We start from the raw sequence: 42292 nt of genomic DNA, 5'->3' as shown, positions 1-42292 counted from the left end.
AGATGTATCGGTGGTGAGCCAGAAGGTGGCGCTAGTGCGCTGACGGCGGCTGTCTCCAGGATGGGTTGGAGCGGGTTGGTTGCGAAGGGCCGCGAAGCCACCGCCGACAAGCGCTGCTCTTTCCTGCGCCCGCGCAGTGACCTCTTCCATCCAGTGACAATTCACGGTGGTGCGGCGTGGGCCGTCTACGTCAGCCGGGGCAAGAGATGTGCGCCGGCTTCCGTGTGCGGCAGGCGCATGGGCTGTCCGCAAAGGGGACCCAGCTGCGGTATAAAAAGCTAAAGCTACATTACCCGCTGAGGAGAGCGAGTGAATATCGGCAAGTTGTTCTTCAAATACCGCAGCTTTACCCCCGTGCCACTGCTCATTGCCGCGCTGATCCTGGCTAAGCCTTCACTTACCACTTTTCTCGTTGGTCTTGCGGTGGCGCTCGTAGGGGAAGCGATCCGTCTCTGGGGCGTGCTCTACGCCGGCAGCGCCACCCGTACCACCGGACGCGTAGGAGCAGACCGTCTGGTGACCGACGGGCCCTATGCCTATGTCCGCAATCCCCTGTACGTGGGCAACTTCCTGCTCAGCCTGGGCATTTTGGTCATGGCCTGGCCGTGGATGCCCTGGATGCTCCTGGTGCTGGTAGGTCTATTTGCCTTGCAATACGGTTCCATTGTGCGCGAAGAGGAGCACTTCCTACGCGCCAAATTCGGGGCAGAGTATGACGAGTACTGCCGCCATGTGCGGCGCTGGCTACCCTCCCTGCGTGGCTTCTCCAACACCGAGCCTTCCCATCCAGTTTTCCGGAAAGCATTGCGTTCGGAGCACAACTCGCTACGGGCGCTGCTCATCGTCACCCTGCTCATTTTGGGGCGGTGGTTGCTGCTCTGAGCCAGCCGCCTTCCGGAAAACCTCATCTCACGCAAAGGCTGCCAAGTACCGCCAAGGCTGCCAAGGGGATCTTCAAGGGATGTGCACTGCGCTCTTCGCGTTGCCTTTGCGTCCATTGCGAGAATCTCCCCTCACGTAAAGGCCGCCAAGTACCGCCAAGACTGCGAAGGTGATTCTCAATGGATTCACGTTGCGCCCCTCCTTTGCTCCGCATCCTTTGCAAGGAACTCGAAAGTGCACCAGCGAACTTTTCATTGACAGGGCGGATTTTTTTTTGTATTTTTGCAGTCGAATTTTGTCTGCATCGCAGGGTACATGAGCGCAGAGAGGGTCATGAAGCTCGGCATCGTGTCCGATGAAATCAGCCTTGACTTCAGGGAGGCCGTTTGCCACGGCTTGCAGTGGGGGATCGAGGACTATGAGCTGCGCTGTTTGCGCAGCGGCCGCGTGCCTTACATAAGCGAACAAGACCTCGCCGACGTTCTGGCCATGAAGAAGGAGCGGGGCATCAACATCACAGCGGTCTCCCCCGGCATGTTCAAGCTCACCCTTCATGACCGCCAAGGACTGCAGCGAGAGCTCACCAAGGTTCTTGACGACTCAATGGCCCTTGCCGAGCGTGTGGGGACTAACCTCATCATCACCTTTGGCATAATGCGCGCCGAGGGCGACGAGAACGGCTATCAACACGTGTTGGACCTGTTCGGCCAGCTGGCGCGCCGGGCCGAACAACACGGTTTCATGCTGGCCGTAGAAAACGAGCCAGGCTTCTGGTGCGATACAGGGTCGGGCACGGCGCGCGTGCTGCAGGCCATCAACTCCCCATATCTGATGGCCAACTGGGACCCAGGCAACTCTTTTACCGGGGGGGAACGGCCCTACCCGGACGGCTATCGCGCCATACGGGACTGGGTGATCAACATGCACGTCAAGGACTATGTGACCACTGACGACGGCTATAAGGCGGTGGTAGTGGGACAGGGGGAAATCGATTACACCGGCCAGCTCCAGGAGTTGGCCCGCGATCGAGCTCTGCACCACATTACTTTGGAAACACACTGCGAGCCTCTGTTGGAGACTTCGCGGCAGAGTGCCGCATGGCTTCAGCGCATTCTGGCCGCGCTCTGAGGTCATTATGCGGTCCGGCCGCACAGAAGGAACTCACAGTGAAGGTAGCAACGAGCTGAGAGGAAACTTGTCATGACTCTACTCCAAGAGCTTTCAGAGAGCATCATCCGCGGTAAGTTACCCGATGCGGAGCGCTTGACCACGCAGGCGCTGGCGGAAGGGATCCCCCCTGCTGAGATTCTCAACAAAGGTCTCATTGCTGGCATGAACGTGGTTGGCGAAAAGTTCAAGAACAACGAGTTCTACGTTCCCGAAGTCTTGATCGCCGCGAGAGCCATGAAGGGCGCCATGGCCATCCTCAGGCCCAAACTGGTGGAGACCGGCGTCAAGCCAATCGGTCGCTGTGTGCTGGGCACGGTGAAGGGCGACCTGCACGACATCGGCAAGAACCTGGTGGGAATGATGCTAGAAGGGGCCGGATTCGAAGTCATCGACCTGGGTGTGGACGTCAGCCCGGACAAATTCATCGCCACCGCTCAGGAGCGCCAGGTGCAGGTGATTGGCCTTTCGGCCTTGCTGACCACGACCATGGTGAACATGAAGGGTGTAATCTCGGCCCTGGAGGAGAAAGGGGCGCGCGACCGCTTCAAGGTCATCATTGGCGGCGCACCAGTGACGCAGAGCTATGCTGACGAGATCGGCGCTGACGGCTACGCACCCGATGCCGCATCGGCAGTGGAAGTAGTCAAAAAACTGGTGGCCTGATCGGCGTCGTCTACGTGAGGAGCGGTCAGAAAGATACCGGCCTGAAGGCCCGCCACTGACAGTATCTACCAAGAGCCCGGCAAATGAGAAAAGGCACGCCTCCGCTTGGACGTGCCTTTTTCACTTTAGGGGTTTCCCCCTCCCCGCAGAGCCCTTCTTTGTACGCGAGTGAGACCCCTTCTATGGGCCACGCCCTGCCAACGACACCGCTGCCCTCTGATCCTTGGCGCTGAATGTGCGCCTCCTCCTTGCGAGAACTGGAACCTGGACTTGGGTCTTGGGGCTCCTGAGCGTACGAGGACCTCCCCCATTCATACGCGCGCTACTCGCCAGCGGGCGTCCTTGCGCAGGCGCTCAAGGAACTGCTGATAGACGGGCACGCGCTTTTTCGCCCGGCACTCACTGACGAGCCAGGGCCGAATCTCCTCCAGAGGTCGCGGGTCCTTATGCCTTTCCACCACCTCCAAGATATGGTAGCCATATGGCGTGGCAATGAGGTCGCTCACCTGGCCAGGAGGCAGAGAAAAGGCCGCGCTGTCCAGAGGTTCCACCAACTCGCCGCGGGGGACGTGCTCCATTAACCCGCCATTCTCTTTTGTGTTGGCATCGTCCGAATAGAGTCGGGCCAATTCGGCCAAGGGCTCACCTGCGCGCGCCCGTGCCAGTACGCCCTCTGCCTTGGCACGGATAGCCTGCTTGTCCTCCTCTACGTGCCCCTCGGTCAGGAAGAGAATGTGCCGGAATGTCGCATAACGCTCCTCTTCGTAGGCCATCCGGATATCCTCTTCGGTGGGTTCGATAAGCGGTGCCAGCTCCCGCTCCAAGTAGCGCGCGATCAGCAGAGAGCTTTCCGCTTCGGCACGCAGAAAGTCCAAGTTCACCCCTGAGCGCTGCAAAAGCAGGTGGTACTGCTCAGGTCCGCCGAAACGCTGGGCCTGTGCTTCCATCACGCTATCCACCTGCGCCGGGGAGACGGAAATGCCCGCTTCCCTAGCAGCACGCATCAAGAGCTTCTGCTCCGCCAATGTCTCTGCCGTTCGCAGCACTGTCGCCTTCACTCTTTCTGGGGGCATGGTGCGGAAGCTCGCCGCACTTTCACCCATTTTGTTCACGAGGTACTGCATGGCATCGCCGGTGGTGACCCGGAAATAGCGCGTCCTAATCAGCGTCCGATTCTCGTCCGGATCGAGAAATGGCAACATCCGCGCCAAGTCGTTAGCCAGGACATACGCGGCGGAATTCGGCGCCAGCTTATCGCCGCTTGGTCGGCTGCACGAAAGAAGCGTTGCCAGCAGAAAAAGTGTTCCTCGAAAGACCCTACGCATTCCTTCCTCCTTGCGCTTCGTCACGTGCCGATGTGCATCGCCTCGAAGAAAATTATGCAATGGTGGTGACTATCGCAACTCATTTCTTCGCCCTGGCCGTTTTTTTTCTTGACTCTGAAGCAGAAGTTGTTATATTGGTGCGCAAGAAAGATGGAACGCTCAGAACATTGGGTCAACAACCACTAAACATCAGGAGCATAGGCTGACTAACCGGATTTCCCCCCGGCTCAAGCGCCCTAGCTCCAGGGCCACCGTATGCGTGCTGATACTACTCACTGCGTGCCCGAGCTGCACCATCAAGCAGGCCGATAACGGTGGCGGGGAGTGGCGCTGGAAACACCCGCCGTCTTACGGCCGTTCGCTGAACCCCGGCAGGCCACATCTGATTCAGGTGGCGGCAGGGGAGTATCGTCCTGGCGCCCGCCCGCAAGCAGTGGGTCCACCCTTGCGTGCTTTTCGGCAAGTGGCAGACGAATACGAGCGCTTACACCCTGACGTGAGCATCGAGTTCCTGACCCAGCTGATGCTGCTGGGCGGCTCGGAGGGAGAATGGGTGCGCACGCAGCTTCTCGGCGGCGTCGCGCCGGAGATCGTGCAGCTAAACACCGAGGCCGTGTGGCCCGATATCGAGCAGAACAAGGGCTGGTGGATAGCGCTCGACCCCTATCTGGACATGCCCAACCCCTACGTGCCAGGCAACCAGCACTGGCGCGATCTGTTCATCAACCGGCCCCTCACCGAGGCCAAGCGCGCCCCAGACAAGAAGCTGTACTGCATCGTGTACGACCTAGTCGAGACCGGCATTTTCTACAATCAAGACATCTTCGACTCGCTGTCCCTTGTCCCTCCCAGCACCTGGCAGGAGTTCATCCAACTCCAAGAGAAGCTGGCCGCCGCGGGTTACGTTCCCTTGTTAATCTCACCGCTGATGCACCATGATTGGGCCCAAGACCTTATCTTCGACCAATGCTACTTCGAGCTGCTCGATGTCATCGACTACAAGAAGGCTTCCCCCTTGGAAGAAGAGTATTACCAAGGCTACCTTCTGCCGGAGGAGCTCTGCTGGCTGATGAAAAAGGGGTGGTTTGCACCTGACAACCCTCGCTTTGCCGAGATATGGCGTTTGCTGCGCCAGTGGCGCACCTTCTGGCAAAAAGACCTCACCAATACCGATGGCGTTCGCCTCTTTGTCACGCAGAAAGCGGCGATGTTCTGGAACGCCTCCTGGTTCGTGCGACGTCTGCTTCTCGACCCGCTGGTCACCTTCCGCTGGGGAGTGTTTTACCCACCCCCTATCAGCAAGGCCGAGTCACCTTATTGCTGCGGAGCCGAACAGTGCGTCATCGGCGGAGCCGGGATGCAATTCCATGTGACGAGACGGGCTGTCGACGATGGCGAGCTGGACCTAGTGGTCGATTTCCTCATGTTCCTGACCACGCCAGAGAATAATGCGCGAATTGTCAATGAGGCGGGGTTGTTTGTGCCCAACATCCGCGGGGCACCGCTACCGCCGATGCTCACGCCCTTCGCCGAGATCATCAAAAGGCGGTATTGCACGACGAAATGGAACTACTCCCTGGGGCATCGCTTTACCGATCATCACCAGCGCATGATTCATCTCTTCCTGGAGGACGGGATCACCCTTGAGGGACTGATGCGTGAGATGGGGCGTTACTTCCGTGAGACTGCCGACCGGTTGATCGCTGAGAACGGCTGGCCAGAACCGGAAGGGTTGCCCACGTGGTCACCAGAGGTCGAGGCCCAACTGCTGGCTGCGAGGAGAAGGCCATGACACGGCGCGCGCCAAGGGGCATCTACCTGGCATTGCTCCCTTCTTTCGCTCTGCTTGCCGTCTTCAACTATTGGCCCATCGTCAGTGCGTTCGTGCACAGCGTCTACCGATGGGACCCCGGCGGGACGGAAGACTACGTAGGCACCGAGAACTTTGCGCGCTTACTGGGCGACACCGTGGTCTGGAAGTCGTTCGCCAATCTGGCGCTGGTCATGGTGGTAAACTTGACCTTGAAGATCGCCGTGCCGCTCGTCATGGCCACCCTCATCTTCCACCTCGCGGAAGAGCGATGGCGCTACCTCTATCGCGTGTTGTTCGTGGTGCCCATGGTCGTGCCGGCCATGGTGGTTATTCTGCTCTGGCAGTTCATCTATGCAGATTGTGGGCTTCTGACGAGGTTACTGCAGGAACTGGGTTTGGGCCAGTGGGTAAAGGGTTGGTTGGGAAGCCCACAGACTGCGCTTGGCTCGGTGATCGGAGTGGGCTTCCCGTTTGTCTCGGGGTTTGCCCTTTTGGTCTTTTACGCTGGGCTGCTCAATATCCCCGAATCCGCACTGGAATCCGCGCGGATTGAAGGGGCAGGGTGGTGGTATCGGTTCTGGCGCATCGAGCTGCCCCTGTTGATGGGACAGATGCGAGTCATCGCCGTTCTGACCATGATCGGCACCATGCAGGGGTACGAGCTCTTCCTTATCCTCACGCGCGGCGGGCCTGGTTATGCGACGATGGTACCAGGCTTGTGGATGTACCTGTGCGGTTTTTCCTTTAACGAGATGGGATACGCCTGCAGCATTGGCGTGGTGCTCTTTGCGGCTATGTTGGGGCTCACTGTTCTTAATCTCAGATTCATGAAACAAGAGGAATTGACGTGAGAAAGACTTCGTCATCTGTGCGCGCGCAGCTGCCCCTCCACTTGGTGCTATGTTGCGCCCTGGCCCTCACGTTCCTCCCTTTCGCAGTGATGGCATTGACCTCGCTCAAGAGTATTCCGCAGTTCTACCGCAACTTCTGGGGCGTTTCCACTCCCTTGCACTGGCACAACTATGCGGAAGCATGGCAGAATGTCCGCCCCTATCTGGCCAACAGCGCGCTGGTGAGTGGCGCGTCTGTTGCCGGGGTGCTGGTGCTGGCGTGCCTTACTGCTTATGTGTTCGCTCGTTTCACCTTCCCAGGCAAGAAAACCCTCTTTTTGGTTCTGCTTGCCGTGCTCATGGTCCCCGGGGTACTCACCTTAGTGCCTGCGTTCATGGTAGTCCGGCAATTGAGGCTCTTGAACTCGCATTGGGCCCTAATCCTCCCGTACATCAGCGGAGGGCAGGTATTTGCCATCTTCCTTTTGCGCACCTGTTTTGAGGCCATTCCTCGTGAGCTGTTCGATGCCGCTACCGTGGACGGGTCGAGCGAGCCGCGCATCTTGTGGCATGTGGTGCTGCCTCTGTCGAGGCCTATGCTCGGTGTGGTCGCCATTATGAATCTGCTCTGGACATGGAACGAGTTCATGTGGCCCTTTGTCACCCTTAACGATGCCCGCAAATTTGTACTGCCAGTGGGGTTGCTGGCCTACAACACCTCTCTGTACGGCTCGCAATACCCGGTGCTGTTTGCTGGCTACATAATTGCCTCGCTGCCGCTCCTGGTGCTCTTTGCCTTGACCACTAAGGCCTTCATGAAAGGGATGACTAGCGGAGCCCTTAAGTGCTAATCTGATCAAAATGCCATGCTGGAGGAGCTGATGAGCAGGTTTATGGTGCTTGCAGTGGGAATGCTCGTGGGGACGGCGCTCTTCTCCTGCGCCCGCTCTCCGCAACGCCACGACCGCCACTTGTCATGGCCACACCCGATTCCATGCCGCATCGATGACCACGAGCATCCGGATGTTTTCGTCATGACTCTTGGGCCCGTGGAGACAGCCTTGGCCCAAGGGACGTTCCACCCTGACCAAGACCTGGTGGAACTGACCGACGGCACGCGGATTGCGGACTATTTTTGCACACGGCTGGGAATCACCCACTATGCTCCGATTGACAAGTCCCGGTTTCCCCTTCCTCCTTCTGGGTGGTGCTCGTGGTATTTCTACTACCAGGAGATTAGCGCCGAGGAGGTGCGTCGAAACGCGGCCTGGTTGGGGAAGAACCTCAGACCCTACGGCGCGCGCTACTGCCAGATCGATGATGGCTGGCAGGGTACAGGTCACGGAATGGGAGACAATCGCGACTGGACCACCATTGACCGGCGTTTTGCAGAGGGGATGGATGCGTTAGCTGGGTACATCAGGGCCCAAGGTCTTGAGGCAGGGTTGTGGCTTGCGCCCCATGGCCAAAGCAATCCGGAGGTGGTGCGACGTTCTGGGGCCTTCCTGGTCAAGCCCGACAGCAGCAGTGCCTCGGAAACATGGGAAGGCATGTACCTGCTCGACCCGTCCACGCAAAAGGGTCATGCCTACTTGCACGAGCTCTTCGCCAGGCTGCGGTCCTGGGGCTACACCTACTTCAAGATCGACGGGCAGCCGATTGTCATTGACGAGTACCGGGCAAAGCGCCACTTTATGCGGCAGCCGCAGGAAGAGCCAGAAGAACTCTATCGCGCTACCTTGCGCACCATCCGGCAGGCTATTGGGCCAGAGTCCTACCTCCTGGGATGTTGGGGCATCCCCCTGGCCGGGGTAGGTCTCATGGACGGTTCGCGTACTGGCGGCGACGTGCTCTGCGACTGGCGCGGCTTCTTGACCGCTGTGGATGCCACCATGCGCTGGTATTTCCTGCACAACATCGCCTGGTACTGCGACCCAGATGTGATGCTGGTACGGCCGCCACTCACGCTCGACATGGCCAGGGCCTGGGCCACGCTCCAGGGCCTCACCGGGCAGGCGCTGATGGCCAGCGACCGTTTGCCCGACCTCCCTGCCGAGCGCGTAGAAATCCTGAAACGTGTCTTCCCAGCGGTGGACGTTCGTCCCTTAGACCTCTTTCCCTCCTCTGGGCGCAAGCCAATTTGGGACCTGAAGGTGCGTCACCTCGACCGCGACTATGATGTGGTGAGCGTTTTCAATTTCGATGAACATCGGCCCCTGTGCCTGCTCCTGTCCTGGCGGGACCTCGGCCTACCCGAGCAGTCCCTGATGCATGTGTACGACTTCTGGGCGGAGGAGTACGTCGGCTGCTGGGAGGAAGGTATCTTCGTGCATCTTGCCCCGGCTTCGTGTCGTGTCCTGACCCTTGTGAAGGCAGAAGACCGTCCACAACTGGTCTCCACTAACCGCCACATCACACAGGGATGGGTGGAACTGCAAGAGCTTTCCTACGACCCCAGCACCATGACCATCTCCGGGAGAAGCGCGCTGGTGGCCGGAGACCGCTACGAGCTGCGGTTTGCTTTCCCCCGAGCCGGGGAGACATTCCGCATCAAGACAGCACGAGCTGAACGGCTGCCCGTTCAGGTGACCAACCACCAGGGGTGGGCCACGTGTACCTTCACCAGCCCACGCTCGCGCGAGGTGGCGTGGCAGGTGAGCTTTGAACGAGCAGACCATTATGCGTACCCGGTAGAGCCACCGCGACGTGTGCGCGCTCGACAGATTGAATTGGACGGCGTGGCACTGAGCTGGGAACCGGTGTACAGCCTAAATTGCGGCTATCTTGTGTACCTCAATGGTGCGCTACTCGGATATACGCCCTTACCGAGGGTCGAACTATTGGGGCTGGACCACCGCCGCAAGAACACCGTGACGGTGGCCACGGTGTGGTACGATGGAACCACCAGCCAAGCCTCCTCCGCCCTCGACCTGAGCGAGGTGATACGCCCGCCTGAGCAGATTTGGCTTTCCGACGTCCGTCCCACCCGGTCCACATGCGGGTGGGCAAGCGTACAGATGGACGCAAGCGTGGAAGGGAACAACATCAGTGTAGGAGGGAAGAAATTCGCCAAAGGGATCGGCACCCACGCGGTGTCTGATGTGGAGTATCGGCTTGGTGGGAACTTTCGTCTCCTGGAAGGTTGGGTAGGCGTGGACGATGAGGTGCCAAAGGGGCGAGGTTCGGTAGTATTCCAAATCTATGGTGACGAGCGACTTTTGTGGCAGAGCGGGGTGATGCGGGCAGGTGATCCCCCACGCCGCTTTCAGGTCAGCGTGGGCGGCGCGCAGACTCTACGTCTGCACGTCGCCGATGCGGGCGATGGAATTGATTACGATCACGCTGATTGGGGGGAGGTAATACTCAAACCTTGAGATACGGGCGTTCCTGCGGAAGGGTCAAGCCTGGTGGACGATTTCGCAGAATCCTGCGATAGGTTGTGCGCTGGGCCTGCCCGGCACCGCCGCAGAACCGGGGCACAGCACGGCACCGAACTAATTCTCACCCCGGTGGACGTTTCCCTTGACTTTTGCCATGCCCTTTTATAACTTTGGCCAGTCACAAGGAAAGCAGCAGCCGGCGAACCTGGTGTTAGTGGCCAAAGCATGATCAAAGCGGTCTTGTTCGACCTGGGGGGAGTAATTGTCAACGTTCACCTCGAGCTCTTTCTGCAACGAGCGGCCGAGAACAGTCCTTGCACGCCAGAAGAAATCGGGCAGCTGGTGCTCAATGCGCCGCAGACAAAGCAGTATGAGCTGGGACTTCTTTCGACCTCTGGCTTCTATCGCTGGGTGCGGCATGTCCTGCGCCTAGAGATGAGCGAGCGCCAGTTTGTTCGCGCCTTCAGCGATATTTTCTCGCCCAACGATGCCGTTCTCCAACTTTTGACGCAGCTCGATGGGCGTCTGCAGGTGGGAGTCATCAGCAACACCAACGTGGCCCACTATCGCTGGATTGCCAAGCACGTCAAGCCTGTGTGTGCTCTTAGTCCGGCGGTGTTATCGTTTCGCGAACACTTGGCCAAACCTGATCAGGAGATCTACGCCCTGGCGGTGGCCCGCGCCGGCTGTACCCCATCCGAAACGGTGTTCATCGACGACCTGGAGCCGAACGTGGCTGCCGCACGTGCCACCGGGATGAACGCCATTCTCTATGAAAACCCGGACCAGCTTAAGGCTCAGCTTCAGGCTCTGGGGATTGCACTGACATAGGCATTTCTCGTCAGCGCCAGCTCTGTACTCTGGCGCTTCACTTTGCAATGAGGTCCTATCATGGGAAAAACAAAACAGCATGCCCCCGCGGTCCAGGCACACCCTTCATTGCTGGAGCGACGCCCCCTGGCACTCCTGGTCGCGGTCGTGGTGGTCCTTCTCTGCCTCGTGTACGGGCAGATCATTTTCTCGGGCAAGACCCTCCTACCCCCGGACAAGCTTACTGCCGACTCCACGGCTCCATTCGTCAAGGACGCGCTGAGGCGCGGGATTTTCCCTTTGTGGACTCCGTACATTTTTAGTGGGATGCCATCATACGGCAGCCTGCTGAGCGCGCCACGAGTGAACCCCATCGACTCGGTGTTCAGGTCCGTCCTCGCGGCGCTCCACCTTCCTCCATTTGTCTTTATTCTGCTAAACTATCTGCTCTTTGGCTCCCTGGTCTTTCTTCTGCTGCGGAGCTGGAAGGTCCACCCGGCGGCGGCAATGTTCGCCGGGATCTCCACCGTGTTCGTGCCCCAGTTCGTCGCATTCACTGCGTTCGGGCACAATACAAAGTTCCTTACACTAGTTCTCATCCCCCTCGCTCTCTACCTCACCGATCTGGTTCTGAGCAAGCGACGGGTGGTATACGCTGCGCTGCTGGGGCTGGCCATCGGTTTTCAGCTCCTGCGCGCCCATCTCCAGGTGTCCTATTACACGGCGCTGCTTATCGCCTTGTACTTCGTGTACCAGAGTATTGCCGCTCTCCGCGACCGCCGCGGTTGGCAGCCTATTTGGAAGGGCGGGCTCCTTCTGGTAGGAGCCGGCCTGCTCGGCATCATGCTCTCGGCCGTGCTCACCTTGCCCGTGTATGAGTATTCCCATTACTCGATCAGGGGAGGAGCCGAGGGAGGGCTTAACTACGACTATGCCACTGCATGGTCCTTCTCCCCCCTGGAGATGATTACCTTCGTCGTTCCATCGTTCCTGGGCTTTGGCGGGGAAACCTATTGGGGGAAGATGCCCTTCACCGACTATCCCCTCTACTTCGGGGTGGTGGTGCTTTTCTTTGCGGGCTTGGCCCTGGTGCTGCGTCGGGACCGCCAGACTATCTTTTTGACCCTTGTCGCGGTCTTGGCACTGCTTGTGTCTTTCGGCCAACACTTCCCCCTCCTCTACAAGCCCATGTTCCACCTCCTCCCCTTTTTCAGCAGCTTCCGCGTGCCCAGCATGATTCACATCGTCCTGGATATTGCCATGTTGCTGCTGGCTGGGATAGGCTTGCACGAGGTTCTCGCCTGGTCGACCCGCCAGGGCAAGCATGTGCCCCGAAGCGTGTCCACCTATGCAACGGCTTTTCTTGGACTGGTGGGTCTAGTGTTCCTTTTCCTGCTTGTGGGCAAAGGGGCGTACATCTCGCTCGCTGGGAGCTCACCGCGCGAGCTCACGGTCGATGTGCGCACCGCAGCCTACAATCGAGCCCTACTGGACGCGTTCTTGGCCCTCGTCTTCTCTGGAGTGAGCGCAGGCATGGTGATGCTCGGTCTTCGCAGAAAGGTGGGCACCATGCTCATCGCGGCGGTGGTTACGGGAGCTGCCGTCCTTGACCTTTACCTGGTCGACGCGCGCATCATTCATCCCAGGGACCGTGACGACGAGCGGGCCTACTTCGCCAAGACCGAGGCCGTGAAGTACCTCCAAGGGGATCCGGACATCTTTCGCATCTACGCGGCTCCGGACAACCGGACGCCGAATTGGTACATGTACCACAAGATCCAGAGCGTGTTCGGGTATCATGCGGCTAAGTTGCGCATCTATCAGGAGTTCATTGAAGAAAGCGGCCTGGACCAGCGGACATTCCCCGGCATTCCGCCGCTCTTTGCCAAGTACTGGCGGCTTATTTCCCACCAGGGCAGGCCCATGCTCCAGCCGGTCCATCCGGGCACCATCTCACCGCAGCGGATCGCGGCAGACAGGGCCTTCCTGGACATGCTCAACGTCAAGTACGTGGTCTCCTACTACGACCTGCGCGATGAGCAGTTCCATAAGGTGTTGGACGACATGCCCAGCGTCTTCCTCAACACCAGAGCCTTGCCGCGAGCGTTTTTCGTCGACAGCGTGGTGGTCATTTCAGGGCGGAATCGCATCTTCGAATTCATGAAGAGCGGGCAGTTTGACCCCCATCGCATGGCGGTGATCGAGACGCAGCCGCCCTTCACCATCAGCCCGGCGGCGGGAAATCAGGTCCGGGTAGTCTCCTACGACATCCATGACATCGAGCTGCAGGCCCAGGTGGCTGCCCCGACGCTTTTGGTCGTGAGCGAGGTCTTTTACCCAGCTGGCTGGAAGGCCTACGACAATGGACGCCAGGTGCCGATTTACAAGACAAACTATGTGCTGCGCGGGCTTTTTCTGCAGCCGGGCGAGCACAGGATTAGATTCTCCTTCAGGCCCGCTTCATTCCGGCTGGGCCTAAGTCTAAGCATCCTGGGCCTCCTCCTTGCCGCCGGCGTGGTTGGCTACGAGACCGTTCCCGTTTTGCTGAAACGCTGGCGCCCCGGCGCCTCCCAGTCCAAGTAGGAAGAACGGGATGGTCAATACTCTCTACACGAGGACCGGACGGTTCAAGGGGCTGCTCTTCGTGTTGGTCGCAGGCTCGGTAGTTGGCCTGCTCCTCTACACGCAGCAGCTCGTTGCCAAGCTGCGGGCCGATGCGCGGCAAATCGTCACCCTCTGGGCCAATACTTACGAGAAGATCATCGGAACGGAGAACGACGAACAGAGTAGCGAGCTCATCGGCTTCTTTTTTGAAGAGGTCATCATGCGCATCAACTTCCCGGCCATTCAGACCGATGTGTCCAATGAGCCGCAGTATTGGAGAAATGTGGGTCTGGACGAAAATGACCGCTCGCCGGCGACTTTGGCGGCGGTAAAGAAAATGTTGCGCAACATGGCCAGGGAAAACGAGCCCATCGTGATTCGGGCAGCCGGCCAAGACCTCGGGTACATCTATTACGGGGACTCGCGTCTTATCACCCACCTCCGCTACTTACCCTATGTGGAGATCGCGGTGGTGAGTTTGGTTGTCCTGGTGGCCTTTGTCGGCTATAGCTCCATCAAACGGAGCGAGCAGCGCTTTCTGTGGGTCGGCATGGCCAAGGAGACCGCACACCAGTTAGGCACACCCATTTCCTCCCTGATGGGGTGGCTGGACCTCATCAAGCAGAGCACGAGCCTAGAACAGGTAGCGAAGACCGCGGCGGAGATGAGCAGGGATGTGCACCGCTTAGAAAAGGTGGCCGCGCGATTCTCCCAGATTGGTGCCCGCCAGGAGCTACGGCCGCAGCCGCTGGCAGAGATCCTTGGTGAGGTAGCCGGTTATCTGCGCCGGCGTCTGCCGCAAATGGACACCAGGACGGAGATCATCGAAGACTACCAACAAGTGCCAGCCACGCCTGTGAACCGGGATCTGATTGAGTGGGCGGTGGAAAATCTGGTGAAGAACGCCCTTGAGGCATTGCCCGAAGGTGGCGGCGTGGTGACCATTTCCCTGGGGCTGGGAGAGAAGGGGCGCACCGTCTATATCGACGTGAAGGACACCGGCAGGGGTATCCACTCCCGCCACCGCCGGGAAATATTCAAGCCTGGCTTCAGCACGAAGCGCCGCGGGTGGGGGTTGGGGCTGAACCTCGCCAAAAGGATTGTGGAGGACTATCACCACGGCAAGCTCTTCATCAAAGAGACAAAAGTCGGCGTTGGCACAACGATGCGAATCGTATTGCCTCTCCGCTAAAGAAGGAGAGACCTCAGGAGGTGCTGTAATGAGAGCTGGCTGGGCGCTACTGCTGTTACTGCCTCTGTGGGCCAGTCTGCATGCGCAGACGCCTCTGACGGCCCGGGACGCCGTGGCACTTCGCTACCCGACCCAGGCCGTGATCTCACCTGATGGCTCCAAGGCAGTGCTGAGCGTGCGTGAAGCCGACTTTGCCGGGCGCCGATTTGTTTCCCATCTGTGGCTTGCCACGGCCATGGGCGACTCTCTTCGCCAGTTCACTACGGGCGATGGCAGCGATTGGGCTCCCTCTTGGTCTCCGGATGGTGAGTTTATCGCATTCTTGTCAGACCGCTCCCTCGGGGGCCGAGCTCCGTCGGCTGAGCGCACGATGCGCTTGTGGCTCATCCCCGCCTCTGGGGGTGAAGCGGTATGCGTGAGTGGGTTAGAGGAGGTGGTTGCCTATCGCTGGTCACCAGTGGGCAGAAGGCTCTACTACGTCGCCCGGCAGCGTTCCGCAACACACGAGGGAGATCCCATTGTCTTCCGACCAGCTGGAGCGCCAGACGAGTTGTGGGCGGTGGACCCACCTGATGGCACACCACGGTGGGTTGCCGATTTGGGGCCGGGAGTGAGCGAGATAGATGTTTCGCCGGAGGAGCGATGGGTTGCTTTTTCTACAAAGGCGGACGCCACAGGTCGAAAGTCTATTTCCTCAGTCAAGCTGCTTGATCTGTCCACAGGGGAAACGCGAGAGGCAACCCTTTCTGGCCTGTCCCTTTCCTGCCCCCGCTTTTCCCCAGACGGGCTATCTCTTGCTTGTCTCACGCCAGCCCAACCCGAGGTGGTGTGCAGCCAGAGCGAACTCGTCAGTGTGGACCTCGTGACCAGCCGTCTGACCTGGCTCACCAAGCAACTGGACTTCGCGGTGAGTGACCCTGTGTGGGCGCCAGATGGGCGCTCCGTGTATGTGCGCGTCGCAGTTCGGACCAACACGTATGTCTACCAAGTCTATCTGGACGGCAAGCGCATCACCAGTCTTCTTCGTGACGTAGGTGTGACAGGGAGCTTAAGCGTGGCAGCTGACGGCCAGACGATTGCTTACCTTCATGAGGATGCACAAACCCTCCCTGAGCTTTTCTTCCGCTCCAAAGCCAAGGAGCAGAAGCTGACGGACTTTTCTTCTCAACTAGCCCAATTCTCTCTGGGTAACCAGGCGGTGATCCGCTATCAGAACGAGGGCCACGAACTAGAGATGGTTGTCGTCTACCCGGTGGGCTACGTGCCGGGCCTTCGCTGTCCGGTCATTCTCTTCGTCCACGATGGACCCTATGACCGCTTCGTAAACGCTTTCCGCCAGAAGTTCCTCTTCCAGGTCTTTGCCAATCGCGGCTATCTGGTAGCCGCACCGAATCAGCGCGGGAGCGCTGGTTACACAAATGATTTTGCTCAAGCCAGCCGCTTGGACATCGGCGGTGGCGACTATCGAGATCTCATGGCTGCAGTCATGTACCTGGACGATCTCGGTGTGGGTGATTTCGCGCGCATGGGCATCATCGGGCTCGGCTACGGGGGCTATATGGTCAATTGGGCAGTCACCCAGACGGACCGCTTCCGGGCTGCGGTCTCCTTGTCCGGCGTGTTCAACTTAACCTGCACTGGTGGCGGCCCCGAGCGCGACGCGTGGAACCTCACCTACCTGGGTACACACTGTTGGCTGGACAGTAAGCCCTACGTGGAGCGCTCACCCCTTTTCTACGCTCGGTTTATCGAGACCCCTGTCCTGCTTCTCCAGGGTGAACAAGACCGCGTGGCAGATGGCGAGCACGCGGAAGAGATGGCGCGAATCCTCACTGCCCTGGGGAAGAACGTGGACCTAGTGGTCTATCCGCGCGAAGGTCACTGCCTGGACAGCGACCCTGAGCACGTGGTCGATTGGATGGAACGAATCTTGGCCTGGTTCGACCGCCACGTCTTGACCGCAGCCAGTTCGGGGGATGCGGCGGGCAAGGAACCCTAGGTCCCGGCAAGAGATCCTTCCTTCTGCCCCAGGGAACGCCCTGACTCAGCCAACGTGCAGGACTTGATGCAGAGAGGGCGCATGGAGCTGAAGCTCAATGGGCAAGTGGCACTTGTAACCGGTGCTGGCGGCCTGATCGGGGCGGCAGTTGCACGGGCATTGGCGCAGGCCGGTGCGCGCACAGCCTTAACATACTTCAGCAACAGAGCTGCTGTCGAGAATCTCGCGGCCGAATTGCGTGAGATTGGCAGCAAGGTTGTCCTTGTGCGCGCCGATGTGACCGTTGAGCGCGAGGTGAACGAGGCAGTTCTTCGGGTGGAGCAAGAATGGGGACGCGTGGACATCCTCGTCAACGTGGTGGGGCACTATCTGCGGAAGCCCCTTGCAGAAACCACAGCCGCGGAGTGGCAGGACCTCCTGCAAAGCAACTTGACCAGCGCCTTCCTCGCGTGTAAGGCTGCTCTTCCCGGCATGCGGCGCCGGTCGCACGGTCGTATCATCAACGTAGGGCTTGCCGGCCTAGAATCGGGTCGGGGCTTCGTGCACATCGGCGCCCACGCCGTTGCCAAGAGCGCACTCCTTGCTTTCACTCGCTCCCTCGCCAAGCAGGAGGCCCCCTATGGCATCAGCGTGAACTTGGTGTCGCCCGGGTTTGTGGAGGACCCCACGATGTCTGCGGCCGAGCGTCAAGAGCTTGCAAACCGCATCCCCGCGGGCCGTCTGGCTTCTCCTGAAGAGGTGGCAAATGCGGTCCTCTTTCTGGCCTCTTCAGCCGCCGCCTACATCACCGGCACCAATCTGGAAGTAGCTGGGGGCTGGGGGCTGTAGGACCCTTGAGCCTCGCCGTCCGCACCGCGACGCACGATGGTAGCTGCCGGCGCGGCCCCTCTTCATCCAAGTGCCACATCCAGCACCATCATCATCACAAAGCCGATGACTAGACCCCCCGTGGCTAAGTGAGTGTGCTGGCTGCGCTGCGATTCTGGGATCAGCTCCTCCACCACCACATAGATCATTGCGCCTGCCGCAAAGGCGAGGGCATAGGGCAGAAGAGAGCGTATCGCCATGACGGCGGCGGCGCCAACCACGCCTGCAACCGGTTCCACTACACCCGACAGCTGTCCCCAAAAGAAGCTTCGGCTGGCGCTCAGGCCCTCTCGGTGTAAAGGCGCGGATACCGCAGCGCCCTCGGGGAAGTTCTGCAGGCCAATGCCGATTGCCAGGGCCACCGCGCCTGCCAGCGAGGCCGAGGGTATGCCAGCAGCCGCAGCCCCGAAGCTCACCCCCACGGCCAGACCCTCGGGAATGTTGTGCAACGTGATGGCCAGCACCAGCAGAATGCTCCTTTGCCAGCGGGTCCTCAGCCCTTCGGCCTCCTCAATGGGGAAGCCAAGGTGCAGGTGAGGTAGAACCCGGTCCACGCCGCCGAGAAAGGCTGCGCCCAGAAGAAAACCGACTGCTGCGGGCAACCACCCTTGCCCGTTATCCGCAGAGGCCAGTGCAATAGCCGGCTCAAGCAAGGACCAGAAGGTGGCGGCGATCATCACCCCTGCGGCAAAGCCTAGCATGGCATCCAGCACCTTCTGGTGCACACCATGAACCACAAACACAACACCAGCCCCGAAGGCAGTGAGGAGCCACGTACCACACGTGGCCACCAAAGCCTGCATCACCGGACCCTGGACAATGAACCAATCTTTCACCATGCGCCTTGATCTCCTGGAGAGGGTTTCTAGTCTTCGGCGATAGACATCAAACTACGTACGCCACGCCATGACCTTGTCCAGAACTGACTGAGGTAGAAGTTCCGCCAGGGCCGCCGCCCGGCCCATGTAGCCCACCGTGTAACGAGCGCGCGGCCTTGAGGCAATCAGTGCTCTAAGCACCACACGAGCCACCACTTCCGGGTCGCTGCGCTTGCGGTCAAATTCCGCCAGCTCGTCCAACTCACGGTGTAGCGCCGCGGCGTAAAGCTGGGCACGCTCCGCAGGCCACCGCCTCAACTGATCCCTCAGCTCCTCGGCGGTCCTCGTTACCGCTGCTGTTTCGATTCCGCCACAACGCACCATGACCACCGGCACATGCCATGGCCTCAACTCCAATCGCAAGGTGCGCGCCAAGCAGTTGACGGCAAAGTCAGGCACGTGGATGCTTCCGACGAACGGGATCGGAATCAACCCCGGCGTCACAATCCACACGATCCGCCCCTGCGCAGAGCGGATACGTGGAAGCAGCGCCTGAAGCAGCGCCAGAGGGGCGGCGACCCTGACCTCCATCTCCCTCCGGAGCACCTCCACGTCGAGCAGTTCCAAGGGAGCAATCGAGCCACCGCCAGCGTTGTTCACGAGAGCATAGAGGCCGGGCAATCCCTTTTCCTGCAGGATTGCCTCGACGTTTTCCACCGCAGCCGCAACTTGTCCGGTGTCGCTCAGGTCCAGCGGGTAAACGGGAATGATTCCGTCCTCCTTTGGCAACGCCGCAGCCTGCTCCTGGCGCCGCACCGTGGCCAGCACCAGGAAACCATGGCGCGCCAAATGCACTGCCACGGCTCGACCAATGCCAGATGAACACCCCGTCACCATCACCGCCTTCCCGTCGGTCCCACCATGTGGTCTTTCCATGTGCGAGCACCTCCTGCGGCTCCTGTGGTCTCTGCATGCATTCGCCTTCAGGCCCTCGGGCCAGACCTTGAGCAACGGTTGTTATTTAGCAAAAAGTGGTCTCTTATGCAAGCCCATTTTTCAGCGTTAGTGGGAACCCGCTCTTTCCCCGCATGGGATAGGTCAACGCAAGAAGTGGCGTGCTTTGCCCCGGTCGGCCCAAGATTTCGATTGATTATGACCAGGGCACTGTGTAAATTTGTTGCGGTCCCCCAATAGAAATTACTTGTGCAGCGCTTCGCCTACGGGAACATTTTGGCAAAGCGAGCGTTAGTCCTGCGCGCGAACGACCACGGACGGACACGATGAGGACGCGAGTGGGGGTCTGACCACTCAGCGTAGGATCGAAGGAGAGGCCGGTAAAGCTTCACGGTTGCCGTGCCCCCATAAGCATTGCAGCTGCCATATGCGGGCCCCAATGCCTTGAGAGAGGTGAGATGTGCGGGAGTCGATGAAAAAGTTACGTGACAGGTTCGTAGCCGGCCTTTTGGTTACAGTGCCGCTCGTGGCCACCTTCTTGGCGCTGAAGTTCCTCTTGGGCGCCATCGACGGACTGGTGGGACCATTGCCTCAGCGCCTGTTTGGCTACGATGTGCCAGGATTTGGAATCCTGGTCACCGCGCTCGTAGTGCTCATAGTAGGTCTTCTGACGGCAAATATCGCAGGGCGGCGCATGATCGCCTGGGTGGAAAGCGTGGTGCAAGGCATACCGCTGGTGAGTAACATCTATGTCGCTGCAAAAGAAATCACTCAGGCCGTATCGCACCCCAACAAGTTGCTGTTCAAAGAAGCGGTAATGGTTGAATACCCCCGCAAGGGGATATATTGCTACGGGTTTATCACGAGCGAGACCGTGCGAACTTCCGGCGAGGAGGTCTTGCGGCTGTACAACGTCTTCATCCCGAGCGTGCCTGTGCCGACTACGGGCTGGCTGGTCGCATTCCCCCACGACCAGATCACGAGGCTCAATCTTTCCGTGGAGAGGGCCCTGAAGCTTATCGTTTCTGGCGGCATCGTCGCTCCGGCGGAGCTGAAAACTAAGACCGTATCGACGGAGCCTCACTTTGCTGAGCCGCAGACGCCACCGGCGCATGAGACGGGGGTAGGTCCCGCATGAAAAGGTCGCTCTGAGAACGGAAACCCGGCGCGATAACACTCATGGTTGACTACCAAAAACCCGGAAGTCGGGCGACCTTAAGGCGGTCGCTGGCACCAGCGCTGTTTCCCAGCTTATGGAGCAAGTTTTTCACCCCATCGCTCCAAGCTCGCACGCGTGGCAGCCTTCTGTTGGGCATTGGCTATCTGCTTTCTCCCCTTTCGTGGTGGAATGACGCCGCGCTGAACATACCCCTTGCCTGGGTGATGGCCAGCCTCGTGGAACGGCTCATTCCCATCGGCTTCGCGGCGCTCTTTGTGGCCATCTACTGGCTATCCAACCTAGGCGGCATGCTGCTCATGCATATCGGAGGAAAAGAGCTCTTTGGGGCCCAGTTCACCGGCCGAAAATGGTTGGGCGTGTTAGCCACTACTGTGCTTTACACCGCAGGTATTCTCCTGCTCCTCAAGAGAAAAGTACTTGGCCCCCTGCCAATTCAGTTATGACGAGAACAACACGAGGCCAACGCCCGGGGCTGGTGCACCCACAATTTTCCTTTGCGTTTTTGCAAATATTCGCTATCTTTTTCTAGGCCATGATTGTCTAAGCGGGGTCAAAATGCCAGGTGGGAGGAGAAAAAATGCTTATGTCACGCAAAGAGTTTTTTGAGAAGAGCGGCAAGGCGGCCTTGGCTGCGGGTGCGCTGGGCGCGGGCCTTACCACGATTGGCCCTGCGGGTTGCGCTTCCTCGTCCGGCCCTTTCAAATTAACCTACAAAACCATTCGCCTCCATCTCAAGCATGCCTGGACCTTGAGCCGCAACACCAGCACCTATAAGGACAACGTGTTCGTCAAGCTGGAAAAGGACGGCATCTTTGGTCTGGGCGAGGCTGCGCACAATGTCCGCTACAACGAGACTCTGGAGTCCACTATCCAGACCATTGAGTTAGCGCGCCCCATCGTGGAGACCTGCGACCCGTGGACCTTTGTCCACGTCGGCGAGGCCATCCAAAAGGTGTGTGAGGGGCAGACGGCCGCCAAGGCAGCTCTGGACATGGCTCTGATGGAGTGGGTCGCCAAGCGCCTTGGTCTCCCCTTCTACCGCTTTTTGGGGCTGGACCCGAAGAAGGCACCCCGCACCACTTTTTCCATTGGCATCGACACCCCGGACGTTATCAAGGAAAAGGTACGGGAAGCAGAGCCCTACCCCTTGCTGAAGGTCAAAATGGGCGGCCCCAACGATGAAGAGATTATGGCCGCCATCCGCAGCGTTACCGACAAACCCTTGCGCGTCGACGCCAACGAAGGGTGGAAGGATAAGGAGGTAGCCATCCGCAAGATCGAGTGGCTGGCACAAAACGGTGTGGAAATCGTGGAGCAGCCCATGCCCAGCTCCATGCTGGAAGAAACGGCCTGGGTGCGCGAGCGGTCCCCCCTGCCAATCATCGCCGACGAAAGCGTCAAGAGTGCCAGCGATATTCCCACCTTGGCCCAAGCTTTCGACGGCATCAACATTAAGGTAGACAAGGCCGGCGGCCTGCAAGAGGCGCTGCGCATGATCTGGATGGCCCGCTCTCTAAAAATGAAAATCATGCTGGGATGCATGATCTCCAGCTCTCTCTCCATCACCGCTGCCGCCCACCTGTCGCCGCTGGTGGACTACCCGGACCTGGATGGCAACTTGCTCATTGCCAACGACCCGTTCCAGGGGGTGCAAGTGCGGGATGGCTGGCTCATCTTGCCTGACGGCCCGGGCTTTGGGGTGAAGGGACCTTTCTAGTTCTACTCACAGGCAGGAGGGACCGTGGAAAAGTTGCCCATAGGGGTGATTGGCGTAGGCAAGCTCGGCACCTACCATTGCCAGGCGTTGGCACACCTACCAGGTGCCATGCTAGTGGGAGCGTACGACTGCAGCGAGGCGGCCCGACATCAAGCCTCGTTGACTCTGGGGGTCACCGCCTTCCCCAATATGGAGGAGTTGCTGGACAGGGTCGAGGCGGTGGTGGTGGCAGTGCCTACCGTAGCGCACCTGGAGGTCTGCCGGCAGGCGTTGGCGCGCGGTGTGCACGTCTTTGTAGAAAAGCCTATCGCCACGACAGTGGCCGAGGCCGACGAGATGATCGCTCTGGCACACCAGCACAACCTCACCCTGCAGGTGGGACACATCGAGCGGTTCAACCCGGCCATCCGCGCCCTGGAAGGAATCGAACTTGCCCCTCTTTTCATCGAATCGCACAGGCTGGCACCCTTCGACCCACGCGGCACGGATGTGGCAGTGGTGTTGGACCTAATGATTCACGACATCGACATCATCCTCAGCCTGGTGCGCAGTGAGGTAGACCACATTGCGGCTAATGGCGTGGCGGTGGTGTCGCACGAGCCGGACATCGCCAATGCGCGCATCCAGTTTGCCAACGGGTGCGTGGCCAATGTGACTGCCAGCCGTATATCCCAGCGCAAGATGCGAAAGATGCGCCTCTTCCAGCGCGACACCTACATCTCGATCGACTTCTTGCTGCGCATCACCGAAGTCTTCCAGTTGGTTGATATCGAGGCGCCCGAGCCGCCCCAGAGTTTTTCCGCCATCTTGGGGCAGATCGACAAAGGTGCCCGGCGGCGCAAGGTGCTCTACACCAAGCTCACCCCCCCGGAGCAAGATCCCTTGCAAGCCGAGCTGGAGGACTTTATCAGGGCGGTACGCACCGGCGTGCCCCCGCTGGTCACAGGTGAAGATGCCCGTCGGGCCCTCAAGGTGGCCAGTGAGATTGTCTCCATCGTCAAGCAGGGGATGCCTGTCAATTGAACCACACCCAAACGGGCGAAGCGGTGGAGGGTGGCATCCTTGGTGCATAGACGATGCCTAGTAATCGCTGGGGAAGCCTCTGGAGACCTGCACGGCAGCGGCCTCGTGCGCGAGCTGCGGCGCTTGGACCCTGAGGTTGAGCTGTTTGGCATAGGCGGCGAGCGGATGCGCCAAGCGGGCATGAAGCTGCTGTTTCATGCCGACAAGATGGCGTTCATCGGCTTTGCCGAAGTGTTGAGGCACCTACCCGCCCTCCGCAGCATCTTTGCCCAGACCCTGGACGAGGCGGTCCGCCGTCGGCCCGACTTGGTGATCCTCATCGATTATCCAGGCTTCAACCTTCGCTTCGCTGCCGCTGCTAAGCGGCATGGTCTGAAGGTTCTGTACTACATCGTGCCCCAACTCTGGGCCTGGGGCATGGGGCGGTTGCGCACCATGGCCCGCACCGTCGACGCGGCGGCAGTAATCTTTCCCTTCGAAAAAGACCTCTTTGCTGACGCGGGCATTCCTACCACGTTTGTAGGCCATCCTTTGCTGGATGTCCTGCACGTCGACTGCGACCGGGAGGCCTTTTTCCGCCGCTACGGCCTTGAGGAGCATCGGCCCCTGGTGGCCCTCCTGCCGGGCAGCCGCCCCCAGGAAGTGCGCGCTTTGCTGCCGGTCATGCTCCAGGCAGTGCGCGCCCTGCGGGCCCAGATGCCGCACATCCAGGCCCTCGTGGCTCAGGCAGACTCCCTCAAAGATGAGCTCTACCTCTCCCTCCTCGCGCCGGATGATCAGGTGACTCTGGTCCGCAACAACACCTACGCAGCCGTCAAATATGCGGATGCGGCGGCGGTCGCCTCGGGCACCGCCACTTTGGAGACCGCTTGTCTTGGCACACCGTTCGTGCTGGGTTACAAAGTCTCGTGGCTGTCATACCAAATGATGCGTCGGATGATCACGATCCCCTACATCGGCCTGGTAAACATCGTAGCCGGTCACCAGGTGGTGCGCGAGCTCGTGCAAAAAGATTTCCGTCCTAGCCTGTTGGCGGATGAACTGGTTTCGCTGCTCCAGGACGGAGTCCGCAGAGAAGCCATGCGCCGCGAGCTGCACGCAGTGGCCGAGCGACTGGGCACTCCAGGTGCGGCACGCCGGACGGCCGAACTGGCCATGCGTCTGATGGACGAACGCCGCGAAGGGTGATGGATGACGGTGCACTGGCCTCGGCTCAAGTTTGTGCTGGCCACTAAACTGGGGTGGCTTTTCATCCTCGCGATGGGGAAGTTGGTCCGTGTGCGGGCAGTGGGCCTCCACCGCTGGCGGCAGGCGCTCGCCAGCGGGAAGGGCGTGCTGGTGATGATCTGGCACGGTCGCGTCCTTCTGCCCATCTATCTCCACCGCAAGCAAGGGATTATCCCCATGATCAGCCTCCATGAAGATGGGGAGATGATCGCCCGCACCGTGCAAAGGCTTGGCTACGGGACGATTCGCGGCTCCAGCACGCGCGGAGGCCGCGAGGCCTTCCACGAGATGTTGGCCGCGCTCAAGAAGGGCGCCGTCTGTGCCATCATGCCCGACGGGCCTCGGGGGCCGCGCCACTACCTGAAACCTGGCGCCATTCACTTGGCGCATCGCTCTGGCGCCCTCTTGGTGCCGGTCACCTTTTCCTGCGACCGCCCCATTTTTGCCAAGAGCTGGGACCGATTCATGCTCTGGCGCCCTTTCGCTCGTGCGGTCATATTCTACGGCCATCCGATTTCAGTGCCGCCGTCTCTCACCGATACGGAGCTGGAACAGCTTCGCCAGAGGGTTGAAGAACAAATGATCGCTTTGGAGAGGCAGGCCGATGGATATTTTCGCTCGTAAATGGCCTGCTGCCTTCTTGCTCCCTTTGAGTCTTCCCTACGCGCTGATCACGTGGCTCCGCAACCGTCTCTACGACAGCGGTCTGATGCATCAGTGCGCCCTCCCTTGCCGCGTCGTTGTCGTCGGCAACCTGACTGTGGGCGGCACAGGGAAAACGCCCATGGTGGAGCTGATTGCCCGTCTGCTGCAGCAGCGCGGCGAACGCGTATGCATCATCAGCAGGGGTTACAAGCGCACTCGCGGTGGATTGGTGGTGGTTTCCGACGGCCAGCGGGTGCTTGCGCAACCTCATGAAAGCGGCGACGAACCCTTCATGCTGGCGAACAGGTTGAAGGGCGTGCCGGTCATTGTGGACCGCGACCGCGTACGCGCTGGCCGCATGGCCATCGAGCGATTCTCAGCAGAAGTGCTGGTTCTGGACGACGCGTTTCAGTACCGTCGCCTGCGACACGACGTTGCCATAGTCCTTGTGGACGGTCGCCGCGGCTTTGGCAATTGCTGGCTCTTGCCCGCTGGTCCACTGCGTGAGTCCCCGCGCCGTTTGGCCTCCGCCACCCTGGTGGTGCTCACGCGCCTGAGCAATCCGGCCGATGGCGAGCGGTGGGCCGCTACCGTCCGGCGCTTTACCCAGGCGCCCATAATTGCCGCGCGCCACGTGCCCCAAGAGCTCTGCAGCGCTGGCGGAGAGCACGCCGAACTGACCGCGCTCCGCGAAAAACCGATCGCCGCCTTCTGCGGCATCGCACAGCCGGACTCATTTTTTGCCCTGCTGGAGCAAGTCGGGGCCCATCTTGTCTGCCGCTTTTCCTTCCCTGATCACCATCGGTATTCCGCGCGCGATCTTGCAGCGCTGACACGGATCGCCCTTCAGCAAGGCGCCGAGTGGCTGGTGACCACAGAGAAGGACCTGGCCAGACTCCATGGCCAGGACTCTCCCCTCCCCTTGTGGTGCCTGCGCATTACCATGCAGGTAGACGACCAACAACCGCTGCTGCGAGCCATTACCACCCGGGGCTACCACGAGGAAGGTGCGATTTGTTGCGAAAAAAACACTTGAAATCTTTGGCAAAGTTTGCTATTATTGGTGCACAATTCGCCAAGCCGTTGATTGTTCGCCAGTTGCCATAGAGCTTCACGACTGCGAGGGACGTAGAGGTGGGGCCATCGAACGTCAAACCCAAGATCCTCATTGTCGATGACGACAAGAACATCGGCAAGATGATCTCCATCACGCTGCAGAAGCAAAAGCGCTACGAGTGTGCAGTGGCGTTGAGCGGCGAAGCCTGCCTGCAGACGGTGCGCGAGGACCCGCCAGACCTCATCCTTCTGGACATCCAGATGCCCGGGATCGACGGGTTGGAGACACTTGAGCGCCTCCGCCAGATAGAGCCCAACATCCCGGTCGTGATGATGTCCGCCCATGGGACTATCGAGCGTGCCGTGCGCTCCATGAAATTGGGCGCGCACGACTTTATCGAGAAGCCCTTTGCCAGTGACCGCCTGTTGGTGACCGTGGAAAACGCCCTGATCACCAGTTCCCTCAAGCGAGAGGTCAGTCAACTCCGCTCTGAGCTCAAGAATAAGTACTCGTTGGCCAACATCATAGGCGAAAGCGGGCCGATGCAAGAGGTCTTCCGGGCGGTCGAGAAGGTGATCGACAGCAACGTCACGGTGCTCATCCAGGGCGAAAGCGGCACTGGCAAGGAGCTGATTGCCCGCGCTATTCACTACCACTCCAAGACGCGCGCCAACAAGCCATTTGTGGCCGTCAACTGCTCTGCACTGCCAGAGTCCCTTTTGGAAAGCGAACTCTTCGGCCATGAAAAGGGGGCGTTCACCGGCGCGGCCGGACGGCGAATCGGCAAGTTCGAACAGGCCAATGGAGGTACTATCTTCCTCGATGAAATCGGCCTCATGAGTCCGGCAACCCAGTCCAAGGTATTGCGCGTGTTGCAGGAAAGAGAGTTCGAACGCGTCGGGGGCAATGAACTGGTGCGGGTCGACGTACGTTTCATCTCTGCTACAAACCGTGATCTAGAGGAAGCGGTCAAAAAGGGAGAGTTTCGGGAAGACCTTTACTACCGTATCGCCGTCTTCCCCATCAAACTGCCGCCCTTGCGCGAGCGCAAGGCGGACATTCCCGCGCTGGCGGCCTTTTTCTTGAAAAAGTACAGCCAGGAGGAAGGCAAGGAGATCGAGGGCATCTCACCAGACGCCCTGGAGCTCCTCATGGCTTACCATTGGCCAGGCAACGTGCGTGAGCTGGAGAATGCGATCGAACGCGCCGTGGTGCTTGCCTCGACCAAAGAGATTATGCCCAGTGACCTACCCGCTGCGGTGAGGGCGTTGGGTGAGAAGCGCCTGTACGAATCGGACCATACTCTTGCCAACTGGATTGAAAAGTTGGAGGAGGAGGCCCTTCGGCAGGCGCTGTTGGAGTGTGGCGGAAACGTGTCGCAAACGGCGAAGAAGCTGGGCATTGGGCGGGCAACCATCTATCGCAAGGCCAAGAAATACGGCCTGCCGATGATCAAGTAGTGCCCCCAATCCCCGCACGCGCTGCTGCACCTGCGCAACCAGTGGCGTGGCGGCCCACTGTCTCACCTCTCTCTGTATCATACCGGCACAGGTGTTTCGCCTTATTACAGCGCTGCAACTTTTTCCATTGCAGCCAAACACAGCTGTTTGCCTAAGTGACTATTTCTCAAGGCACGTTTCCCAGTCCTGGACAGCTTTGCTGGTATGCATTTTGCGAACCCTAACGAAGCCACCGGCTCATGCTGGCTACGTACCATCGTCGCAAGGAGTGAGACAACAACCGGTCCCACGCAGCATAGTGGATTCCTTCGAGAGAGCAACCGTGCACGCACAACAGCATCCTTCGCAAGGCTCCAGTTTGACCGGCCTCATCCGCAAGATTTGCGCCGGCACCTACTCGTCCGCTGAACTGGTTCAGTTCGTGAACCTGCTCCAAAAGGCAGCCCTGAGCTACCTCCGCTACCAGGAGCTTTCCGGCAAGCGCATCGCCCTGGTGCGCCAGGACCGGGAAGAGCTGGAGGACCTGGCCATGGACTGTGTGGCCGAGCTATTTATGCGCGATGAACAGGGCGCTTTTGTGCAGCTGCGCAAGTACTTCGGCCAGAAGCTTGAGGAAATTGGCGACAACGACGCGGAGATGATGCTCCAGGTCCGCCGGCTCGTGGTCAAGAAGACCAAGCAGGAACTGTCGCGCATCTTTCGGGAACGCGACCCCGAAGGGGCTAAGGTGGTGCGCAACATCAAGGTGGCGGTGCGCAATGCCAAGGACCTGACAAGTTTCCGCGAGATGGGGCGAGAGTTCATCTGCTTTGCCCCCAACGGGCACTCTGGTCAGGCACGCGATGCCCTCTACCCGCATTGCCCTCCTCTCCGCCGGACGTGCCCCCCGTGCCCGGAGGAGATGCTCTGTTTGCAGTTCAACGGCGTCAATCATCCCCGAGATTCAGTGTCCGCCTCCATTCGGAAGCTCTTGGCCCTGGTCGACGCCGACCCCGGCTACCAGAACTACCTCTCCGTCGACGTGGTGGCCAGGATCATTCGGACGGTGCGCAACGAAATGTTCCGCGACAATGTGGGTGGAGAACGACATACCTCCACGCCGCTTGAGCATGTGCAACTGGAAGAGATTCGGCTGGCAAAAGAGCGGGCGATCCGCCATATTCGCCAGAAACTCCACGCCACCTACCTGGAAGGTGGGAAGTTGGGCGAAGAGAAGGCCGCCATCTATTGCGACGCACTGGTGGACGTGCTGGATGACATGGTCGAAGAACGTCGCCCTGACTCCTATTTTCGCCTGCTCAAGGACCGCATGCCCACGCTGACCCAGAAGCAGTATCGGCAGCAGGAGCGCACGGTCTTCGAATACCTGGCAAAAGTGGCGAAAAAAGAGTTTCGCCAACAGCTTCGCGCGTTGTTGTGAGTTTACGTAAAATCGGAGGCTTGCATGTATACAATCACAGCACGATGGGTTGGTGCCGGTGACAGCTGAGCCCCGCAGCGGGGCTCCTGACGTGGACAAGCACAAACGATCGCTATGAGGCAAGCTCAGCGAAAGCCGGCCAGTGGCCGGTGTCCCACGGAAGCAGAAATTGAACTCTTCGTTTTGACCGACTCACCATCTTTCCCCCGCTCTGATGGAGTCGCGCGACACATCCGCACGTGCCCCCGCTGTCGGTCCATGGAGCGGGAATTAGCCCGGTTCTACGACCTCTTGCTTACCAGCCTTTCGGCACCGGTGTCTGCCTGTGTACTGGATTATGTGTTTCACCGCACCCTCGAGGTGAAGGAAGTGGCGCATTTCGCTTTGCGGCCACTGCCTGAAGGGAAGGATGCCGTTCGAGCTTTTGTGTGCCAGCAAGTGGGCCGCATCCCCGGCGAGGCACTGGAGGAAGCAGTGAAAGACTTTGCCGCGCAGGTGCTGGCCGGAGGTGAGGCGGGTCTGTACGCCTTGCAGCCTAGCCACGCCACCCACCTCCTGCTTTTTCTCTGGGTGCCAGGCAACGGCAGGCAGTCGGCCACCCTTTCCTTTCCTGCCCTGGGCAAAAGCGCGCCGCTCAGTCGGTATGGGATGGCGGTCATCGAGGGGGTGAACATCCCAGAAATGAACGGTCAGCAGTTGACCCTCACCCCTTTGGCCCAGACCAACTTTGGCAGGCGCGCCCGCATCGACATGATCTCTTCGGCGCTATAAGCCAGACCTGATACCACCAATCTGTCAACTCCCCCCATTGGAGTCCCCTTCTTGAAAGAGCTTGACAAGCGGGGGAATCTTTCTTATATTAGAGCGCCAAAACGAATAGGCACACCAACGGTTCCCCCAATGACCGGCGTCGAAGAGGAAACGAGAACCCTGCTGCTTGTGGACCCGCACGCGGAGAACGTGCGCATTCTCCGTGAGCACCTTACCGGTTTGGGCTACCAGGTCTTCACCTGTGGGAGTGCCGGCGAGGCCCTGACAAAGGTCGCAGAGGTCAAGCCAGACCTGGTGCTCTCGGAGTTTGTCCTGCCGGATGGAGACGGGGCCGAGCTGCTCGACCGTATTGAGAGCGACCCCCGCACAGCCCGGACTCCTGTGGTTTTCTTGAGCAAGTCCGGGGAACCGGAGACCAGGGTGCGTGCACTCAGCTTGGGGGCCAAGGACTTTTTGGCCAAGCCGATGCACGTCAAGGAAGTAGTGGCCCGGCTGGAAATGGTTCTGGCCCGCTTGCGACGCCGCCAACAGAGCACGCCTGCACAGAAGGGGCCAAGCGGCCATCTTGAAGAGGTGCCATTGCTGGACTTGCTCCTGCAGATGGCCCAGGAAGCGAAAAGTGCAGTCATTCGCCTCACCACGCCCTCGGGCCGGAGCGGCCAGGTTATCGTTCGCAGCGGAGCAGTCGTACATGCAGCCACCACCAGCAACAAGCGGGAGAGCGCCTTCTTTGAAATGCTCGCCTGGCGGCGTGGCAGGTTTACCGTCGCTTATGAGGAGATTGAGACCCCTGACGGCATGCCGTTGAGCCCCCTCGGCCTCCTGCTAGAAGGGGCACGCAGGCTCGAGGAGATCCAAGCTCTTGAAAGGCAGCTCCCCGGCTTGGAGGCGGTTATGGTCCCCACGGAGAACTTTCGCCAGATCCTGTCCCGGCGGGAACCGAGCCCGGAGCTACACAAGTTCATCGCCCTTTTCGATGGCCAACGTACTTTGGAAACCATACTGGACGAATCAGGGTACGACCTGGCCACCGCATTGCACCGGGTGGTCAAGCTGTACCGACAGGGTTTCTTGCGCCGCGTAGACCAACCTGAGCGGGAAGAAGAGGAAGAAGGCGAAGCTTTTGGCCCTGAGGCTCTCCGCGAGCCCCACTTGGTCAGTATCCTCAAGGCAGATATCGAGGAGCAGACAACCGCTGCCACGGAAGCGCACCCTAAAAGCGTCGTGGCTCCTGCCCGGGAATCGGCAAGCGAAAGCGCGCCCACGGTGGCGGTGCCTGCAGTGCCTCCGCTTGATAGGACTGGACCTCCCAGGCCGAGACGCGGGATTATCTTCATCGGGAGTGCGCGTGCCGGCCGGAGAAAAATTATCAGTACCCTGACCGGGGGAAACTTCAGGGTGCGTACCCTGCGGAACTTTGGTGATGTCTCCCTCGACCGCGGGTCTGCTGTCCTTAGCAATGGCCTACGCCTGGAGGTGTTTGGCCTTGAGCCCGACCCTCGTTTTGGCGCCCTGTCAAAGATTGTGGCGTTCGAGCTTTCCGGGTGCGTGATCGTGATCGATGGCTCCCGTGCGGAGGCTTATGACTACTACGCGTACCTGATTTCCTCCCTGCGGCAGGCTCTTCCCGCGCTCCCCTCAATCGTGGCTGCTACGAACGTAGGAGAAGGCTCTATTGCCCCAGAGGTGCTCCGGAAACGCCTCGGCCTGCCTCCCTCCGACCTCGTTGCGCTCTGCGATCCGGGCGACAGGGAGTCGGTAGAGCATCTGGTGGAGCAATTGCTGTCCGGCGAGGGCAGTCTCCCGCATCCGCAGACGGTGCTGGCCGGTGAACCGGTGACCAAGGACTGAAGGGAGACCGGGCGTGGTGCTGGAGCGCAAAAAGATCTTGCTCGTCGACCCTGATCAGGAGGGAATGCGACCGTTGAAGACCCTCCTCCTGCAGCGGGGCTGCCGGGTGGGCCAGGTGGACAGTGGTGAACACGCATTGCAGGTCTGCGCGCGAGAGCTCCCGGACGCCATAATCACTGGCCTGCAACTGCCCAAGATGAGTGGTGAGGAGTTGCTTCGCGCCCTCCGTGAGGAGCCACGCACCAGCGGTATACCCGTGATTATCATCGCGGATCAGCGCATCCTGGATGACCGCATTCGTGCCATTGAGCTACTTCCAGATGATTTTGTGCCCAAGCCCTATCTGCCTCAGGAGGTTGTGGCTCGCCTGGAAGTCTTGCTCAATGAGGTGCACTCCTCCTTTCCCCTGCCGAGTGCTGAGGACATGGAAAAGGGATTCTCAGGTTCATTGGGAGACATGTCCCCTGTGGACCTTATCGAGGTTTTTCATGCGGCCTCACGTTCGGGCATCCTGCACTTGCGCCGCAACGGTCAGCACGGCGCTATCTACCTCCGGGACGGAGAGATTATTGATGCGCTGCTCGGACAGCGGGCAGGCGAGGAGGCCATGAGGGTGCTGTTGCTGTGGCGCGAAGGCACCTTCTTGGCCGATTTCACCCCTGTAGACCGTCCGCAGCGCATTACCACCCCTACTAGAGAGATAGTAGCCAACGCCCTGGCGCGCGCCGAGGATTGGGACGAAGCGCTGAGTGTTCTCCCGCCCCTTGAAACCGAGTTGGTATGCAACGCCCCGCCCAAGGCAATGGCAGAGCTGGACGAGGCGAGTCGCAATCTGCTGGGGCAATTTGCCTCCCCGAAGCCCATTGCCGAGGTGCTCGAACAGATGAGCGGTGATCCCTTGCCTCTGGCGAAATGCCTTCGCGGCTTGTGGGAGAAAGGGTTTCTGCGGGTGGAACAGGTCAAACCGGAAGGTTGGGCGGGCTCCTCGCTGCTTCAACCACATAGCGTGGCCAGCAGATCACCGCTGGCGGCTGTCGGAGAGCTGTTTAGGAGCGGCGAACGCACGCAAATGGGGCTGGCCTCGGCCGAGCAACCCCGTGCCGCCGGTCCCCTGCTCACTCGCGCTGAGCTGCTGATGACGCGCGCCCGCTTGACATAGAGTGCCGCCTGTGAAGGTGCGCGGAAGGATAACACAAGATGAGATATGGCGAAATCGCGGTGGTGACGCCCAAGGATTACGAGCCCGAGGGCCTAGTTCGCGCCGTGTGCCCGGAGGTGGTGCGGGCCGGCGACACGCTGAGCTTTGGCCGCCTCCCCATTACTGACAACTTGACTCTGCAAGTTTACGGCATGCAAATAGAGTCCCCACCCGAGCGCTACCGTTGGGAACTCCTTCTGCCGCGTGCACTCGGTGTGGTGGTAGCTTACCGCTGGCACGAGCGGGCTTCTCTGGAACAGGCCCAACGTCTGGTGGACTATCTATGTAGTTCGTGGCAAACGCCCGTGCTGGTCGCCGCCGACACCGGTGACGCGCCTCCTCCCGTACCTTCCACTTTCTACGCGGGCGGGATTCGGCTTTCGAGCAATGCAAAGTTCTTGTTCTTTCAATCGCCCGACCCGGCGTCTGTTCGCCAACTATTCACTACGCTCTTAGATGTGGTTGCAGAACGGACAACCGATTACTCCATTTGAACACAGGTGCACCCCTTGTCCGAAATGAAGCATGGCCAAAACTCACTTTCCGAAGGCATGAAGCTGCTCGCCCTGCACCTTCTTTTCAACGGTCGCACTCTGAGCACCCTGGTGGACAAGCTGGACGACGGGCAGGTCATAGCACTGCAGCGTTTCCTGTGGGATACCACGGTTGAGTTTGGCATTAGGGCAAAAGGGAAGGCGTTCTCGCACCGAGATATCACTCAGCGCATGGTCCCTTCTGCTGTCTACCAGAAGGAGCAGGGCTGCGCAGAGCCGACCTTTGCGTGCAAGGCCAGCCACTGCATTCGCGTCCACCGCGACTGTGCTCGGCGCAAGCTCAAAGGGCAACTCGACGCCATGGCGGCCTTGATCAGGGACTACTTGCACGCCGCCGTGACAGAATGAAACCCCGGGATGAGACCCATGCACCCACCCCAGGGGCCCAGTGTTCGATCCGGGTGGTGGCTGCTGCTGGCATGCCTCCCCCTAAGCAGCTGGAGTCAGGAACAGACAGCCACCTGGCGGACCATTTCAGGGGCAAAGGTGGTCGTTCGCTACGAGGAGGCGGACCAGCGGAACGCGGCTACGGTGTTACAGCAGGCCGAAGAGGCTTGTTCCAAGATCAGCGACGAGCTTGGTTTGGCGTATCTCCCTGTGCTACACCTGATTATGGCGCCTTCCGCCGAGGAGTTTGCGTCGTTGACCCACGGTCGCCTGCCCCGGTGGGCTGCGGGGGCCACCACCTTGGAGACACAGGGGCCGGTCATCTATATCCCCTCTCCTCGTTGGGGTGCAAGCGGCCAGGATCTCAGCCGGACCGTCGTGCATGAGGTGGCCCACGCCCTTGTAGCTGTCGCCAGCGACTTTCGGCCTTTGCCGCGGTGGCTCACCGAGGGTCTGGCTATCCGATTCTCGCGCGAACAGCAGTGGACATCGCCCTCGGATGTGTCTCGCGCTTTGCTCACCAATTCGGTGGTGCCCCTGGAGGAGATCGAGCAGCTGAACAGCTTCCCGGAGCAGAAGGCGCGGCTGGCCTACCAGGAGAGCTTTCTGGCCGTCGACTACCTGGTGCAGACTTACGGCCTGGATGCCATGCGCATCATTCTGGCCTCCGCGGCCAAGGGACAGGATATCGATGTGGCGTTTGAGCGTGCTATCGATCGAGATACCTGGGAGTTTCAGCAGGAGTGGCTCAATTTCGTGCGGAAGAGGTACCGATGGGCGTTCCTTGCCGAGCTGGACTGGCCCCTCTGGGTGCTGATCCTAGCCCTGGCGGGTGCGGCCTTTGTGGCCGTGCGCCTGCGCACGCGGAAGACCGTGCGCGCCTGGGAACAGGAAGCAAAAGAGCAAGAAGACTTGCAACCGTGGGAGAGTGAATAACCCGTGACACTGCGCCTCCGACATCTGCTGGAATTCTGGCTAATGGCCATCATGGCTATCATTGTCCGTTTGCTTCCCTGGGAAACCTCCCTCCGCCTGGGCGACTGGGTCGGCACCTTTACCTTCAAGGTGCTCAAGATCAGGCGAAGGGTTACACTGGACAATCTGGCGCGCGCTTTTCCGGAAAAAACTGCGGAAGAACTGGAAAGCATTGCTCACCGTGCTTACCAAAACTTTGTGAAGATGACCATCGAGTACATCAGATTCCCTGACCTGACGCCCCAGAAGGTTCTTGCCAAAGTCATAGTGCCCGACCACTCGCTCTTGGAGTGGGCGATGCGCAACGGCAAAGGTGCCATTTTCGTGGGCGGCCACTTTGGGAACTGGGAGCTCATGGGCGCGGCCATTCGCGCACTCGGCTATCCGGAAGCTTTCCTTGTTGGCGAGCAGCACAACAAGCTCATCGACGACCTGATGAACCGCTATCGCCAGCGCATGGGTATCACTATCATCCACATGGGCGTGGCCGTGCGCGGTGTTATCAAGGCTCTGCGCGAAGGAAAGATGGTTGCCTTGCTCTCCGACCAAGATGCGGGCAAGAACGGTGTGTTCGTCAACTACCTGGGACACCCGGCCTCGACGCCACGAGGGCCGGCGGTCTTTTCCCTGAAGACTGGTGCACCGATCATTTTCGGCTCTGCGGTCAGAGAGGATCACGCCTATCATCGCATCTACTTCGACCTTGCCACTCCAGGGGAAGTGGGCGAGCTGAGCGAAGAAAACGTTCGCCGCATCACCCAGGCCTATACGTCCATCCTGGAGCGATACGTGCGCCAGTACCCTGACCACTGGTTCTGGATGCACCGCCGTTGGAAGACCAGACCGGGCGGGGTACGAGTCGAGTAGCCTCCATGCTGGAAGACCGACCACTGGTGCCCTACCGATCCGTGCTCATCGTGCAGACAGCCTTTCCCGGGGACGTGGTGCTGTGCACCCCCATGGTGAGGGCCACGCGCAAGAGTTTTGCCGAGGCCACCATAACATTTCTTTCGACCCCGGTTGCGGCCAACCTGCTGGAGACAAATCCTCATATCGACGAGCTAATAACCTACGATAAACGGGGCGAAGAGGCCGGGGTGGCGGCGTTCGCGCGACTGGTGCGTCGGCTCCGCCGGCGGAGATTCGACCTTGCACTTCTGCCGCACCGTTCGCTTCGAACCGCGCTTCTGGCCTGGGCGGCAGGGATTCCTGTGCGTGTGGGATTCGCCGTGTTCCCTGGCGGGCCCTTCTATACCCACCGGGTAGTTTACGACCGCACCCAGCACGAGATAGAGCGGAACCTTGCGCTTCTCCAAGCCATCGGTGGAACCGCAGATGGGTTGCAGCCTGAAGTCTTTCCAGACGCAGGAGACCGCACACGGGTGGACCAACTGCTGGAAGGCGTCGATCAGCGCGCACCTCTGCTCGCCATAGCCCCTGGTTCCATCTGGCCGACCAAACGTTGGACGCCGCATGGCTTTGCAGAAGTGGGAGTGCTGGCCGTGGAGAAGCTCGGCGCCACCGTGGTGGTAGTGGGTGGACCCGAAGACCGCCCGCTCGCCCAAGATGTGGTGGCAGCGATCGGCAAAGGCGCGATCAATGCGGCGGGCAAACTCAGTTTCCGGCAGTCGGCCGAGCTCATCCGGCGCTGTCGCGTGCTTGTGTGCAACGACAGTGCCCCGCTCCACCTGGGCGTAGCGATGGGTACGCACACCGTGGCCATCTTCGGCCCTACCGTGACCAGCTTCGGTTTTGGCCCCATCGGCCAGGGGCATGCAGTCGTCCAAAAGGAGCTCCTGTGCCGGCCCTGCGGTATCCACGGCGGGCGAAAGTGCCCCATCGGCACTCACGAGTGCATGACGGCCATCAGGGCAACAGAGGTGTTTGAGCAGGTGCGCGCGCTTTGGCAAGAGGCAGCGCCACCGCGGGATCGGCAAGCCTGTGGAGTCCAATGCAACTGATCATGGTGAACCCGGACACACCGGATATGGCGCTCCTGGCACAGGCTGCGGAGGTCATCCGCCAAGGGGGAGTCATCGCCTATCCCACCGACACAGTGTACGGGTTAGGCGCTGACCCCCACAACGACGCGGCGGTGAGCAGGATTTTTGCGATCAAGGGGCGCCAAGCCAGCAAGGCTCTGAGCCTGATCGTCGCGGATGCAGATCAGCTCCAAGGGCTCGGTGCAAAACCTTCGGAAGCGGCACAAAAGCTCATGGAAGCGTTCTGGCCGGGGCCGCTGACGCTCGTCCTGCCATTGGCAAAAGGCGTGCGAATGCCTGCCTTGCGCGGGCAGGCCAAGGTAGCAGTGCGCATTCCGGCAAGTCGGCTTTGCCGCGAGCTTGCAGCTCTATGTGGCCCGATCACGGCCACCAGCGCCAACCGCTCGGGAGAGCGGGAGCCCACCACGGCCGCGGAAGTAGAGGCAGCCCTGGGCCGGCAGCTAGACCTGATTATCGACGGCGGGCGCTCTCCTTCCGCTGTCCCCTCCACGATCGTCGACGTCAGCATACATCCGCCCGTGGTGCTCCGTGCAGGCGCCATCCCGGAACAGCGCATTAGGGCAGCGCTCGAGGGCCGCCAATGAGCCGAAGATTCCGCATTCTCTTTGTCTGCTCCGGCAACAGTTGTCGCAGCCCTATGGCCGAGGGAATTCTGCGCGCCAAACTCCCTCCCCATCTCAGGCACCGCATTCTCATCAGGTCGGCGGGCACTTTGGGCATAGACGACGCGCCTGCCACACCGCTGGCCATCCGCGCCGCAGCCGAGCGTGGGGCTGACATCAGCACACACCGCTCACAAGGAGTGAGCAAGAAGCTCGTCGACTGGGCGGACCTGATCCTGGTCATGGAGCAGGACCATGTCCGTTTCTTGAAGAAACACTATCCGGAAGCTGGCGAGCGAGTGTATCTGCTCCGCACCTTTGCGCGACCACCCCAGGAGATTGCCGACAACGGCGAAGTGCCGGACCCTATCGGCGGCGACCTCACCACCTACCGCGAGTGTGCCGACCTTATCGCGCGAGAAGTGGATCGCATCGTGCCCGTGTTGAATGACCTGGTGGTCGTCCGGGAGACCGGGGAACGGAGGGATGTGGGGTGAACACAAACCGTGGCCGCAAATTCTTAGTGGTGCGCACGGATCGCCTTGGCGATCTGATTCTCTCCTTGCCCGTGTTGACGGCCTTGAAAGAGGCCCATCCCGGATGCCACGTGACTCTGCTCACCTCCCCTCCCATTGCGCCAATCGTCAATGATTACCCAGACCTGGACGAAGTTTTGGTGGACGAGGTCGAGGGCCAACATCATGGGATTACCGGCTGGTTCCGCCTCGTGCGCTCACTGCGGAAGAGGGCTTTTGATGCGGCTGTCCTGCTCCATCCCACCCTGCGTCTGGCCCTTGCTTTGGCCGCGTCTGTACCTCAGCGGGTAGGGACGGCATACCGTGCCTACTCATTTCTTTTCACCGAGCGCGTACCGGTACACCGCAAAGCTGTGCCGCGCCACGAGCTCGACCTCAACCTGGACCTGGTCGCGCCTCTCGCTCCCCGCCCTTCGCGAGTGGCATTCAAGATCCCTAAGGACCCTGAGACTGAGGCCCGCGTCACGGGTATGTTAGGAACATGGCTCACGTCCGCGCACAAGTTAGTCGTCATTCACCCTGGCAGTGGGGGTTCGGCGCGCGACTGGCCCGTGGAGCACTTTGCCAGGCTGGCGGACCGTCTCAGCACCGAGCTGCACGCGGCGGTGGTCATCACCGGAACAGCGGGAGAAAGGCCGCTGGTAGACCGGCTGTATGAGCTTTGCCGGCAGAAACCTTTGCGCCTTGACGGCCGTACAACGCTCAAAGAGCTGGCCGCCTTGGTGAGCATGGCCGACCTGGTGATCAGCAATAGCACCGGCCCACTGCACCTGGCGGTGGCGATGGGAACCGAAGTAGTGGGCCTCTACTGCCGCATGCGGGCCTGCGGGCCGGAGCGCTGGGGCCCCTACGGCCGCCTAGACTCGGTGCTGACCCCCGAGGTGGAGCCATGCGACCACTGCACCGGCGCAAAGTGTCCACACTGGGACTGCATGGCGGCAATCAGCGTCGACCAGGCATTCGCCCTTGCCGCGCGCAAGCTTGCTGCGTCTCATTCTCGACATAGGACAAGTCGATGATTCGATCCCTTTCTGTCTGTGCCATCGTACTCGCGCTACTTTGGATGCCTCAAGTGCAGGATACTTCGCGCAAGGCGCCGCCGGCTGTTGACACAGTCCGCGTCCAAGCCAACACCTCAGAGGCAACGAAGCATGATTCGCTGGTCACCACCACACACATGTTCTCCTCACCTTTGGCCCCGTTGCGCGTGGTGCCGAACAACGCCTGGGGGCTCGGGGAGGAGCTTACTTTTGCCGTGCGCTACGGCATGGTGTCGGCCGGCTCGGCGAAGATGGCGGTCCGAGATACAGTTAGAGTAGCAGGAAGGCTCTGCTACCACATTTACACCCAGGCACAGTCCAACCGGGCCTTTTCTTCCATCTACGAAGTCCGCGATGTAGCGGAATCGTTTGTGGATGTGCAGGGCCTGTTCCCATGGCGCTTTGAGAAACACCTGCGCGAGGGCAAGTATCGGGCACACAAGCTCACTACCTACGATCAGCACCGCAATTTGGCCATAACTGGCAAAGACACCCTCCGCGTACCACCCTTTGTACAGGATGTAATCTCCATGGTTTACTTTCTGCGCACCCAAGACTTCAAAGTCGGGGACACGCTCTCAGTGGCCAACCACGCCGATCGCAAGGTGTATGACCTGAAGGTCGCAGTTCAGCGGCGCGAAAGGGTGCGCGTCTCCGCAGGAGTGTTTGACTGCCTGGTGGTGGAGCCCTTCCTGCGCGACGGAGGAGGGGTGTTCAAGGGCGGCGGCCGGATGCAGCTGTGGATTTCTGATGACCGCGCCCGCCTCCCCGTGCAGCTGAAGAGCAAAGTAGTCGTGGGCACGGTGACCATCGAGCTGGAGAGAGCAAAGGGGGTTAAAAGAGCATGAACAATATCCCTCCCAACAAAAGGAAAAGCGATCCTGGGCCGAAGTTCACCAGGCTAGACCTCTCCCAGGTCAAGACTTTTTCTATTCGCGAGCGACAGAGTAAGGTCGGGTTGGAACACCTTGCGCGCGTGCATCAATGCGGGGGCACATTTGCGGGCTTTTTCGACTCGCTGCCGCACGTGCTTAAGGGAGCAGACCTTCGGGAGTTGGTGGAACAAGTGGCGGCAGCGCGCAGGCGCCAGCTACCGGTCATCGCCATGATGGGCGCCCACGTGATCAAGTGCGGCCTCAGCCCGGTGATCATCGATCTGCTGCGGAGCGAGGTGCTCACCTGCGTCGCACTGAACGGCGCCGGCGCGATTCACGACGTGGAACTGGCCTACTGGGGCCAGACCTCAGAAGATGTTGCCGAGGGACTGCTGGACGGCACCTTTGGCATGGCGCGCGAAACCGGGGAAATCCTCAACGGGGCTGCCAAAGCTGCTGCCGGGAGCGACATGGGTTTTGGCGAGGCGCTGGGCAGGCACATCACCTCGGACAAGCCGCCCTACCAGCACCTTAGCATCTTGGCTGCCGGCTACGAGCAGGATGTACCGGTAACGGTCCATGTGGCCATAGGGACCGACATCGTGCATCAGCACCCCACTGCCGATGGAGCGGCAATCGGAGAAGCCTCTTTCAGCGACTTCCGCCTGTTCGCCGCACAAGTGGGCACCCTCACCGAGGGCGGCGTGGTGCTCAACTTTGGCTCTGCAGTAATCTTGCCGGAAGTCTTTTTGAAAGCGCTCACCGTGGCGCGAAACCTCGGTCTGCCGGCTTTCGGCTTTGTCACCGCCAACTTTGACATGATCCAGCACTACCGACCACGGGTGAATGTGGTGGAACGCCCAACCCAAGGCAGCGGCAAGGGATACCAGTTTGTCGGACACCACGAAATCATGATCCCTCTGTTCGCTGCAGCCATCAAGGAAAGGCTGGGCGCGAGGTGAGAGCGAAACATCCTGGCACAGGGGCTGTCCACGAACGATTAGGGGCCCTCGTCGTCAACGGCGGCCTGCGTCCGGCCACAGGATTTCAAGAACAACCCGGGTTGGCCCACCGCAACATCCGCGGGTCTTGAGGGCTATTTTTCCCGCACCGCCATGCCACTGGCGGTGGGCGGGAGGTGACTGCAGAGCATTTTCCGGAGCGCTGGCGCCCCTGCGTGCGCGCCAGGCAACTTTCCCGCACCCATTTGCCAGCACCAACAAGGGGCATCCGCGAACCGCCTCTGCGCGAGCGTGCTGCGACCCACTACTTTCTTTTGCTCCGGGCTGTGATCGTCCGGCGCCCACAGCGCCAGGCGACTCCACAGATAGCCAATGCGGCTGAGACCCGCACAGCCAAGGGGCATTTCAAATTACCCCCTGCAATGATTCTACGACATCCAAAAGCTCTCGGCTCGACCCTTCCCTGCTGCTCAATCCAGCCTGCCAAGAACTCCCTTTCGCTCTCCTTCAGTTCCTGGGATAGTCAGCAGCCGGTTTCATCCCCCAAAAAAAAGACTTGACGATCTGCTAATAACGTAGTACATTTCCTACAGTCGTAGGAGGTATCACCACCGTTTAGGAGGTAGCCATGAGACGCCTTGCGGCACGTCATCTGATTGCCCTATTCTTGCCGCTCCAAGCGTTTGCTGCCTGCCACGTGACCGGGAGGATTCTCGGCGCCGGGGGCGAACCACTGCCCCTCGCCCACGCCCACCTGCTCCCATACAGGGGCACCATCCGCCAGCCCCTGCAGACCATCGCCGCCGCCAAGGACGGCCGCTTTGCTCTGACCATACCCGAACTGGGGATGTACCGCCTTTTTTTCACCGGTGTCGGCCACGACAATGCGTCCCTCCCCTTGCTTCTCGAATCCGAGAAGCCAGAGCTTGATTTCACTGTGTACCTTGCCCCTTTGTCGTACAAGGAACAGTTCGAGGTTGTGCGAATTGTCGGCGACTGGAACGCATTCAAGTGGGAGAAGGCCGATACCATGCGGCGCCAGCAGGACGGCACCTATGTTTTTGAGCGCGAGACACAGGCGGACACGGTGGCTTATCAGCTCTTGGACATAACCACCTCCGCGCGCAGCGTCAATGGCACCGCTTCGGATTGGTTCAGATACGACGGCAGGGGCGACTACATCTCGGTGCTACGCACCCGCGCGGGAAAAGCCCGTATCGTCTTCGACCCCGCGAAGCTGCGAGCTCCAAAGGCCGCGGCCCGACCCTCGCTTGAGGTTCGCAAGGGGGACGGCTCCCTCCGCCACCTCTGGGCCATCGATACCCTTGTGCACAAGGAACAGGAGACCTTCCAGCTGGCGCTCACGAAGTACCGCGAGCAGCACCTGGACACGCCGGGTTTTTCTTACGACTGGTCCGCTACGGTGGCGCGACTCAAAAAGTATCTCACTCCCGACCAAGATCCTTTGGTGCGACGATTCGCGGCTCTGCGCCTTGCCTGGC

38 protein-coding genes are annotated in these 42292 nt (G+C 60.1%); 35 read left to right on the top strand and 3 right to left on the bottom strand.

All coding sequences use genetic code 11. The features are described from left to right. Positions 1–309: 309 nt before the first annotated feature. The 3 genes from ONB25_10005 to ONB25_09995 all read left to right on the top strand — a co-directional run bounded on the left by ONB25_10005 (position 310) and on the right by ONB25_09995 (position 2715). Positions 310–882, top strand: a complete 573-nt coding sequence (locus tag ONB25_10005; GenBank protein ID MDZ7393211.1) for an isoprenylcysteine carboxylmethyltransferase family protein — start codon at positions 310–312, stop codon at positions 880–882. A gap of 333 nt (positions 883–1215) precedes the next feature. Then, positions 1216–2010 carry a sugar phosphate isomerase/epimerase gene (locus tag ONB25_10000; protein ID MDZ7393210.1) on the top strand — a complete coding sequence of 265 codons (795 nt, stop codon included), beginning with the start codon at positions 1216–1218 and terminating at the stop codon, positions 2008–2010. A 72-nt stretch (positions 2011–2082) separates the two neighbouring features. Beyond that, complete coding sequence (locus ONB25_09995; protein MDZ7393209.1) at positions 2083–2715, top strand: corrinoid protein; 633 nt, start codon at positions 2083–2085, stop codon at positions 2713–2715. A 311-nt stretch (positions 2716–3026) separates the two neighbouring features. Here the strand turns inward: ONB25_09995 and ONB25_09990 are convergent, their stop codons facing one another. Further along, on the bottom strand, positions 3027–4040 hold the full coding sequence (locus ONB25_09990) for a peptidylprolyl isomerase (protein MDZ7393208.1): 1014 nt from the start codon (positions 4038–4040) through the stop codon (positions 3027–3029). A gap of 259 nt (positions 4041–4299) precedes the next feature. On the opposite strand from ONB25_09990, the gene ONB25_09985 reads away from it, so the two are divergent. From ONB25_09985 to ONB25_09945, 9 genes are all read left to right on the top strand, one after another. Beyond that, the gene (locus ONB25_09985; GenBank protein MDZ7393207.1) at positions 4300–5832 is read left to right on the top strand and encodes an ABC transporter substrate-binding protein; all 1533 of its coding nucleotides are present in this window, start codon (positions 4300–4302) and stop codon (positions 5830–5832) included. Next, the gene (locus ONB25_09980; GenBank protein MDZ7393206.1) at positions 5829–6704 is read left to right on the top strand and encodes a sugar ABC transporter permease; all 876 of its coding nucleotides are present in this window, start codon (positions 5829–5831) and stop codon (positions 6702–6704) included. The genes ONB25_09985 and ONB25_09980 overlap by 4 nt, the downstream gene beginning before the upstream one ends. Further along, positions 6701–7534: a carbohydrate ABC transporter permease gene (locus ONB25_09975; protein MDZ7393205.1), complete on the top strand. Its 834-nt coding sequence runs from the start codon at positions 6701–6703 to the stop codon at positions 7532–7534. Before ONB25_09980 ends, ONB25_09975 begins: the two co-directional genes overlap by 4 nt. A gap of 30 nt (positions 7535–7564) precedes the next feature. Next, entirely contained in the window at positions 7565–10057 is a 2493-nt protein-coding gene (locus ONB25_09970; GenBank protein ID MDZ7393204.1) for an NPCBM/NEW2 domain-containing protein, read from the top strand. Between the two features lie 231 nt (positions 10058–10288). Then, positions 10289–10894 carry an HAD family phosphatase gene (locus tag ONB25_09965; protein MDZ7393203.1) on the top strand — a complete coding sequence of 202 codons (606 nt, stop codon included), beginning with the start codon at positions 10289–10291 and terminating at the stop codon, positions 10892–10894. A 60-nt stretch (positions 10895–10954) separates the two neighbouring features. Then, complete coding sequence (locus ONB25_09960) at positions 10955–13456, top strand: YfhO family protein (protein MDZ7393202.1); 2502 nt, start codon at positions 10955–10957, stop codon at positions 13454–13456. 10 nt (positions 13457–13466) lie between these two features. Further along, positions 13467–14669, top strand: a complete 1203-nt coding sequence (locus ONB25_09955) for a HAMP domain-containing histidine kinase (protein MDZ7393201.1) — start codon at positions 13467–13469, stop codon at positions 14667–14669. 28 nt (positions 14670–14697) lie between these two features. Further along, positions 14698–16668: a S9 family peptidase gene (locus ONB25_09950; protein MDZ7393200.1), complete on the top strand. Its 1971-nt coding sequence runs from the start codon at positions 14698–14700 to the stop codon at positions 16666–16668. A 66-nt stretch (positions 16669–16734) separates the two neighbouring features. Continuing rightward, complete coding sequence (locus tag ONB25_09945) at positions 16735–17496, top strand: SDR family oxidoreductase (GenBank protein MDZ7393199.1); 762 nt, start codon at positions 16735–16737, stop codon at positions 17494–17496. A gap of 62 nt (positions 17497–17558) precedes the next feature. Here ONB25_09945 and ONB25_09940 read toward each other — a convergent pair whose 3' ends face one another. Together ONB25_09940 and ONB25_09935 are read right to left on the bottom strand one after the other, a co-directional pair. Then, positions 17559–18374, bottom strand: coding sequence for a ZIP family metal transporter (locus ONB25_09940; GenBank protein MDZ7393198.1), 816 nt, complete (start codon positions 18372–18374; stop codon positions 17559–17561). Positions 18375–18425: 51 nt separating this feature from the next. Continuing rightward, positions 18426–19289 carry an SDR family NAD(P)-dependent oxidoreductase gene (locus ONB25_09935; GenBank protein MDZ7393197.1) on the bottom strand — a complete coding sequence of 288 codons (864 nt, stop codon included), beginning with the start codon at positions 19287–19289 and terminating at the stop codon, positions 18426–18428. Between the two features lie 490 nt (positions 19290–19779). Here ONB25_09935 and ONB25_09930 point away from each other — a divergent pair, with 490 nt between their 5' ends. The 23 genes from ONB25_09930 to ONB25_09820 all read left to right on the top strand — a co-directional run. Beyond that, entirely contained in the window at positions 19780–20445 is a 666-nt protein-coding gene (locus ONB25_09930) for a DUF502 domain-containing protein (protein ID MDZ7393196.1), read from the top strand. 41 nt (positions 20446–20486) lie between these two features. Next, the gene (locus tag ONB25_09925) at positions 20487–20930 is read left to right on the top strand and encodes a hypothetical protein (GenBank protein ID MDZ7393195.1); all 444 of its coding nucleotides are present in this window, start codon (positions 20487–20489) and stop codon (positions 20928–20930) included. Positions 20931–21070: 140 nt separating this feature from the next. Then, entirely contained in the window at positions 21071–22204 is a 1134-nt protein-coding gene (locus ONB25_09920; protein MDZ7393194.1) for a dipeptide epimerase, read from the top strand. A 24-nt stretch (positions 22205–22228) separates the two neighbouring features. Next, a complete protein-coding gene (locus ONB25_09915) occupies positions 22229–23227 on the top strand; it encodes a Gfo/Idh/MocA family oxidoreductase (GenBank protein MDZ7393193.1) in 999 nt (332 codons plus the stop codon). A 42-nt stretch (positions 23228–23269) separates the two neighbouring features. Further along, positions 23270–24415, top strand: coding sequence for a lipid-A-disaccharide synthase (lpxB, locus tag ONB25_09910; protein MDZ7393192.1), 1146 nt, complete (start codon positions 23270–23272; stop codon positions 24413–24415). A 3-nt stretch (positions 24416–24418) separates the two neighbouring features. Next, complete coding sequence (locus ONB25_09905) at positions 24419–25078, top strand: lysophospholipid acyltransferase family protein (protein ID MDZ7393191.1); 660 nt, start codon at positions 24419–24421, stop codon at positions 25076–25078. Next, positions 25059–26135 (top strand): tetraacyldisaccharide 4'-kinase, encoded by a 1077-nt coding sequence (gene lpxK, locus ONB25_09900; GenBank protein MDZ7393190.1) that lies wholly within the window; start codon positions 25059–25061, stop codon positions 26133–26135. The genes ONB25_09905 and lpxK overlap by 20 nt, the downstream gene beginning before the upstream one ends. A gap of 98 nt (positions 26136–26233) precedes the next feature. Next, entirely contained in the window at positions 26234–27616 is a 1383-nt protein-coding gene (locus ONB25_09895) for a sigma-54 dependent transcriptional regulator (GenBank protein ID MDZ7393189.1), read from the top strand. A gap of 322 nt (positions 27617–27938) precedes the next feature. Next, positions 27939–29036: a hypothetical protein gene (locus ONB25_09890; GenBank protein ID MDZ7393188.1), complete on the top strand. Its 1098-nt coding sequence runs from the start codon at positions 27939–27941 to the stop codon at positions 29034–29036. A gap of 258 nt (positions 29037–29294) precedes the next feature. Next, positions 29295–29807: a hypothetical protein gene (locus ONB25_09885; GenBank protein ID MDZ7393187.1), complete on the top strand. Its 513-nt coding sequence runs from the start codon at positions 29295–29297 to the stop codon at positions 29805–29807. Between the two features lie 129 nt (positions 29808–29936). Then, positions 29937–31658, top strand: coding sequence for a response regulator (locus ONB25_09880; protein ID MDZ7393186.1), 1722 nt, complete (start codon positions 29937–29939; stop codon positions 31656–31658). Between the two features lie 13 nt (positions 31659–31671). Continuing rightward, complete coding sequence (locus ONB25_09875; GenBank protein MDZ7393185.1) at positions 31672–32817, top strand: response regulator; 1146 nt, start codon at positions 31672–31674, stop codon at positions 32815–32817. A gap of 38 nt (positions 32818–32855) precedes the next feature. Next, positions 32856–33350 (top strand): hypothetical protein, encoded by a 495-nt coding sequence (locus ONB25_09870; protein ID MDZ7393184.1) that lies wholly within the window; start codon positions 32856–32858, stop codon positions 33348–33350. Between the two features lie 57 nt (positions 33351–33407). Further along, on the top strand, positions 33408–33758 hold the full coding sequence (locus ONB25_09865; GenBank protein MDZ7393183.1) for a hypothetical protein: 351 nt from the start codon (positions 33408–33410) through the stop codon (positions 33756–33758). Positions 33759–33776: 18 nt separating this feature from the next. After that, on the top strand, positions 33777–34733 hold the full coding sequence (locus tag ONB25_09860; GenBank protein ID MDZ7393182.1) for a peptidase MA family metallohydrolase: 957 nt from the start codon (positions 33777–33779) through the stop codon (positions 34731–34733). Between the two features lie 3 nt (positions 34734–34736). Then, positions 34737–35639: a lysophospholipid acyltransferase family protein gene (locus ONB25_09855; GenBank protein MDZ7393181.1), complete on the top strand. Its 903-nt coding sequence runs from the start codon at positions 34737–34739 to the stop codon at positions 35637–35639. A gap of 5 nt (positions 35640–35644) precedes the next feature. Beyond that, positions 35645–36733 (top strand): glycosyltransferase family 9 protein, encoded by a 1089-nt coding sequence (locus ONB25_09850; protein MDZ7393180.1) that lies wholly within the window; start codon positions 35645–35647, stop codon positions 36731–36733. Further along, complete coding sequence (locus ONB25_09845; GenBank protein ID MDZ7393179.1) at positions 36724–37359, top strand: L-threonylcarbamoyladenylate synthase; 636 nt, start codon at positions 36724–36726, stop codon at positions 37357–37359. The genes ONB25_09850 and ONB25_09845 overlap by 10 nt, the downstream gene beginning before the upstream one ends. After that, positions 37356–37874, top strand: coding sequence for a low molecular weight protein arginine phosphatase (locus tag ONB25_09840; GenBank protein ID MDZ7393178.1), 519 nt, complete (start codon positions 37356–37358; stop codon positions 37872–37874). Before ONB25_09845 ends, ONB25_09840 begins: the two co-directional genes overlap by 4 nt. Further along, positions 37871–38932 (top strand): glycosyltransferase family 9 protein, encoded by a 1062-nt coding sequence (locus tag ONB25_09835; protein ID MDZ7393177.1) that lies wholly within the window; start codon positions 37871–37873, stop codon positions 38930–38932. Before ONB25_09840 ends, ONB25_09835 begins: the two co-directional genes overlap by 4 nt. Beyond that, positions 38929–39801: a DUF3108 domain-containing protein gene (locus ONB25_09830; protein MDZ7393176.1), complete on the top strand. Its 873-nt coding sequence runs from the start codon at positions 38929–38931 to the stop codon at positions 39799–39801. Before ONB25_09835 ends, ONB25_09830 begins: the two co-directional genes overlap by 4 nt. Further along, positions 39798–40790, top strand: coding sequence for a hypothetical protein (locus ONB25_09825; protein MDZ7393175.1), 993 nt, complete (start codon positions 39798–39800; stop codon positions 40788–40790). Before ONB25_09830 ends, ONB25_09825 begins: the two co-directional genes overlap by 4 nt. A gap of 628 nt (positions 40791–41418) precedes the next feature. Beyond that, the coding region (locus ONB25_09820; protein ID MDZ7393174.1) for a carboxypeptidase-like regulatory domain-containing protein at positions 41419–42292 on the top strand (874 nt) is incomplete at its 3' end.

The organism is candidate division KSB1 bacterium, from assembly GCA_034506335.1.
Lineage (GTDB): Bacteria > Zhuqueibacterota > Zhuqueibacteria > JANLFK01 > Oleimicrobiaceae > Oleimicrobium.
This window is presented reverse-complemented; position numbering and strand designations above follow the sequence as displayed.

Bases quoted from the DNA above. Each gene is read 5' to 3' on its own strand.
- ONB25_09945 (MDZ7393199.1), top strand. From the start codon at position 16,735: ATGCAGAGAGGGCGCATGGAGCTGAAGCTCAATGGGCAAGTGGCACTT.
- ONB25_09845 (MDZ7393179.1), top strand. From the start codon at position 36,724: ATGCAACTGATCATGGTGAACCCGGACACACCGGATATGGCGCTCCTG.
- ONB25_09940 (MDZ7393198.1), bottom strand. From the start codon at position 18,374: ATGGTGAAAGATTGGTTCATTGTCCAGGGTCCGGTGATGCAGGCTTTG.
- ONB25_09935 (MDZ7393197.1), bottom strand. From the start codon at position 19,289: ATGGAAAGACCACATGGTGGGACCGACGGGAAGGCGGTGATGGTGACG.
- ONB25_09860 (MDZ7393182.1), top strand. From the start codon at position 33,777: ATGCACCCACCCCAGGGGCCCAGTGTTCGATCCGGGTGGTGGCTGCTG.
- ONB25_09965 (MDZ7393203.1), top strand. From the start codon at position 10,289: ATGATCAAAGCGGTCTTGTTCGACCTGGGGGGAGTAATTGTCAACGTT.
- ONB25_09865 (MDZ7393183.1), top strand. From the start codon at position 33,408: ATGAAGCTGCTCGCCCTGCACCTTCTTTTCAACGGTCGCACTCTGAGC.
- ONB25_09980 (MDZ7393206.1), top strand. From the start codon at position 5,829: ATGACACGGCGCGCGCCAAGGGGCATCTACCTGGCATTGCTCCCTTCT.
- ONB25_09905 (MDZ7393191.1), top strand. From the start codon at position 24,419: ATGACGGTGCACTGGCCTCGGCTCAAGTTTGTGCTGGCCACTAAACTG.
- ONB25_09990 (MDZ7393208.1), bottom strand. From the start codon at position 4,040: ATGCGTAGGGTCTTTCGAGGAACACTTTTTCTGCTGGCAACGCTTCTT.
- ONB25_09950 (MDZ7393200.1), top strand. From the start codon at position 14,698: ATGAGAGCTGGCTGGGCGCTACTGCTGTTACTGCCTCTGTGGGCCAGT.
- ONB25_09920 (MDZ7393194.1), top strand. From the start codon at position 21,071: ATGTCACGCAAAGAGTTTTTTGAGAAGAGCGGCAAGGCGGCCTTGGCT.
- ONB25_09995 (MDZ7393209.1), top strand. From the start codon at position 2,083: ATGACTCTACTCCAAGAGCTTTCAGAGAGCATCATCCGCGGTAAGTTA.
- ONB25_09830 (MDZ7393176.1), top strand. From the start codon at position 38,929: ATGATTCGATCCCTTTCTGTCTGTGCCATCGTACTCGCGCTACTTTGG.
- ONB25_09870 (MDZ7393184.1), top strand. From the start codon at position 32,856: ATGAGATATGGCGAAATCGCGGTGGTGACGCCCAAGGATTACGAGCCC.
- ONB25_09840 (MDZ7393178.1), top strand. From the start codon at position 37,356: ATGAGCCGAAGATTCCGCATTCTCTTTGTCTGCTCCGGCAACAGTTGT.
- ONB25_09970 (MDZ7393204.1), top strand. From the start codon at position 7,565: ATGAGCAGGTTTATGGTGCTTGCAGTGGGAATGCTCGTGGGGACGGCG.
- ONB25_09850 (MDZ7393180.1), top strand. From the start codon at position 35,645: ATGCTGGAAGACCGACCACTGGTGCCCTACCGATCCGTGCTCATCGTG.
- ONB25_09955 (MDZ7393201.1), top strand. From the start codon at position 13,467: ATGGTCAATACTCTCTACACGAGGACCGGACGGTTCAAGGGGCTGCTC.
- ONB25_09930 (MDZ7393196.1), top strand. From the start codon at position 19,780: ATGAAAAAGTTACGTGACAGGTTCGTAGCCGGCCTTTTGGTTACAGTG.
- ONB25_09885 (MDZ7393187.1), top strand. From the start codon at position 29,295: ATGGAGCGGGAATTAGCCCGGTTCTACGACCTCTTGCTTACCAGCCTT.
- lpxK (MDZ7393190.1), top strand. From the start codon at position 25,059: ATGGATATTTTCGCTCGTAAATGGCCTGCTGCCTTCTTGCTCCCTTTG.
- ONB25_10000 (MDZ7393210.1), top strand. From the start codon at position 1,216: ATGAAGCTCGGCATCGTGTCCGATGAAATCAGCCTTGACTTCAGGGAG.
- ONB25_09880 (MDZ7393186.1), top strand. From the start codon at position 29,937: ATGACCGGCGTCGAAGAGGAAACGAGAACCCTGCTGCTTGTGGACCCG.
- ONB25_09925 (MDZ7393195.1), top strand. From the start codon at position 20,487: ATGGTTGACTACCAAAAACCCGGAAGTCGGGCGACCTTAAGGCGGTCG.
- ONB25_09825 (MDZ7393175.1), top strand. From the start codon at position 39,798: ATGAACAATATCCCTCCCAACAAAAGGAAAAGCGATCCTGGGCCGAAG.
- ONB25_09960 (MDZ7393202.1), top strand. From the start codon at position 10,955: ATGGGAAAAACAAAACAGCATGCCCCCGCGGTCCAGGCACACCCTTCA.